Below are 57671 nucleotides of genomic sequence, written 5' to 3'. Positions count from 1 at the left end.
GCGGTTCAGGCGGTGCCGCCCGCCTCACCGCCGGGCCCCTCGGAGGGGTCGTTTCCGGCCACGCCCTCCACGATCGACAGCACGGTCGGCGTGGGGATGACGCGCGACAGCCGCAGCCCCGCCGCGTCGAACAGCCGGGCGAAGTCGCTCTCCGTGCGCTCGCGGCCGACCAGGGAGGCCATCATCATCACGTCCAGCGTCTTCCCCTGGTGCGGGGCGTTGCCCGGCGGCAGGACCGCGTCGACGACGAGCACCCGGCCGCCCGGCGCCAGCGCGCGGCGGCAGTTGCGCAGGATGCCCACGCACTGCTCGTCGTCCCAGTCGTGCAGGATGCGCTTGAGGAGGTGGACGTCGCCGGGCGGGACGTCGGTGAAGAAGTCGCCTTCGTGCAGCGACCAGCGGCCCTTCGTCTCCTCGGTGTCGAGCCGGTGGCCCGCCAGCACGTGCGCCCGGTCGTGGAGCACGCCGTGGAGACCGGGCCGGCCGCGGAGCGCCGCCAGCAGCAGGCCGCCGTGGCCGCCTCCGACGTCCACGACCGTGGCGGCCCCGGGGAAGGGGCAGCTGTCGGCGATCGGCCGGTTCTCCGCCTCGGACATGGCGGCCATGCCTTCGTGGAAGACCGCGGCGGTCTCCTCGTCCCGGGCGAAGTGCTCGAAGAAGGGCATGCCGAAGATGTGGCCGAATGCCGAGCCCCCGTCCTCCAGGCACCTGGTCAGCTCCCCGGCCGGCCGCCACATCGTCCGGTCCGTGAGCATCAGGACCGCCGGCCCGACCGGCACGGGCGCGTCCGAGCGCAGCGCGTCACCGGCCTCGGTCAGCCGGAAGCGGCCGCGGTCGTCCTCCTCGAACAGCCCGCGCGTGGCCAGCAGCCGCAGCACGCGCCCGAGGCTCGGTGCGTCGGTCCCGGTGGCCGCCGCCAGCTCCTCCGGGGTGCGGGCGCCGTCCGCCAGGTGGTCCGCCACACCCACGGCCGCCGCGGCGCGCAGGGCAGCCGGGTAGAGGAATCCCAGGGCCTCCTCGATGACCAGGGCCGCGCTGCGCCGCCCCGCCTCCTCGGCCGTCGTCCCACGAGCACCTTCGCGCGCCGTCTCACGAGCACCTTCGCGCACAGAGCACCTCCGTCGTCCCGGCGGGGCCACCGGCGGCCGCGCCGCGCGATCAGCATGACAGCGGCCGGTTCCGGGACCGTCCGGTTCTCGCCATCCGGCCGAACGGTGGTATGACCATCCGCCCGCCGCGCCTGCCGCCCGGAGCGGCCCGCCCGACGCATACTGCGATCAGTGTCGGGGGGCGGAACCGGTGTCCAGGAGGCCCTGCCCGTCATGACGTACGACTCGCTCCCCGCGCCCGCGACCCGGCGCCGCCTGCTCTCCGGGCTCGCGGCCACGGGCGGTCTCGCCGTGAGCGGCGCGCTCGGCGCGGCCGGGCACGCACCGGCCGAGGCGCGGTCCGGAGCCGCCGCACAGGCCGGGGCGCAGCCCGGGTCCGCGTCCGGGTCCGGATTCGGGTCCGGGTCCGGAGGCGCCGCCCGGGCGGTGCCCGCGCGGCGGGGGAGGTTCCGTGCGGACCGGGAGAAGGCCCAGGAGATCCGGGCCGAGTTCGTCCATGCGTGGGAGGGCTACAAGCGGTTCGCCTGGGGGCACGACGAGGTCCTCCCGGTGTCGGGCCGCTACCACGACTTCTTCGCCAGGAACCACCCGGTGGGCCTGTCGATCATCGAGGCGCTCGACACCCACTACCTGATGGAGCTCGACACCGAGGTCGACCGCTGCGTCGACTGGATCAGGAACCACCTGGACTTCGACGTCGACGCCGACTTCCAGGTCTTCGAGTGCACCATCCGGCTGGTGGGGGGCCTCCTTTCGGGCTACCTCGCCACCGGGGAGAAGGTCCTGCTCGACCGCTGCACCGACCTGGCCGACCGGCTGCTGCCCGCCTTCACGTCGTCGCCCACCGGCATGCCGTACCGGTACGTGAACCTGCGGACGAAGCACGTTTCCGGCACGACGCTGCCCCTGGCCGAGATCGGCACCAACATCCTGGAGTTCGGCGTCCTCTCCCGGGTCACCGGCGACCGGCGGTACCGGCAGGCGGCCGAGCGCGCCCTGCGCGCGGTCGTCGAGCGGCGCTCCTCGCTCGACCTGCTGGCCACCCGGCTGAACGTCGAGACCGGCCGGTGGGCGGACCGCGACAGCGTCGCCGTGAACCCCCCGGCGGACTCGTTCTACGAGTACCTGTGGGGCGCCTGGCTGATGTTCCGCGACGAGGACTGCCGGGACTGGTTCAGGATGTTCACCGCCGCCATGCGCAAGCACCAAGCGGAGCGCGTGGACGGCAGGCTCTGGTTCAAGCACGTCGACTTCCGCACCGGGAAGCTGATCAGCCGGCGCCAGTCCGCGTTGGCCGTCGCCGTCCTGCCTGTCGGCGGGGACAACGACCTCGCGGCGGACTACTACCACTCCTGGACGGCCGTCCTGGACAAGTACGAGGTCATCCCCGAGGAGATCGACTACACCCGCCTGCAGGCCGTGAGCCGCCGCAACGACCTGCGCCCCGAATACGCCAACTGCGCCTTCCAGCTGTGGTGGCAGACCGGGGACCCGCACTACCGGACGACGGCCTGGCAGTACTTCCGCAACCTCAGGAAGCACCATCGCGTCCCGGGCGGCTACACGGTGGTCACCGACGTCACCCGGCAGCCCAAGGCCAAGGGCGACCACTGCCCCGCGTACGTCTTCGCCGAGAACTTCAAGTGGCTCTACCTCACCTTCGCCGGCGCGCCGCGGTTCGACTACGAGCGCGGCTGGCTCAGCACGGAGGGCAAGATCCTCGACGGCTTCCGGAAGGCGGACGCGGGCAGGAACGCGGACGCCGGCACGGAGGCCGACACCGGCGCCGGCGCAGACGCCGGCACGAAGACGAACACGGACGCATGAGCTGCGGAGGGCTACGGAGGGCTGCGGACCACATGCTCATCAGATCGGCATATTGATGGTGGAACCCCCAGGTATGTCGCACTCGTCTAGCACATCGGTTCGATGGCGAGTGGTGACGATCTGGAGGAGGCATCGGTGGCAGGCGAGTCCCCCGGCATGGCGGAGCTGAAGAAGGAGCCGGAGGAGGCGACGGCGACGGAGCAGTCGACGTCTGCGGAGCAGCAGGCACCGGCAGAGCCCCAGGCACCCGCGGAACAGCAAGCGTCCACGGAACCGCCCGCGCCTGCCGAACGGCGAGCGTCCACGGAGCAGCCCGCCCCGCCCGCCCCGCTCGACCTGCTCGCGCAGCTCACCAACCGCCCCGCACCCCCGCCGTCCCCGGCCCGCACCGTGGCGCGCCGGGTGAAGATCTGGGCGCCGCTCGTCCTGCTGCTGGCCGTCCTCCTCGGCATCGTCCAGCTGGTCCGGCCGCTTCCGGACCCGCGGTTCACGGTCGCCGGGGACCCGTACACCTTCACCGGTGAGGCGTTCTCCATGCCGTGGCCGGAGGAGGGCCAGGCCGCGGCCAGGGTCGTGGGCGTCGGCAGCCTGGGCACGCACGGCGAGCAGAAGCCCGTGCCGACCGCGAGCGTCGCCAAGGTCATGACGGCGTACGTGATCCTCAAGGAGCACCCGCTCAAGAACGGGGAGGAGGGCGAGCGGATCACGATCGACGCGACGGCGGCCAAGGAGGCGGGCGCCCAGGAGGAGTCGCGCGTGGAGGTCTCGGAGGGGCAGACCTACACGCAGTTCCAGATGCTGCAGATGCTGCTGATCCCCTCCGGCAACAACATCGCCCGGCAGCTCGCCCGCTGGGACGCCGGGTCGGAGGACGCCTTCGTGAAGAAGATGAACCAGGCGGCCGAGGAGCTCGGCATGGACGACACGACGTACACCGACCCGAGCGGGCTGGACGCGTCGACCGTGAGCACCGCCGCGGACCAGGTCGAGCTGGCCGAGGAGGTCATGAAGAACGACGTCCTGCGGAAGATCGTCAGGATGCCGAACGCCGACGTCCCCGGTCTCCCCGGGCGGATCTACAACAACAACGACGACCTGCTGGTCACCAACCCCGGCGGGCTCGGCATCAAGACCGGGTCGAGCCGTCCGGCGGGCGGGGCGCTGATGTGGGCGGCGAAGCGGACGATCGAGGGCAAGGAGCGCCTGATCGTCGGCGCGACCATGGCCCAGCGGCAGGCGGGCAGCGACGACGCCAACGCCCACCTGAAGGTCGTCAAGGAGCGCAGCTACAAGATGATCAAGGCGGTGCAGGACGCCCTCGCCCCCGCCACGGTGGTCCGGAAGGGTGATGTCGTGGGGTACGTGGATGACGGCCTCGGCGGCCGGACGCCGGTCGTCGCCACGGCGGACCTGCGCGCGGTGGGCTGGGGCGGCCTGAAGACGAAGCTCGAGCTCGTCCCCGGCGGCGAGGGCATCCCGCGCGCCGCCGGGGCCGGTACGCATGTCGGGGCGCTGGCCGTCGGGACCGGGCCGGGCCGGGCGCAGGTGCCCGTCGCGCTCCGGAAGGACATGGCGGCGCCGGGAGCGGGGGCGAAGCTGACCCGCCTCGGGTGAGGGCCTGACGAGGCCCATGAGAGATCCTCACCGAGACTCGCGAGGACCTCTCGTGGGCCTCTCGTCGTACCCGGCGCGGGTCCCGCCGCGACGCCCCGCGCGCACCGCGTGAAGTTCTGCTGTTGCCCTGCTTAAGAAAACCTCGATGGACTTCACGGTCACCACTGGGCACATTGGTGCGCGCAAAAGAATCACGCTTCACCTCACGACGCCTGGAGCCGCAGCCATGAAGGCACTCGTCAAGCACAAGGCCGAGCCCGGGCTGTGGCTCATGGACGTCCCGGAGCCGGAGTACGGCCCCGACGACGTCATGATCAAGGTGCTGCGCACCGGCATCTGCGGCACCGACCTGCACATCCGCTCCTGGGACGGCTGGGCCCAGGGCGCGGTCAAGACCCCGCTCGTGCTCGGTCACGAGTTCGTCGGCGAGGTCGCCGCCGTGGGCGCGGACGTGCAGGACATCACGGCCGGCGACCTGGTCAGCGGCGAGGGCCACCTCGTCTGCGGCAAGTGCCGCAACTGCCTGGCCGGCCGCCGCCACCTGTGCCGCAGCACGGTCGGCCTCGGCGTCGGCCGCGACGGCGCGTTCGCCGAGTACGTCGTGATGCCGGCCTCCAACGTCTGGGTGCACCGCACGAAGGTCGACCTCGACGTCGCCGCGATCTTCGACCCGTTCGGCAACGCCGTGCACACCGCGCTCTCCTTCCCGCTGGTCGGCGAGGACGTGCTGATCACGGGCGCGGGCCCGATCGGCATCATGGCCGTGGCCGTCGCCAAGCACGCCGGCGCCCGCAACGTCGTCATCACCGACGTCAGCGAGCCACGCCTGGAGATCGCCCGCAAGGCGGGCGCGACCCTGGCCCTCAACGTCTCCGACGCCGGCATCGCGGACGCGCAGCGCCTGCTCGGCCTGCGCGAGGGCTTCGACGTCGGCCTGGAGATGTCCGGCCGGCCCGAGGCCATGCGCGACATGATCGCCAACATGACGCACGGCGGCAAGATCGCCATGCTGGGCCTGCCCGCCCAGGAGTTCCCCGTCGACTGGGCGAAGATCGTCACCTCGATGATCACCGTCAAGGGCATCTACGGCCGGGAGATGTACGAGACCTGGTACGCGATGACGGTGCTGCTAGAGGGCGGCCTCGACCTCAGCCCGGTGATCACCGGACGGTACTCGTACAAGGACTTCGACGCGGCCTTCGACGAGGCCGCCACCGCCCGCAGCGGCAAGATCATCCTCGACTGGACCGCCTGACCCGCCCGGCCGCCCCTCCCGCCGGGGCGGCCACCCCGGCCAGGCAGCCCCCTTTTTCTTCCGTAAGGAGTCCCCCGCATGTACGCGTCCGTCCGCGACGACCTCCGCGCCACCCTCGACGAGATCCGCGAGGCCGGTCTCTTCAAGCCCGAGCGCGTGATCGGCACCCCGCAGAGCGCCTCCGTCCACGTCACGGCGGGCGGCGCCCCCGGCGACGTCCTCAACTTCTGCGCCAACAACTACCTCGGCCTCGCCGACCACCCCGAGGTCGTCACCGCCGCCAAGGACGCCCTCGACCGCTGGGGCTACGGCATGGCCTCGGTGCGCTTCATCTGCGGCACCCAGGACGTCCACAAGGAGCTGGAGGGGCGGCTGTCCGCGTTCCTCGGCCAGGAAGACACGATCCTCTACTCGTCCTGCTTCGACGCCAACGGCGGCGTCTTCGAGACCCTGCTCGGCGCCGAGGACGCGGTCATCTCCGACGCCCTCAACCACGCGAGCATCATCGACGGCATCCGCCTGTCCAAGGCCCGCCGCTTCCGCTACGCCAACCGCGACATGGCCGACCTCGAGAAGCAGCTCCAGGCCGCCAACGAGGGCGGCGCGCGCCGCAAGCTCATCGTCACCGACGGCGTCTTCTCCATGGACGGCTACGTCGCACCGCTGCGCGAGATCTGCGACCTGGCCGACCGCTACGACGCGATGGTGATGGTCGACGACTCCCACGCGGTCGGCTTCGTCGGCCCCGGGGGCCGCGGCACCCCCGAGCTGCACGGCGTCATGGACCGGATCGACATCATCACCGGCACCCTCGGCAAGGCCCTCGGCGGCGCCTCCGGCGGCTACGTCGCCGCCCGCGCCGAGATCGTCGCCCTGCTGCGCCAGCGCTCGCGCCCGTACCTCTTCTCCAACTCCCTCGCGCCGGTCATCGCCGCCGCCTCCCTGAAGGTCCTCGACCTGCTGGAGTCCGCGGGCGACCTGCGGGAGCGGCTGAAGGCCAACACCGAGCTGTTCCGCACGAAGATGACCGAGGCGGGCTTCGAGATCCTGCCCGGCGACCACGCCATCGCCCCCGTCATGATCGGCGACGCGGCGGAGGCCGGCCGGATGGCGGAGCTGCTGCTGGAGCGCGGCGTCTACGTGATCGGCTTCTCCTACCCGGTGGTCCCGATGGGTGCCGCCCGGATCCGCGTGCAGCTGTCCGCGGCGCACTCCACCGCCGACGTGGAGCGGGCCGTCGCCGCGTTCGTCGACGCGCGCAACGCACTGCGGGGCTGAGCCCGGCCGGAACGGGCGGTGACTCCGGCGGAACCCCCGGGCCGGGGTCCCGCCGGGGTTACCGCCCGTTCCTGGCAAAATGACGGGGTGATCGACCCCCGGCGGCTGCGTGTCCTGCGGGCCGTGGCGGACCACCGTACGGTGACCGCCGCGGCCGCCGCGCTGTACCTGACCCCCTCGGCCGTCTCCCAGCAGCTCGCGGCGCTGGAACAGGAGACCGGCCACGTCCTGCTGACCCGCAGCGGCCGCGGCGTGCGCCTCACCGCGGCCGGCGAGATCCTGCTGACCCACGCCCACGAGGTCGTCGCCCAGCTGGAGCGGGCCGAGGCGGAGCTCGCCGCCTACGCGGGCGGCACCGCCGGCGAGCTGACCGTGGCGGCGTTCGCGACGGGCATCGCCGAGGTGCTGGCCCCGGTCATCGGGCTCCTCGCCGTCCGCCACCCCGGCATCCGGCTCCGGGTGCGCGACGCCGAGGGCGACGCGAGCCTGCCGATGGTGCTGGACGGGGAGGCCGACGTGGCCCTCGCCGTCGAGTACCGGGGCGCCCCGCGGGAGGACGACCTGCGGCTCGTCCGCGTGCCGCTCTACGCCGAGCCCTTCGACGCCGTCCTGCACGCCGCGCACCCGCTGGCCGGCAGCCCCCACGTGAGCCTGGACGAGCTGGCCGACAGCGACTGGATCGGCCCCTACCCGGGCAACCCCTGCCACGACGTGGTGGTGCTGGCCTGCGAACTGGCCGGCTTCCAGCCCCGCCTGGTGCACTCCTCGGACGACTTCCGCGCCGTGGTCGCCCTGGCCGGGGCCGGCGCCGGGGTGGCCCTCGTGCCGCGCTCGGCGCTGCGCGGCATGGAGCTGAAGGACACCGTCGTCCGCCCCGTCGAGGGCCCGGCCGCGACCCGGCGCGTGTTCGCCGCGGTCCGCCGCGGCGCCGAGGACCACCCGCTCATCCGGCCGGTCCTCGACGCGCTCACGGAAGTCGCGGGCTCGCTGTCCACCAACTGACGCCGGGCGTCCGGCCGGTGCCGGGCGTCACTTCTTGAGGGTCCACTCGCCCGTCTCGTTGGCGAAGCCGCCGTCCAGCGTGAACTGCACCTTCTCGGGCTTGGAGCTCTCGGGGACGGAGAAGACGACCCAGCCGAGGGCCTTGCCGCCCTGGGCGATGTTCACGGTGACCGGGAACTTCGGGCCCTCGGTGACGCTGCCCATGGTCTGGGTGAAGGCCTGGCCCTGCCCGTCGACGACCTTGGCCCCGCTGGAGGGGCTGTCCGAGTAGGCGACCGTGCCGGTGTTGACGAGCTCGAACTGGGCGGCGACCCAGCGCTTGCCGGCGGCCGGCTTCATGTACTTGTTGTCGCTGTGGGCCGGGTCGGCGAAGCCCTTCAGGGTGACGTCGAGCTGCTCGCCCGGCTTCTTGCCCTTGAGTGTGAGCTTGCCTCCGATGGCGTGCGCGCCGCCCTGCCCCTGGCCCTTGTCCTTGTCCTTGTCCTGGCCGCCACCCTGGCCCGCGCCGCCCTGGTCCGGCGCCGGGTTCGACTGCTGGGGCGCGGGGCTCTTGTCGGCCGACGCACTGGCGTCCGCCGCAGGGTCGGTGCCGTCGCCGTTGCAGGCGGTGGCGGTGGCCGCGAGCACGATGACGGCCGCGGCGGTGATGAGCTGACGACGCATGATGAATCCCCCGTGATGGTTGTCTTGACGTGCACATTCTTACTTCACCTCGCGGCGGGATCCGGCGGCAGAAGGGCCGGGCGGGGCTCCTGTGACAGTCGCGTGATCAAACCGTCGCATCGTCCCGCTCCCGTACCGTTCCCGTCCCGGGCCCCGATGCCGCGACGGCCCGTACCCCCGGCCTGGCGGGCTAGGGTGGAGCCTGCGCGCCCCGGCGCGCGCTGACGGCGATACCGGGCACGGGAACCGACTGACGGAGGCGGTGTGGAGCAGCACGCACGGCGCACTCCGGCGCCGGTCGCCCTGTGGTCCCTGCTCGTCCTCCTGCTCGGCGTGGTCTGCGGGACGGTGCCGACGGGTTCGGGCACCACGCTCTCGGCCTTCCCGCCGGTCGCCTCGGTCTCCTTCGCCACCTCCGGTACCTCTGCCGCCGACCAGGCCCGTCCCGCGTTCAGCGCGCCGGACTCCCCGCCCGCGGCGGACGGCACCCGTGCCCAGGGCCTCCACGTCTCCGCGGCCGTGCAGCACACCCGTCCGCCCGGGCTGCCCGGAGCGGTGCCCGGCCCGGTGGCCGGGCCGCTCGCCGTCCCGCTGCCGGCCGGCGAGGTCGCCGGACCCCGGCAGGAGCGTGCGCCGCCCGCGGCGGCCCCCTCCTCGCGCCGCCCCCGCGGCCCTCCCTCCACACGGAGCATCTGACGCCCTGAGCGTCGGCCCCGCCCTGCCCTTCTCGCGTGCCCGCAGCGGTCCGTGACGTTTCGTCGGTTCCGACGTGTCGCCGATTCCGGCGTGTCGTCAATTCCGGCGCGTCGTCAATTCCGGCGTCCCGTCGATGCGTCCTGCGAGGCCGGGCCTCCGGTTGCCGACGCTCCACCTCCGTCTGCCGTGAAGTGGAGAAACCATGTCACCCCGGCCCTCGCGCCGCGCCCCGCTGTGGCGCGCGCTCGTCGCCCTCGCCGTCGTCGCGGCCTCCCTGTTCTTCGCCCTGACCACCCCCGCCCGGCTCGGCCTCGACCTGCGCGGCGGCACCCAGATCGTGCTGGAGACGCGGGACTCGCCCACGTCCCGGGCGGACGCCGCCGCCACCGACCGGGCGCTGGAGGTCCTGCGGCAGCGGGTCGACGCGCTCGGCGTGGCCGAGCCGTCGCTCGCGCGCTCCGGCGAGCGCCGCATCGTCGTCGAACTGCCCGGCGTCCAGGACCCCCGGAAGGCCGTCGACGTCATCGGCCGCACCGCCCAGCTCACCTTCCACCCCGTACTCGGCACCGTGCCGGACGGCAGCAGCCCCCGGGCGGCCGCGGACGGCGCCGCCGGCGCACGGACCCTGCCCGACCCCGACGCCCCCGGCCACTCCCTGCACCTGGGCCCGGCAGCCCTCACCGGCAAGGACGTCAAGGACGCCCGGGCCGTCCTCGACGCGCAGACCGGCGGCGGCTGGACCGTCGCCCTCTCCTTCCGGGGCGGCGGCGGGAAGAGCTGGGCGCGCGTCACGGGCGAGGCGGCGTGCGCCGCACCGGGCGACGCGTCCCGCCGGGTCGCGATCGTCCTCGACGACCGCGTCGTCTCGGCACCGGCCATGCAGAGCAGCGTGCCGTGCCGGACCGGGATCCAGGGCGGCAGCGCCCAGATCACCGGAGGGTTCGACGACGCAGAGGCCCGCGATCTGGCCGCGCTCGTCAAGGGCGGCGCCCTGCCCGTCCCGGTCGAGGTCGTCGAACAGCGCACCGTCGGCCCGACGCTGGGCGCCGAGGCGATCCGGGCCAGCGCGGCCGCGGCGGTCATCGGCCTCGTCTGCACGGCGCTGTTCGTCGTCGCCGTCTACCGGCTGCTCGGCGTCCTGGCCACGGTGGCGCTCGCGCTGTACGGGCTGATCTCGTACGCCGCGCTGGTCGCGCTCGGGGCCACGCTCACCCTCCCCGGGCTGGCCGGGTTCGTGCTGGCCGTCGGCATGGCCGTCGACGCGAACGTCCTCGTCTTCGAACGGACCCGGGAGGAGTACGAACGGGCCCGGGTCGCACCCGCGCGCCGCGCCGGCCCGCAGGACCTCCGCGGCCCGCTGCGGAAGGGCTTCGGCAAGGCGTGGAGCGCCGTCGTCGACTCGAACGTGACGACCCTCCTCGCCGCCGGCCTGCTCTTCTTCTTCGCCACGGGCCCGGTCAAGGGCTTCGGCGTCACCCTGTCCGTGGGCGTCGCGGCCTCCATGATCTCCGCCCTCGTCATCACCCGGGTGCTCGCGGACTGGGCGCTGCGGCGCGACTGCGTCCGGCGCAGGCCGCGCCTGGCCGGAGTCGCCTCGGCGGGCCGGCTGCGGGCCTTCCTCGCCCGCCGCGGCCCCCGGCTGATGCACCACCGCCGCATCTGGCTGGGCGTCAGCGCCGTGCTGCTGGCCCTCTCCGTCGCGGGCATCGGGGTGCGCGGGCTGCACCTCGGCGTCGAGTTCACCGGGGGCCGTCTGGTCGAGTACGGCACGAGCCGCCCCGTGGACGTGGAGAAGGCGCGCGCCGCGGTCGGTGACGCCGGGTTCCCGCGCGCCGTCGTGCAGAAGTCGGGCAACGGCGACGTCGTCGTGCGCACCGGGACCATGGACGACGGGGACCAGCAGCGCATCAAGTCGGCCCTGGAAGCCCACGGCGGGACCGTCACCGTCGAGCGCGACGAGCGGATCGGGCCGAGCCTGGGCAGCGAGCTGCGCGACAAGGCGCTGATCGCCCTGGGCGTCGCGGTGGCGGCCCAGCTCGTCTACCTCAGCGTGCGCTTCCGCTGGACCTTCGCGACGGCGGCGGTCGCGGCGATGGTCCAGGACGTGCTGCTGGTGGTCGGGCTGTTCGCCTGGCTGGGCCGGCCGGCCGACAGCGTCTTCCTCGCGGCGCTGCTCACGGTGGTCGGCTACTCCGTCAACGACACGGTGGTCGTCTTCGACCGCATCCGCGAGACGCGGCGCCCGGGGCGGACCGGCGGGCCGGGGACGGGGACGGGGACGGGTGAGGGACGGATGCCGCTGGCGTCCGCCGTCGACAGCGCGATCCTGCACACCGTGCCGCGCACGGTGAACACCGGCATGGGCGTCCTCTTCGTCCTCGCTGCGCTCGCGGTGCTGGGCGGCGACTCACTGGCCGACTTCTCCCTGGCGCTGCTCGCCGGGGTGCTGTTCGGCATCGGCTCGACCGTCCTGACGGCCGCACCGATCGCGGTGATCCTCGAAGGACACCGCCCCGCCGCCGCACCGCCCGCGCCCTCCGCACCGCGCAAGGACCCGAGGGACTCGGGCGCGGTGGTCTGACCTGCGGGCGGGGGAAGCGGCCGGCGCAGGCGCCCTGCTCGGGGCGTGGCCGCTTCCCGCCGCTCGGCGCTCGCCTGCACCTTCCGGAGTCATATGATCACGCAATCGGCACGGTGAACGCGCCACGACGACCGGATCGACAGCCGCGCCGGCCACTGCGAGGGGACACGGATTGGAAGGCACACGGACGCCGCAGGAGCCCTTGCGCTTCGCCGTGCTCGGGCCCGTCCTGGCCTGGCGGGGGCAGGAAGCGCTCGACACCGGCTCGCCGCAGCAGCGCGCCGTGCTCGCGGCCCTCCTGTTACGGGGCGGGCACACGGCCACGGTGGGGGAGCTCGTCGACGGCCTCTGGGGCTCCGGTCCGCCGGCCACGGCGCTCAACGCCCTCCGTACGTACGCCTTCCGGCTCCGCCGGTCGTTCGGGGCGGAGGGGGCGGGCGTCCTCGTCAGCGACTCCGGCGGCTATGCGATCCGCACCGGGCCCGCCGATTGGGGGGCGGCCGGCTCCGGACCGGTCGTGGAACTGGACCTCGACCGGGCCAGGGCGCTGGCCGAGGAGGGACACCGGGCCCGTCGCTCCGGAAACCCGGTGCGCGCCCGGGAACTCGTCACCGAAGCACTCGCCGTGTGGCGGGGCGAATCGCTCGCCGGTCTGCCGGGCCCGTACGCGGAGACGCAGCGCACGCGCCTGGAGGAGTGGCGGCTGTCGCTCATCGAGACGCGCCTGGAGCTGGATCTGGAGGTCGGCAGCAACGCGGAGGCCGTCTCCGAGCTGACCGCCCTGACCGCCGCCCACCCGCTGCGCGAGCCCCTGCGCGAACTGCTCATGCTCGCCCTCTACCGCAACGGCCGCCAGGCCGAGGCCCTCGCCGTCTACGCCGACACCCGCCGCCTCCTCGCCGAGGAACTCGGCGTCGGCCCGCGCCCCGAACTGTCCGAGCTCCAGCAGCGCATCCTCAACGCCGACCCCGGCCTCGCGGCCGCCGCGGGCCCCGCCCGGAAGACGGCGGGGTTCCGCGAGGGCTTCGTCCGGCCCGCCCAGCTGCCCGCGGACATCGCGCACTTCACCGGCCGCACCGCGCACGTGGCGGAGATCCGTGACCTGCTGGCCGCCGGACCCGGCCGCAGCCCGGCGGTCCCTGCCGTCACCGGCACGGGCGGCGTGGGAAAGACCACGCTCGCCGTCCACGCGGCCCACTCCGTACGCCACCACTTCCCGGACGGACAGCTCTACGCCGACCTGCAGGGCGCGGGCCCGGAACCCGCCGAACCCGAGGCCGTGCTGGGCTGGTTCCTGCGCGCCCTGGGCGTCTCGGGTGCCGCCGTTCCCGACGGCATCGAGGAGCGGTCCGCGCTCTTCCGCTCCACCCTCGACGGCTGCCGCGTCCTGGTCCTGCTCGACAACGCCCGCGACGCCGCCCAGATCCGGCCGCTGCTGCCCGGGACCGGCGGCTGCGCGGCGCTGGTCACCAGCCGCCACCGCATGACCGGGCTCGCCGCTGCTCGCATCGTCGACCTCGACGTGATGGGCCCCGGCGAAGGGCTCGCGCTCTTCACGCGGATCGTGGGCACCGAGCGCGTGGAGGCCGAGCGGGACGCCGCGACGGACGTCGTTGCGGCGTGCGGCTTCCTGCCGCTGGCCATCCGCATCGCCGCCTCCCGCCTCGCCGCCCGCCGCACCTGGACCGTCCCCGTGCTCGCGCGCAAGCTCGGCGACGAACGCCGCCGCCTGGACGAACTGCGCGCCGGCGACCTCGCCGTCAAGGCCACCTTCGAGCTCGGCTACGGACAGCTGGAGCCGGGGCAGGCCCGCGCCTTCCGGCTCCTCGGGCTGGCCGACGGCCCGGACATCTCGCTGACCGCCGCCGCAGCCCTCCTGGACCTCGACGTCGATGCCACCGAGGAACTGCTGGAATCGCTGGTCGACACGTCCCTCCTGGAGTCCGCCGCACCCGGCCGGTACCGCTACCACGACCTCGTACGCCTCTACGCGCGTGCATGCGCCGAACGCGACGAACAGCCCCCCGCCGGCCGCGAAGCAGCCCTCTCGCGGCTGCTCGACTTCTACCTCGCCACCGCCGCCCGGTCCTACGCGCTCGCACGGCCCGGGGACCGGCTGGTGGCCCACCTGGCGCCCACCGCGGTGCCGGGGCTCGCCCTCGAGGACGGCGGGGAAGCCGTCGACTGGCTGGTCGCGGAAGCCGCCTGCATCCTGTCCTGCGTGCGCCTGCAGGCGACCGGAGGAGGCTCCCCGGCCACCCTGGCGCGGGCGGCGGACCTGCTGCTCGTCGCCAAGGACCTGGTGGAGGCGGGCATCAGCGGGAGCGCCTACGTCCACGCCGCCGAGGCCGTGCTGGCCGCGGCGCGGGTCGCCGGTGACGCGCAGGCGGAGGGCCGGGCTTGCATCGCCCTCGCCCACGCGCACAGGTTCACCGGGCAGCTGGAGGAGGCCGACGAGTACGCCCACCGGTCGCTGCTCCTCGTCGACGCCACCGACGACCCGATGCTGATCCGCTGCTACGCCGCGAACCAGCTCGGCATCATCGCCATCCACCAGCGGCGCTACCGCGACGCCGAGGCTCATCTCCGCCGGGCCCTCGACCACTTCCGGGCCGACGGCAACCGGGTCGGCGAGGCCAGCGCCCTCTCCAACCTCTCCCGGGCCCACGTGGGACTGGACGACGCCGCTCGGGCGGTGGAGCTGGCCGAGGAGGCCCTTGCCGTCTACCGGAGCGTCGGCGGCTCCTGGCGGCTGGCCAACGCCCTGTACTCGCTGGGGCTGGCCCTGGCGGAGGACGGCCGCACGGACGAGGGCCTGGACCGGCTGGCGGAGGCGCTCGGCATCTTCCGGGAGAGCCGGCAGCGGTGGTGGGAGGGGATCACCCTCTACCGGACGGCCGAGGTCCATCTGATCGCCGGGCGTGCCGAGGAAGCCGTACAACCCGCCGAACTGGCCTTGTCCATCCTCCGCGGGCTCGGATCGTGGTGGCAGCTCGCCGGAGTCCTGACCGTGCTCGCCCGCGCGCTCGACCTCATCGGCCAGGCCGAGCGGGCCCGGGCCTGCCGGCAGGAGGCCCGGGCGATCCGGGACCGCCAGGGCCCCGCGGCCGGGCGCCTCCGCACGGCACCGGACTCCGACGGGCCGCCGGGGGTCAGGTCCGCGTGACGGTCCCGCACGGCTCCCGGTCGCCCGCCTTGCCGGGCTTGGCAGACTTGCCAGGCTTGGCTGACGGCCCGGACGCAGCCTCACCCGTGTCCAGTTCACGGCTGCGGCCGTAGGGGTCGACGGCGGGGCCGGACGGGGGCGGGGTGGCGTCGGGCCGGCCCGCGTGGAACATACGCCGAAAATGGCCGGATTCAGCCCCCGCCCTGTTCCCTTTTCGGCCCCGGAGGCTCTACCTGTAGCGGGGCCGGTCCGGCCGGCCCCCAGGGGCGAGAGGAATTGTGCGATGACCTCCGGGATGACCTCGTTCGACAAGATCTACGACCAGCCCGACCCCCGGGCGTACTTCACGGTGCTGGGACCTCTGGAGTACCAGACACCGCACCATGCCCAGAGCGTCTTCCGGCGTATGGCCGAGACCCTCGGGGGCCCACCCGGCGACGAGCCGCCGACCGTCGTGGACATCTGCTGTTCCTACGGCATCAACGCGGCACTCCTCAACCACGACGTCACCTTGGACGAGCTCTACACCCGCTACACCTCGCCGCAGGTCGCGCCGCTCACCACGGCCGAGCTCATCGAGGACGACCGGGCGTACTTCGCGGCGCGCCGGCGGCCCGGGGCGGCACGCGTGGTCGGCATCGACGTGGCCGCGCAGGCCGTGTCCTACGCGCAGGCCGCCGGGCTGCTGGACGAGGGGTTCGCCGAGAACCTGGAGACCGCCGAGCCCAGCGGGGAACTGCTCCGGCAGACGCGGCGGGCCCGGCTCATCACCATCACCGGCGGGACCACGTTCCTGTCCGCCAGGACGCTCAAGGCCCTCACCGCGGGCACGGACACGCCGCCCTGGGTGGCCTCGTTCGTGCTCCGGACCGCCTCGTACGAGCCGATCGCCGACGCCCTGGCCGCCCACGGCCTGAGCACGGAGAAGTACACCGCCCGCACGTTCCCGCAGCGCCACTTCAGCGGGCCGGAGGAGCAGCGGTACGCCGTCGAGGCCGTCGAGGCCGCGGGCGAGGACCCCCGGGGCAAGGAGACCGAGGGGTACTTCCACACGACGCTCTACCTCTCGCGGCCCCCGCAGGACGCGGCGGCCCTGCCCCTCACGGAGCTGCTGCCGCCAGGCTGACCCGGGGCACGGGCATACGCATCGGCGGGTTCATGGCGAAGCGACGAGCGAATTCCGGCCATGAACCCGCTACGGGCACGAGCCGCCGGCCGGCTCGTACGGCCGCTCCTCCGGCAGCCTGCGCCGCGCCCCGTCCAGGTCCCCGGCGACGACCAGCCGGTGGACCTCACGGGCCAGGGGTGTGACGTCCGTGACGGACACGGTCCACTCGTCGGCGTAACGCCGCGCCGCCTCGCCCGCGAGCCCCAGCTGGAGGGACCGGTGGGGCAGGGCCTTCAGGTGCAGGTCGCGCTCGGGATCCCACTGCACCCTGGCCGGTGCCGCCTTCAGCTCGCGCTGCCAGGCGTCACGGTCGGCGTGGACGTCCCGGTCGTAGTGCGACAGACAGGCATTGGCCAAGGCCCAGTCGAAGCCGGCCCGGTCGATCTCGATCGCGAGGACGCACTCCTGGTCGGTCTTGGTGGCCCAGCCGCAGCGGTACATCATCCAGAGAAAAGAGGGCTTGATCCACGTCATACGGTCCCGCTTCCACGCGGACGGGAACCGGCCGTCCCGGGCGGCCGGCAGGCCGAGGCGCGGGGCGTAGGCCTGGTAGACGGTGATGGTGCTGTCGGTGTGCGCCGCCCGGATGCGGCGGTGGGGCTCCTGCATGGGGCAAGTCTGTGCGGGCGCCTGTGACCTGGCCAAACGATTTACGCGCGGTGGGCGCTGCGGCCGGCGAGGTTACCTTCGCGCCGGGGTGTCCAGCAGGTCGGTGACGAACTTGCGCAGTTTTCCGGCGCGGACCGGTTGTACGCCGTGGAGGACCTGCGCGCCGTAGGCGAGTGCGGTGCCGGGGCGGGTGGGGGTGACCCAGCGGGTGGAGTCGATGTCGCGGAGCCAGGCGGGTACGGCTTCGTGGCCGCCCAGGTGCGGCATCCGGTACGTCAGGGGGGTGCCGGGGGCGTAGCCCTCGGCTTCGCCCACGACGGCTCCCGTCCAGACGGCCGGGCCGGCCGTGGTCTCGATGTAGAACTCGCCGCCCTCGTCGGCGTCCTCGAGGACCACGCCGATGCGTCCGATGCGCCGGGGTGCGACGGCCGGGTCGGGGATCCCGTCGATGTGGGTCGGGATGTGCTGGCCCGCCGTCAGTTCGGTGTAGTCCCAGCGGGCGTCGGCGGCGACCGAGGGCAGGGCCCGCTGCAGGACGTGCAGGGCGCGGACCGTGGCGGAGCGCAGGATCTCCTGGGCGAGCCCGGGGGCCCGGAGGAGTTCGGCCTGGCGCCGCGGCTTCCATCCGGTCGCCGCGATCTCGCTGTCCATGATCTTGACCAGCTGTCCGAGCTCCGCCGGCGTCAGGAACTCCTCGACGCTCTGCAGGGCCAGGGTCTCGGTCAGATGGATCATCAGATGCCTCCCTGTGCTCGACGTACTCCGTACTCGGCCGCGGGAATCACCTGGCAGTGTCGTGGCTGTGCGTGCCGCCCGGCAGTCGACAACTGGCCGACTTGGGGACGGGGCCGGAGGGTCCGTCGGTACGCCGGCGGCCCCTCCGGCCCCCGTGCTCAGAACTCCAGCGACACGTCGTGCGTCCGCAGCCAGAAGTCCAGGGCCAGGACCAGTTCGCTGCCGGTGCGGTAGCCCGGCCGGGGGTCGTCGGCGGTGGCCGCGGCCAGCGAGGGGCCGTCGAGGAGCGGGCGGACGAGCGAGTCCGGGCCCTCGGTGGCCCGCTTCAGGGCGCTGCGCAGGCCGTCGAGGTAGTACGGGTCGCGCGTGGTGGGGTACGGGGCCTTGAGGCGGTCGGCGACGGCGTCCGGGAGGAGGTCGCGGGTGGCGGCGCGCAGGAGGGACTTCTCCCGGCCGTCGAAGGTCTTCATGGACCAAGGGGTGTTGAAGACGTATTCCACGAGGCGGTGGTCGCAGAAGGGGACGCGGACCTCAAGGCCGACGGCCATGCTGGCGCGGTCCTTGCGGTCGAGCATCCACTGCACGAAGCGGGTCAGGTGCAGGTAACCGATCTCCCTCATGCGCCGTTCCGGGCCGGTCTCGCCGGGCAGGCGGGGCACTTCGGCGAGGGCCTCGCGGTAGCGCTCCGCCCGGTACCCCTGCAGGTCGATCTTCTCGAGCAGGCCGCGGTCCAGCAGGGCCTCGCCGGGGCCGCTGCCGGGGCCGGAGATGCCGGTGCCGAAGGGCGGGGCGAGCCAGGGGAAGGTGTCGGCGGCCACGGAGTCGGGGTGGTGGAACCAGCGGTAGCCGCCGAAGACCTCGTCGGCGGACTCGCCCGAGAGCGCGACCGTGCACTGTTCGCGCACCGCCTTGAACAGCAGGTAGAGGGAGGTGTCGCCGTCGCCGAGGTCGAAGGGCAGGTCGCGGGCGCGCATGACGGCTTCGCGGGCGGCGGTGTCGAGCAGCGCGGACGACGGGAGGGTGATGACCCGGTGGTCGGAGCCGACGTGCCGGGCGAGGGCCTCGGCGTACGGGGTGTCGCGCGTGCCCCGCCAGTCGTCCGCCGTGAAGTTCTCGGCGTGGCGGGCGAAGTCGAGGGCGAAGGACTGCACGGGGGCACCGCCCTCGGCCGTGCGCTGCCGGGCGCCGAAAGCGGTGATGACGCTGGAGTCGAGGCCGCCGGAGAGCAGGGTGCCGAGGGGGACGTCGGCGACCATCTGCCGGGCGATGATGTCTTCCAGCAGCTCGCGGATGCGGGCGATCGTCGTGTCGAGGTCGTCGGTGTGCTCGCGGGACTCCAGCGCCCAGTAGCGGCGCAGGATCAGACCGCCGCGGCGGATGCGGGCGGTGTGGCCGGGAGGCAGTTCGTACATGCCCTTGTAGACGGCGTGGCCGGGGGTCTTCGTGAAGGCGACGAGTTCGGCGAGGCCTTCGGCATCGATGGCAGGACGTACGGCGGGGTGGGCGAGGATGGCCTTGGGCTCGGAGCCGAAGAGGACGCCGTCGGGCGTGGGGTGGTAGTACAGCGGCTTGATGCCCATGCGGTCGCGGACCAGCAGCAATTCCTGGGTCCGGACGTCCCACAGGGCGAAGGCGTACATGCCGTTGAGGCGCTCGGTGAAGTCCTCGCCCCACTCGAGGTAGGCATGCAGGACGACCTCGGTGTCGCTGCTCGTACGGAAGGCGTGCCCGCGGCTCTCCAGCTCGGCCCGCAGCTCGCGGAAGTTGAACACCTCGCCGCTGTAGGTGAGGGCGGCGACCGTCCGGCCGCCGTGTTCGAAGGTCATGGGCTGTTTGCCGCCGTCGGGGTCGATGACGGCGAGGCGGCGGTGGCCGAGGGCGGCCCGGTCGTCCAGCCAGAGGCCGTGGGCGTCCGGGCCGCGGCACGCCATGGTGTGCGTCATCGCGTCGGCCGTGTCGGCGGTGACGGGGTGTGCCGGGTCGTACGAGACCCATCCTGCTATTCCGCACATGGCGTGCTGTCTCCCTGTCTCCTGTCGGAGTGCCTCTTGGGGTGAGAGGGGGTGCGGCTCTCCTTGCGGAAGGCTGCGAGGAGAGCCGCACCCCTGTGGTGCCGTGGTGGTGGTCAGACGTGCGCGGCGGGAACCTCGGCGGGCCGTTCCCCGCCGGCGAAGCGCCGGAAGGTCCACGTCATCCACATCACGACGAGGACCATCAGCACGCTGATCGCGGTGGCCCAGGCCATGGCGTCGGCCCAGCTCGCGGCGGTGGCGTGCTTGCCGGCGACGGCGAAGAACACCGCGCCGACGACGGCGACGCCGGCGGCGCTCGCGAACTGCTGGGTGGTGGTGAGGATGCCGGAGGCGATGCCCGCGTCCTGGGCCCTGACCCGCATCAGCGCGGCGCCGAAGAGGGCGGGCAGGACGACGCCGTTGCCGGCGCCGATCAGGCACAGGCACAGCACGATCCACGGCAGGCCGGTGTCGGGGCCGGCCGCGTACAGCCGTACGGCCAGGGCCACCAGGCCCAGCACGATCACGGCGCTGCTGACGACGAGGGCGCTCATGCCCCAGCGGTCGGTGAGCCTGCCGCCGATCATCGAGGTGGCGGTGAAGAGGATGCCCATCGGGGAGAACACCAGGCCCGCCTGGAACGGGCCGAGGTCCATGCCGGACTGCAGCAGCAGGGTGAGCGTGAACATGAAGCTGCCGAAGTAGACCATGAACGCGACGCTCGCGATCACGCCGCCCCGGAAGGAGGGGCTGCGGAACAGCGGGAAGACGAGCACGGGGTCGCCGCCGCGGCGGGCGAGGGTGCGCTCCCAGACCAGCGTCAGCACGGCGACGGGGATCGCGAGGGCCATGCTGACCCAGGTCCACACCGGCCAGTTCGAGGTGTGGCCCATGGTCAGGGGCACGAGCAGCAGGGCGAGGGCGAGGGTGACGCCGGACGCCCCGACGGGGTCGAGCCCGATGCGCCGCCGGTGGGTCTGGGCGGGCAGGACGCGCATGGCGGCGGCCGCGATCACCGCGCAGAACGGCACGTTGATGAGGAAGATGCTCCGCCAGCCGAGCCCGGCGAAGTCCGCGGCGATCAGCGCGCCGCCGAGGACCTGGCCGGCGATGGAGCCGAGGCCGGCGGCGGCGCCGTACCAGGCCATGGCCTTGGGCTTGCGCTCGTCGGGGAAGTCCGCCGTGATCACGGCGAGGACCTGCGGGACCATCACCGCGCCGGCGAGGCCCTGGGCCAGCCGGGCGGCGACGAGCTGCTCGGGGTTGACGGCGATGCCGCACAGCAGCGAGGTGATGCCGAAGGCGATCGTGCCGATGACGAACAGCCTCCGGTAGCCGTACTTGTCACCCAGCCGGCCTCCGGTGATCATGCCGGCCGCGTAGGCGAAGGCGTAGCCGCCGACGACGAGTTCGAGGGCGGCGGGCCCCGCGTGGATGCTCTCCTCCAGCGACGGCGCGGCGACGTTCACCACGAAGAAGTCGAACTGGGCGAAGAACATGGCGGACAGCAGGACGAGGAGGGTAGGTCCGGTGCGTACGGTCGGTTTGGTCGGGGCCTCCGCCACGGCGGGCGGGGCGAGTTGGTCGGTCATGGGGCTCCTCGGCGCCGGTCGCGCGCGGCGGACGGCGCGGTTCGCGGACCTGTGGTCGGTACGGGTGAAGGGGCTGACTGACTAACTGGCTGGCTGACTGGCTGACTGGCTGACTACGGGTGGAGGGGCCGGGCGCAATGGCTGCGGGTCAGCGGCTCTTCCGTCGGCCGTGGATGGCGCAGGTGATGCGGGAGGTGCACAGACGCCGCCCGTTCTCGTCGGAGATGACGACCTCGTAGGTCGCCGTCGTCCGGCCGAGGTGGAGCGCGGTGGCGACTCCGGTGACGGTCCCGTTGCGGACCGCCAGGTGGTGGGTGGCGTTGATGTCGACGCCGACGGCGATGTGGCCGTCGCCGGCGTGCAGGACGGCGCCGATCGAGCCGAGCGATTCGGCGAGCACGGCGGAGGCCCCGCCGTGGAGCATGCGGTAGAGCTGGGTGTTGCCGGCCACGGGCATGGTGGCGACCAGGCGTTGCGGCGTCGCCTCGTGGAAGGTGATGCCCATCCGGCCGGCCAGGGTGCCTTCGCCCGCCGCGTTGATCCGGGCGACGGCGTCCTCGGGCGGCACGTCGAGCAGGCTCGCGGGGCGGGGGGCGGCGGTCGTCATCGGAGCGTCACCGCCGTCCCGTCGCCGGCCGTGGCCACGGCCGCGGGGTCCGCGGGCCGGTAGGTCTGCAGGGCCACGTACTTCTCGCGCAGCTGCCGCTTGAGCACCTTGCCCGTGGGGCCGAGGGGGATGTCGCCCGGGGAGGCCGCGATCTCCAGCAGGGCGAGCCGGGGCTGGCCGATCCGGTCGAGGACGTCGTTGGCCCGGCGCAGCAGGTCCGCCGCGTCCCCGGTGCCGTCGAAGAGCCGGACGAGGGCGACGGGGACCGTCCGGTCCCGGTCGTGCCCGGCGACGACCGCGCAGTCGGCGACCTCCTTCAGGCCCAGGAGGATCTCCTCCTCCATCAGGGCCGAGTAGCCGTCGCCGGCGTCGGTGCGGATGCAGTCGACGGCGCGGTCGACGTGGAAGTAATCGCCGTCCACGGTGCGGTGGACGAGGTCGCCGGAGAGCCAGTAGCCGGCGAGGGTGGAGCGGTAGGTGGTGTCGGAGTCGTTCCAGTAGCCGCGGGCGATGGAGTCGCCGCGGACGCCGAGCAGGCCGACCTCGCCGGGGTCCGCGTGGCTGCCGTCCTCGCGCAGGACGGCGACCTCGGAGAGGGGGACGCGGCGGCCGAGGTGGCGGGCGCGGGGCGGGCTGTCGGGGGTGATCTCGCGGCGCAGGGCGGCCCACCCGAGCTCGGAGGAGCCGAGCCCGTCATCGATGACCGAACCGGGGACGGTGCGGTCGCCGGCGGTGGTGCGGCCGAGCTCCATCAGGCGCCGCATGTGGGCGTCGTGGCCGCAGTCGCCGAGGTTGACCCACACCTCGACGGAGGTGAAGTCCGCCGGGTCGGGGCCGTGGGTCGCGAGGTGGGCGAGGGCCTCGTTGAAGGCGAGGACGACGCCGGGCCGGTAGGTGGCGCAGCCGCGCGCGAGCCCGGGCCCGGTGGGGTCGGACCAGCCGACGGTGGGGACGCCGGCGAGCAGGGAGTAGAAGGTGAAGGCGATGGCGCTGGAGTGGGACTGGGGGTAGGCGGCGAGGACGACGGAGGTCTCGGGGCCGGGCGGGTTGGCCAGTCGGTAGCGGGCTCCCGCGACGCTCTGCGCGTGGGTCCACACGACGGGCTTGGGGTTGCCCGTGGTGCCCGAGGAGTGGCAGATGACGACGGGGTCGTCCGCGCCGTGGCGGTACTCGGCCCCGGCGGGCAGGGTGCGGTTGCCGAGGATGCCCGCGTCCTGGCGGGTGCAGGTCCAGCGGACGACGGGCAGTTCGCGCTCGCGGCCGGCGAAGAGGGCCAGCCTGGGTGCGTCGGTGTAGATGCCGACGGGGGCGGTGCGGCGGATCAGCCCGAGCGCGAGTTCCGGTTTCATCCGGCCGTTGATGAGGACGGCGATCGCCCCGATGCGGGCGAGGGCGGCGAGGTGGAGGTGGTCCTCGAAGGAGTCCTCGATGTAGACGGCGACGCGGTCGCGCGGCCGGACGCCGCGGTCGTGGTACCAGGCGGCCCACGCCTCGGCGAGGCCGTCGAGCTGGGCGAGGCTGAACTCGGTCTGCTGCCAGCCGTCCGTGTTGAGCAGCGGGATGTCGGCGGCGATGAGCGGCAGGTCGGCGGCGGGGTTGGTCTCGGCGGCCACGCGCCAGGCGTTGCCGCCGCCGAGTCCGGGGTGGTCCACGAGGCGCAGGCGGGCCTCCGGTGTGAGGAGCGTGTGCGATGTGAGGGGCATCATTCACCTGGCCTCGGATTCGGGACGGATCGGCATGCGGGCGGGGGGTGCCGGAACATGGCAGTCCGCTGTGCGGGCCCACCGGTGGCGACGCTAGGCGCGCCGTCCGGAGGCCCGCCAACCGCGGCGGGATAGACCGTCAAGTCGCCCTGCACCGCGGGGAGTAGGGGCCGGACGGGGCCGGGGCGCATTCCACTTGACGGACTCCCCCGCCGCGGGTTCGGCCGTCACAGGCCCGTGGCTATGTTCGGGAAAGTCCTCCGGCGTGCTCCGGAATCCGTAGTGACCGGTAGCCGTACGTTCGCGAGAAGGAGTACACAGTGCCACCTGTGCGGAAATCCGATACCGGCGACCGGCTGCGCGACATAGTGGCGTTCGTCCTCGACATCGACGTGGCGGACGTACGGGCCGACGCCTCGTTCCACCAGGACCTGAAGGTCGACTCCCTGGAGAAGGTGGAGATCGCGGCGCGCATCGAGCAGACCTTCGGGGTCGCGCTCGGCGACGACGAGACGGCGGGGATGGACAGCGTCCGGGACGCGGCGGAGCTGCTGGCCGCGAAGGGCCCGCGCGCGGGCGGCCTGGTGGACCGCCTGGTCGGCGGCCACGTCGCGGCGGGCCGCGGGGAGCGGACCGCGTACACCGACCCGGACGCCGGCACCGTCTCGTACGCCCGCCTGTACGAGGCCGCGCAGGGCTACGCGCGGGCCCTGGACGCGCTGGGCGTGCCGGCCGGCACCCGCGCGCTGATCGTCGCCGAGGACTCCGTGGCCACGGTCGTGGCCGTGCTGGGGCTGTGGTGGCACGGGTGCGTGCCGGTTCCGGTGAGCCCGATGCTCGGCGACGAGGACATCCGGTTCGTCGCCGCCGACTGCGGGGCGGGCGTCGTCCACCTCGACACGGCGCCGGCCCAGCAGCGTTCCCTGCAGGAGGCGTTCGCCCACCTGCCCGCCCTGACGGGTGATCAGGTCCGGGAGGGCCTGGCCACGGGCCGGTCCACGGCCGCCCACCGGCCCGGAGCGCCCGTCCCCGCGGCGCCCCGCCCCGCCGGCGCCGAGTGGCTGATCCAGTACACCTCCGGCTCCACCGGCCGGCCCAAAGGCGTGCGGCACTCCGCCACCGGGATCGGCGCCATGCTCGACGGCTACGGCGCGGTCCTGGGCCTGCGCCCCGACGACGTCGTCCTGTCCACCGCCCGGATGTCGTTCGGCTACGGCTTCGGCAGCTCGGTGCTGTGCACGCTGGCCGCCGGGGCGAGCGCCGTCGTCCTCCGCGGCGCCGTCGACCCGCGGTCGGTGAGCGCCGCCCTGCGCCGGCACCGGCCGACCGTGCTGTGCTCGGTGCCGCGCCTGTACGCGGGCCTCCTCGAATCCGCCGACCGCCTGGACGCGGACGCGCTGTCGTCCGTACGCCTGTGCCTGACCGCCGGCGAGCACTGCCCGGCCGAGCTGAGCCGGCGCATCGAGGCCGCATTCGGCGCGCACGTCATGAACTGCCTGGGCGCGACCGAGGTCATGCACGTCGCCGTCGCGACGCCCCCGGACCGCTCCCTGCACGGGCTGGCCGGCCTGCCCGTGCCCGGGGTGACCGTGACCGTCCGCGACGACCGCGGCGAGCCGGTGCCCGACGGCACCGACGGCCGGCTGCACATCGCCGGGCCCACGGTCTCCCTCGGCTACGTCGACCGGGCCGGCGACGACGCGGTGACGTTCGACGCGGGCGGCGCGTACACCGGCGACGTCGTCCGCCGGAACCCCGACGGCACCATCGCCTACCTGTGCCGCGCCGACGACATCCTCAACCTCGGCGGCTACAAGGTCGTCCCCCGCGAGATCGAGGACGTGGTCCGGTCGATCGACGGGGTCACGGACTGCGTGGTGGTCGGCGCCCCCGACCCCGACGGGCTGCAGCGCTCGGTGGCCTTCACGGTCACCGCGAAGGGCACCGACCGGGACACGGTCCGCCGGGCCATCCGGGCCCGCGTCCGCAGCCGCCTCGCCCCGTACAAGCGGCCCAGCCGCTTCGAGTTCGTCGACGTGCTGCCGGCGACGGCCACCGGCAAGCTCGCCGCCTACCGGCTGCGCGAGCGGATGGGACAGTCATGACCTGGGACATCACGGGCATGGGGGCGGTCGCGAGCATCGGCGCCACCCCGCAGGAGATCTTCGGCTCGCTCTGCGCGGGCCGCAGCGGACTCGCCGGCCTGCGCGCCTTCGACACCACCAAGTACCGGGCCAGGCAGGCGTACGAGGTCGACGACCGCGCCCGCCCGGGCGCCGACGAGCCGGGCCGGGCCACCCGCTGGCTGCAGCAGGCCGTCGCCCAGGCCCTCACCGACGCGGGCCTCCCCCACGACCTCGGCGACGTCCCCGTCCTGGTCGGCACGACCCTCCAGGAACAGCGCAGCGCCGAGCTGTGGTGGCGGGCCGGCGCCCCGCTGGCCCCCTCCTCCCTGCACTTCGGCACCGCGCTGCGGGAGGCCTTCGGCGCCACGCGCACGTACACCTTCGCCAACGCCTGCGCCGCCTCGCTGTACGCGCTGGCCATGGCCACCGACCTCATCGAGGTGGGGGCCGCGGACACCGTCGTGGTGGCCGGCACGGACGCGATCGGCGAGAGCGCCTTCGGCACGCTGGACCGGGTGCAGAACGACGTCCCCGACGCCCTGCGCCCGTTCGACCGCTCGCACAAGGGCATGCTGATGGGCGAAGGCGCGGTGGCCGTCGTCGTACAGCGCGTCCCGGCCGCCGGATCACCCGGGCGGCGCGTGCACGCGCGCGTGCGGGCCGTCGGCATCAACTGCGACGCCCACCACCCCACGGCCCCCGACCCCGAAGGCATCACCCGGGTGGTGCGCGACGCCCACCGGCGCGCCGGGGTCTCCCCCGAGGACATCGACCTGGTCATGCTGCACGGCAGCGGCACCCCCAAGAACGACTCCACCGAGGCCGGGGTGCTCTCGCAGATCTTCGGGCCCGGCACCGGGCACCGGGGCGGCGGGCCGCTGATGACGGCCGTCAAGTCGATGACCGGCCACACGCTGGGCGGCTCGGGGCTGCTGAGCCTGGTCGTCGCGGCGCTGGCCTTCCGGCAGGGCACGGTGCCGCCGGTGCTCGGGCTCGCCGACCCGGTCGAGGAGGCCGCGGGGCTGCGGCTGGTCCAGGACACGGCGGCCGCGGCCGACATCGGCCTCGCCCAGATCGACGCGTTCGGCTTCGGCGGGATCAACGCCGCGGCGATAGTGGAGGCGGCGCGATGAGCGACAGCGCAAGCACCGTCCGGACGGCGGGCGGCTCCGCGGCCCACCGGGTCGTCGTCACCGGCGTCGGGCTCGCCGTCCCCGGCCTCACCTTCCCCGACGAACTCCTCGGCGCCGTGCGCGAGGGCGGCTTCGACCCGCGCACCGGGCTCACCGGCCGCGAGATGCGGCACAAGGACCGCGCCTCGCGCCTCGCCCTGCGCGCCGCCGAACCGGCCCTGCGCGACGCCGGCCTGCACGACGGCAAGGCCTTCACCGGCGACGGCGACACCACGGCCGTGCTCGTCAGCTCCAACTTCGGCATCCTGGACAGCGTCTGCGCATTCGCCGACGTCATCGCCCGGGACACCGTGACCGGCCTGAGCCCCCTCGGCCTTCCGCAGACCTCCAGCAACGTCATCGCGGGCTCCGTCGCCATGCGCCACGGGCTGCGCGGCCCCAGCATCACTCTGTGCAACGGCCCCACGAGCGGGCTCGACGCCGTGTACTGGGCGCGCGGGGCCCTCACGGCGGGGCGCGCGGAGACGGCCGTCGTCATCGGCGTCGAGCCGTCGGGCGACGCCGTCACCAAGCTGCTGGGCGGCCCGGTCCTCGACGGCGCGGTCGCCCTCGTCCTGGAGTCGCGGGCACGGGCGCAGGCACGCGGCGCCCGGCCGCGGGCCGTCGTCGGCGAGGGCGCGTACGCGCGCGGCGCGGACCCGGCGGCGGCGGTGACCGCCGTCCTGCAGGGCGCCTCCCCCGCCTCCGTCGGCCTGTGGCTGACCGGCGAGGACGCCACCGGTGCACCCGCAGGCGCGCCGGCCGTCGACCTGACGGGCCGGCTCGGCCGCTGCTCCGGGGCCCTGGGCGTGCTGCAGTGCGCTGCGGCCGTCGCGCACTTCGACCGCCGCGAGGAAGGCGGCGCGAGGGACGGCGCGGTCCTGGCCTCGGCCGGGAGCGCCCACGACGATGCCGCGGCGGCGCTGCTGCTGACCGCTCCCTGATCATCCGACTCGCCTTTCCCCGAGCACGTTTCACGTACCGAAGACCCGACCCCCGAATCCGGAGACCCGCCATGACCCTTCAGCCCACGAGCTCCCCCCTCGACGTCGAAGAGCTCCGCACCGTGGTCGCCGACGCCCTCGAACTCCCCGTCGAGGAGGTCACCGACGACGCCCGCTTCAAGGAGGACCTCGACGTGGACTCGCTGATCTCCCTGGAGATCGCCGTGCGCATCGAGGAGCAGTACGGCATCCGCATCGACGACTCCGACCTCGCGGACCTGGGTTCCTTCCGGCGGATCGCCGAGCTGGTGCGGGACCGGGTCGCGAGCCGGTCCGCGGCATGAGCGCGGCGGCCGGCACCGCGCGGAGCGGCCCTGCGCCCGGTGCCGCACCGCGGCCGGTGGCCCTGGTCACCGGCGGCTCGCGCGGCATCGGGCGGGCGGTGGTGACGCGGCTGGCCGAGGACGGTCACGACGTCGCCTTCTGCTACCGCTCCCACTCCGACGCCGCCGAGGCCACCGCGAAGGCGGCCCTGGCGGCGGGCGTCCGGGTGTACGCGCAGCAGGCGGACGTGGCGGACGCCGCCGCGGCCCGGGAGTTCGTCACCGCGGCCGTGCGCGAGCTCGGCCCTCCGGGCGCGGTCGTCACCTGCGCGGGCATCACCCGCGACCGGCCCCTCGCGCTGATGGCCGACGAGGAGTGGCGGGAGGTCATCGAGACCAACCTGCACGGCACGTACAACATCTGCCGCGCGGCGGTCTTCCCGCTGATGAAGCGACGCAAGGGGGCGATCGTCACCCTCTCCTCCATCGCCGGCGTCAGCGGCAGTGCGACGCAGACCAATTACTCCGCATCCAAGGCGGGCATCATCGGCTTCACCCGCTCGCTCGCCAAGGAGGCCGGCAGGTACGGCATCCGCGCCAACGTCGTCGCCCCGGGGCTGATCGCCACCGACATGACGGCGTGCCTGCCGGAGGCGGTGACGAAGCGTCATCTGGAGCGGATACCGCTCGGCCGGGCGGGCGCCCCGGAGGAGGTGGCCGACCTGGTCGCGTACCTGGTGTCGGACCGGGCCTCGTACATCACCGGTCAGGTCGTCGAGATCAACGGGGGTTTGCCGGGATAACGCACCGAACGGCACCGGAGAAAGATCGAACGGATATATCTACGAATAGCGCAGCCGCTCCCCCGCCCCCGTTCCCGGCGTCCCCCAATCGGTGCCGATACCAAGGGAATCCATTCTGCGGAGCTCCGCCGCGTACAGGTGGAAGCCATTCCGCGAATGGACTCCCGGGCACCCGGAGTGACGTGTACCCTCAAGCACCTGTCGGCAACTGTGCGGAGCTCGGGGGAGCCATGACGCCGTCAACACGTGGTGCGATTTTCAAACCCAAGGTGATCGTCGCGATCGATTTCGGAACGCACGGCACCGGATTCGCCTGGGCCACCGTCTCCGCGCTCCAGGACGCGGCGGGACACCGGGTCGTGGTCTACCAGCCGTTCACGCAATCCGGGGGCCACACCTACCCGAAGGACCTGAGCGCCGTTCTGGTCGACCGGACGGGCGAGCCGGTGAAGTTCGGCGAAAAGGCACGCCATGCCTGGGACCGCGAACTCGCCCGCGGGAACCCCCAGAATTTCGGCTACGCCAGCAAGTTCAAGATGGCCATTCACGGCCGCGAGGGAAAGTCGGACATCCCGGATTTCCAGGGCCGCCTGGCGGGGGCGCGCCGTGACACCGTCAAGGACCTCGTCACCGCCATGCTCATGCACGTCCGCGGGGCCGCACTGGACCAGATAGGCCGGTACGCGGTCGGCGGCGCGGCCTACACCGCCGACGAGATCCGCTGGTGCCTGACCATCCCCGCCATGTGGACCGAGGCCGACCGGCAGTTCATGCGGACGGCCGCCGTCTCGGCCGGGCTCCCGGGGGACGCCGAGCGGCTGCTCCTGGTGCAGGAGCCCGAGGCCGCCGCCGTCTACTGCGCGCTCAACGCGGGCACCGTGCTCGGCCCGGACCGCCCCGAGGGGCAGCTGGAGGTCGACACCCCGGGCAGCCGGTTCATGGTCGTCGACTGCGGCGGCGGCACCGTCGACATCACCAGCTACCAGATCCGCGCCGAGGGCGTCGGCTCCGGACAGCTCAAGGAGACCCGCGTCGCCGACGGCGACCGCCTCGGCTCCGCCTACGTCAACCACGCCTTCGTCACCGACATCCTCACCGACCGCTTCGGGGAGCAGCAGCTCAAACAGCTGGTGTCCGCCTTCCCCAAGGAGGTCGGGCAGCTGGAGTCGGAGTGGGAGACCGAGAAGGTGCGGCTCGTGTCCGAGACCGCCGCCGACGGCACCCCCGTGATCAGCGACACGGTGCTCGTCAGCATCCCCGGAAAGATCTGGGACGCCCTCGACGAGACGACCAGGTCCCGGCTGACGGTGCTCGCCTCGGGCGAGACGCACTACATCGAGATCACCGCCCACGAGGTCACGAAGCTCTTCGAATCCGTGGTGCGCCCCATCCTCGGCACCATCGAACGGCAGCGGGCCGCCGCGCACGGCGACGGACCGCCGACGGGGCGCGAGCAAATGCTGCTGGTGGGCGGATTCGCCCGGTCCACCTACCTCCGCGACCGCATCGCCCAGCGCTTCGGCCACGAAGTCCGGGTGATCACGCCGATGGACCCCGCCGTCGCCGTTCTCGGCGGGGCCGTGCACTTCGCCTACGACCCGTCCGTCATCTGGGGAAGGCGCTCCAAATACACCTACGGATTCGGCTGCAGCATGCCGTTCCGGCACGGCATCGACCCCCAGGAGAAATTCTTCATCGACGACGACGGAAACGAGAAGTGCAATGACCGGTTCGTCGTGATGGCCCGGCGCGGCGATCTCGTTCCGACCGACCACCAGGCACTGAGCACCGTGGCGGTATTCCCCAAGTGGACCTCGGTCCAGGTGACCATCCACGCCACGTACGCACACGACCCGCAATACACGGACGAGGAGGGCTGCGAAGCCATCGGGAAAGTCATTCCCGATATCTCGGGCTCGGTCGGCCTCCCCACGAGCCAGCGTTCCCTGGACGTCGCGTTCTCCTTCGGTACGACGGAGATCGAAGTGGAGGTCCGCGACCGCCGGTCCGGAGCCGCCCGCCGCGCCGAGGTCGCCTTCGACGACCTCTACGGCCGCGGCAGCACCGACCGCCCCGACACCTCGCAAGGAAGGTGAGCCGAGCCATGTACGACCACTACGGGTGGAACGAGCACGAGGCCTCCCAGGAGCAGCCCGCCGCCCCCTCCATGCGGGCGGCGACGAGCGGGCAGTACTCGCAGGAGTGGTGGCTCGGCCAGCTGCGGGACCTGCACGACCGGCTGGTGGCGGTGGAGTCGTGGCAGCACGGCGTGGACGCGCGGGCCGAGCAGCAGACCGCCAAGTCCAGGAGGGGAGTCTCCGCGCAGCACGACATCACGCGCCTGCGGGAGACGGTGGGCCAGCTGTCGGACGGGGTGACGGTCATGGCCTCCCGCGTGGAACACCTGGAGGCCCGGATCCGGCAGGTGGAGACCCTGCTGGACCGGCTGCGCTCCGCGGGCGTCCGCGACGCCATAGCCACCGGGGAGGCGCCGAGTGACATGCACCGGCGCCACTCCCAGATCAAGGAGCGCTACCAGCGGCTGGTCGACCAGGACCTGCGCAACCTCGCCCGCGAGCTGTGCCCCGCGGACGCCCGGCAGTGGGACCGGATCGCCGGCGGCATGCCGGCCGCACGGGCGCGCGCCGTCGCCGAGACCGTGCACCTCCTCTTCGCCCCGGCCCAGCAGGGCGCGGCCGCGACGACGGAGGGCGTGCTGTCCGCGCTGGCGGAGCGCGGCTACGCGACCGAGGGCGTCGAGCCCCGGCTGCGCAAGGCCGTGGACGCGGCCAACGGCATCGTCCGGGACATGGCCGCCGTCGAACTGCCCGCCGCCCTGCAGTTCGACGTCGGTATCGAAGCCCTCGCCGAGGGCGACTACCAGCCGTACAACAGACAGGACACCGGGTCCCCGGGCTTCGTCGTCGCACCGGCCTACGCCGTCAAGGGCGAGGCGCCCGAGCACCACCTGAAGGCGTTCGTCTTCCTGGTCCCGGACGAGGCACCGTGACGGCCCCCGAGGACACGCTCTCCCTGGAGATCGTCGCCCGTGGCGTGCCGCTCGTCGACGACCGGCTGCTCCTGGAGCTGACCAACGACCTGCACACCGCGAACGACCTGGCGCGCGCCGGGGCCCGCGAGGGCTTCTTCGCCCGTCTGCTCGGCCGCGCGACCGGCCGCGACCGCATACGCGAACGGACCGTCCGCGACCGGATGCTGAGCACCCAGAAGCTCACGCTGCGCTGGCTGACGCACCTCAGCGAGCGGATGACCGTGACCGATCTCGTGGTGGCCGAGGTCTCGGAAGAGGTGCACGACGCGAAGAAGCGGATCGAGCGCGTCGAGACGTCCACCCAGTGGTCGGCGGACGCGATCGGCGAGCTGGGGGCGGTCCTGGCGCGGCTGGCCAGTGACACGGGCCGCTTCCTGTCCGACCACGAGCGCCGGCTGGCGGCGCTGGAGGCCCGTACGGCCATGGACGCCGCCGCCCGCCGCTGGCGCCATCCGCGGCCCGACCCGGGCCTGCCCTGGCTGGTGGGGGCGGTCCTGCTCGCCCGCGAGGTGGCCTCCGGCCCGGCCGGCACGTACGCCTTCAGCGGCGGAGAGGCCCTCATGCAGCGGCAGTTGACCGAGCGCATGCTGCAGGACCCGCCCGTGCCCTGGTTCGAGGGGGTCAAGTCGCTGCCGGCCATGCTCACCACCGCCGTCCGCGACCTGCCCGGCGAGAACCACCGGCTGATGGTGGCCGAACTGCTCGGCCTGGGCGTGGCGGACGAGCTGTCGGACGCGGCCGGGCCGCTGACGTCCGCCCTCGCCCGGGCGGCGGAGCTGGCCGTGGAGGGTGCCGAGGCCGACGAGGCCGCGCGGGCCGCGCTGCGCGACAGCAGCGGCAGCGGCGACCTCTTCCTGCCGTCCAGCCTGAGCGTCGAGCAGCTCGTGCGGCGCATCGTGGCCGAGCAGTTCGCGGAGGCGCGTCAGCGGCGGATCCGGCTCCGCAAGCTCGCGGAGTCCGACGACGGCGGACAGGGCGGTGCAGGACGTGAGTGACGCACAGGACGTCGAGCGCACCTTCTCCCTGTGGGCGGAGCGCGCGAGCAGCGTGGCGCCGGGGCACGCCGCCCCCGTGCCCACGGCGGCACCGGGCCCGGCCGGCCCCGCCGCGGCGCCCGGGACCCGGCCGCCGTTCCGGCCGGCCGGTTCCCTGCGCATCGGCCTGGTGCTGGCCGGCGGGGGCGCCAAGGGCGCCTACGAGCTGGGCGTCTGCGACTACCTCGCGGAGATGGGCCTCGACATCGCGGCCGTCGCCGGCACCAGCATCGGCGCCCTCAACGGCGCCGTGCTCGTCAGCGCCCCGGACCTGAAGACCGGCACCCAGCGCCTGGCGGATTTCTGGGAGCGCTTCTCCACGCAGTCTGGCGTGGCGCCCTTCGCCGACCAGGGCCTGCCGCTCGACGCGGCCGGGGCGGCGGCCGAGGGCACGGCCCGGCAGGCCCGGCTGCTCGCCTCGCGGCTGCTGGGCCTGCGCCGCCGGGTCGGCCTGCTGGAGGAGCTGGTGAACGAGGCGGTGGACGCGGCCGCGATCCGGGCCGGCCGGCCCCTGTGGGTGGTCGCCTACCCGCTGGCCCGCACGGAGTCGCTGCCCGTACGGCTGCGCCACCTCATGGAGGTGCTGCGGTGGCTGGGCGGTGCGCGGGGCGACGTCCTGCCGATCAACGGCTATCCCGACCACCAGATCCGGGAAGCCGTGCTCGCCAGCGCGGCGCTGCCGTTCATCTTCCCCTCGCGCGTGGTCGACGGCTGCGCCTACCTCGACGGCGGGCTCGGCGGCCCCGGCGACCGGACACCGGTGCGCGCCTTCGCGGAGCAGGAGCACTGCGAGGTCGTGGTGGTGGTCCACCTGCACCCGGACGCCGTCGTCAGCTCGCACGCCGCGAGCCGCGTCACCCGCATCGACATCCGGCCCAGCGTGCCCATCGTCCCGCCCGGCCCGCTGGGGCCGCTGACCGGTCTGCTGTCCTTCTCCCCGGACCGGGTCCAGGCGCTGCGCAGACTCGGCTACCGCGACGCGTGGGTACGCTTCGAGGAGCTCCACCACCTGCTCGGCGTGCACAACTCCCTCTCCCGGGCCGAGACCCGCATGCTCGCGGCATTCCAGCGGCTGTGCGACACCCCCCGGCCCGCGACACCGTCGTGACGACCGCTCCGGAGGGCACCGTGCGAGATCTCCCCTGGCACCTGAGCCGGCCGATCGCGCACCGGGGCCTGCACGGGGGACCGGACGCCGTGGCGGAGAACTCGATGGCCGCGTTCCGGCGCGCCGTCGAGCACGGCGTCCCCTTCGAGCTCGACGTGCAGCTGACCAGGGACGGCGCGCTCGCCGTCGTGCACGACGCCGCGGTCCGCCTGCCGTCCGGCCGCGAACTGCCCGTCACCGCCCTGCGGCTGGGGGAACTGCGGGCGGTGGCCTCCTCGGCCCTCGCCACCCACATGCCCGCCACGCTTCCCGAGGTGCTCGCCGTGGTGGCCGGCCGCGTGCCCGTCATGGTCGACGTCCGCCGGTGGGGCGTGGCCGGGGCGTCCGGCCTGGAGCGGGCCGTGGCCGCGGCGCTCCGCGGCTACGGCGGCTGCGTGGCCGTGCAGTCCTTCGACCCCCGAACGGTCCACCGGCTGGGGCGCATGCTCCCCGGCGTGCCGGTCGGGCAGATCGCGGGCGCCCTCCGGTCCGCGCCGCCGGTCCTGCGCGCCGCCGGCCGGTCCATGGTCACCAACGCCGTCTCCCGCCCCGGCTTCATCAGCTTCGAACTGGACGCCCTGCCGTCGCGGGCCCTGCGCTTCTGGCAGCGACGGGGCCTTCCCGTCATCGGATGGACCGTCCACTCGCCGGAGGAGGAGCGCGCCGCGCGGGAGTCGGTGAGCAACGTCTTCTTCTCCGGATACCTGCCCGTGTCAGCCCTGTGAACGTGGGGGAAAAGCGTGTTGAGGAAACTGGGCCTGAGAGCGACCGCGCCCCGGTGGCGCAACTCCGAGGAGGGCTTCACGGCCGCCGCCGAGCGGTACGTCCTGGACGTCATCGACTTCTACGACGTCCGCGCCGGGTGGCACCGGCGGCTCTACCGGCTGAGCGGTGCCGTGGTGATCCTCGTCGGCGCGGCCCTGCCCGTGCTGACCGCCCTCGACTTCCCGGGCAAGTCCGTGGCCATCTCCGGGGCGGGGTTCCTGGTGGCGATCACGACGGCGCTCAAGAGCCTCTACCGCTGGGACGTCTCCTGGATCCTGCTGCGGGAGACCGAGATCGAGCTCACCCGTGTCTATCTCGCCTGGCGGGCGGGGGGACTCGGCTCCGACCGTTCCGACGGCGCGTCCCGCTCGGCGCACGCCCTCCTCGACGCCGTGTTCCGCATCCGCGACCGCGAGTCCTCGGAGTTCTTCAAGAACCTCCCGAATCCCGGCCCGGCCCCCCAGCCGGTGAACGGCGGCGCCTCGAACCGCGCCGCCCGCTGACGGAAGGCCCGGGCCTGCGGGTCACGGTGTCCGTGCCGGCGTCTCCGCGAGGAGGGTGCGGACCCAGGCCGCCTCCGGGACGCCGAGCCGTTCGAAGAGGGCCAGGGCCTCGCGCAGGTGGTCCCGGCCGCGGGACGGGTCTCCCAGGCGGGGCAGGGCCCGGCCCAGGACGGCGTGGGCCAGGCCCTGGCAGTAGGTCTTGCCCAGTTCGCGGGCGATCTGCAGGGACTGCTCGGCGCAGGAGACGGCATCGTTGTCGCGCCACTCGGCCAGCCGGCACTCCGCGAGGCGCGCCCAGGCCAGTCCTTCCCAGCCGCGCTGCTGCTGCTCGATGAAGTAGCCGAGCGCATCGCGCAGTTGACGGGCCGCCAGGTCGGGGTGGCCGGTCTTGTGGAGCACGCAGCCGTGCTGATAGAGCGTCAGGGCGACGGTCGGGCCGTTGCCGGTGGCCTCGGCGAGGCGGACGGCCTCGGCGGCGTCGCGCTCGGCGTCGCGGGGCTGGTCCAGGGCGAGGCGGACGCGGGCGGTGTTGGCGAGCACCCGCGCTTCGCTGCCCCGGTCGCCCAGGACGTCGCACAGGATGCGGGCCTGTTCCAGCAGGGGCAGGGCACGCGCGGGGCGGTCGGTGGCGAAGCAGAGTATGCCGAGGGCGTTGGCGGCGAGGTGGCGGCACATGGGGTCGCCCGCGGCCTCCGCGAGGCGCAGCGCCTCGGACAGCTCGCGCTCTGCGGCCTCGTACACGTCGGTGAGGTAGTGCAGGTTGCCGAGGGTGTACCGGGCGCGGGCCTCGACGCACGGGTCTCCCGCCTCGCGCGCGGCGGCGGCGGTCAGTTCGGACAGGCGGCGCAGTTCGTCGCGGTGGGCCGGGCCCTCGATGAGGCCGGACCAGGTGAGCAGCAGGTCGCCGGCGGCGCGCAGCGCGCCGGGGAGTTCGCGTACGGCCTGGGCGAGGGTGGCGGCGAGCGTGATGTGCTCGCGGCGCAGCCACTGCCGGGCCTCGTCGGCGTCGGCGAAGACGAGGCCGGGGACGGTGGCGGGGTGCAGGTGGCGGTGCAGGGCGTGGTCGGGTTCGAGGACGCGGGAGGCGTTGCCGACGGTGGCGAGCAGGTGGTCGACGAGGCGCGAGACGGCCCCGCTCCGCTCCTGCGGCGTCTCCGTGCGTTCGGCCCGGCGACGCGCGTAGAGCCGCAGGAGGTCGTGGAAGCGGTAGCGCCCGGGGGCGTACGACTCGAGCATGCCGGCGTCGGCGAGGCCCTCGGCCAGGTCCTCGGCGGTGAAGTCGTCGCGGTCGAGGAGCGCGGCCGCGGCGGCCAGCGGGAGGTCGGGGGCGTCGGCGAGGGCCAGCAGGCGGAAGGCCCGGGCCTGGTCGGACGGCAGGTGGGTGTAGCCGAGCCGGAAGGTGGTCTCCACCGTCAGGTCGCCGGCCTGCAGCTCGTCGAGGCGGCGGCGCTCGTCGTCGAGGCGGGCGACGAGCGAGGCGAGGGTCCAGCCGGGCCGGGAGGCGAGGCGGGAGGCCACGATGCGCACGGCCAGCGGCAGGTGGCCGCACGAGGCGACCAGGGCCCCGGCGGCGCGCGGCTCGCCGGCGACCCGCTCCTCGCCGGCGATGGCGGCCAGCAGCGAGAGGGCTTCCGGCTCGCTGGCCACGCCGATGTGGAAGTGGCGGGCGCCGCCGAGGGTGATGGACCGGGAGCGGGTCGTCACGAGCACGGCGCAGCCGGCGGTGCCGGGCAGCAGCGGGCGGACCTGGGCGGCGTCGCGGGCGTTGTCGAGGAGGAGGAGCACGCGCCGGTCGGCGAGCACGGACCGGTAGAGGGCCGCCCGTTGTTCCAGGTCGTCGGGGATGTCGGTCTCGGGGACGTCTAAAGCCTGCAGGAAGTGGGCCAGCACGCTGCCGCTGTCGGCGGGGTCGGAGCCGGCGCCCCGCAGGTCCACGTAGAGCTGGCCGTCGGGGAAGCCGGGGCGGGCCAGGTGGGCGGCGTGGACGGCGAGGGTGGTCTTGCCGACGCCGCCGATGCCGGTGAGCATGGCGATCATCACGGCGGGTCCGGCGGCGCCGGTGAGCGCGCCGTGCACCTCGCGCACCAGGTCCTCGCGGCCGGTGAAGTCGGGTATGCCGGCGGGCAGCTGGAAGGGGGCTCCGGAGGGGCGGCGCGCCCCGCCGGTGCCGGGCGCGGCCGGTGCCCCGGCGGCGGGCAGCGCGAGCTCCGGGTCGCCGGCGAGCACCTGGGCGTGCAGCCGGGTCAGCTCCGGGCCGGGTTCGACGCCGAGCTCCTCGACCAGCAGCCGCCGCGCCTCGGTGTAGGCGGCGAGCGCGTCGACCTGACGGCCGCAGCGGTAGAGGGCGAGGACCAGCTGGGCGCGCAGCCGCTCGCGCAGCGGGTGCTCGGCGGTGAGCGAGGTGAGCTCGGGGACCAGTTCGGCGTGGCGGCCGAGGGTGAGGGCGCACTCGAAGAGCCCCTCCTGCGCGGCCAGGCGCGCTTCGGAGAGCCGGTCCTGCTGGCGCTCGCAGTAGGGGCCGGGGAGACCGGCTAGTGCGGTGCCGTGCCAGAGGTCCAGTGCGGCGGTGTACGAGGCGTGGGCGGTCGCGATGTCACCGGCGGCGTGGGCGGCGGCGGCCTCGGCGAGGAGGCGTTCGAAGACCCGTGCGTCGACGCGCTCGGGTGCCACGCGCAGGGCGTAGCCTCCGGAGACGGAGACCAGGACGGTGGCGGGAGTGCGGGCGGCGCGGCCGGGTTCGAGGAGGGTGCGCAGGCGCGAGGCGTACGTGCGGACGGTGCCGAGGGCCTGGGGCGGTGCGGCCTCGCCCCAGAGGGCGTCGATGAGCTCGTCGCTGGAGACGGTGGCGCCGCCGCGCAGCAGGAGGACGGCCAGCATGGCGCGCTGCTGGCGCGCGCCCAGGTCCACGTGGTGACCGTCCGCCAGCGCGCGCACCGGGCCGAGCAGCTGGAAGTGGAGCCGGTCTGCGGACGGCTCCGTTGTGTCCCGCATGTTTCCCCCGACCGTGCCCTGCCGGCTCTGTCCGGCGACAGATGGTGACAGTACCTCAGCGCCCGGCAGGGGAGCAGAGGACGGGTGAGGGGCCGTTGATCGTCCGTTGATGGCGCCGTTACATACTGCAGGCACAGTTGTTCCATGCGCATCACAGCGCGCCTGACACAGGAGTTTTCGATATGACCGCTGAGGACCCCAAGAGCACCGAGCAGGCCGGGGCCCCCGCCGAGCAGCCCGCCACGCCGTCCGAGGAGGCGCTCGCGTCCGAGCTGGACAAGCCGGTCGAGCACGTGGAGGGCACCGCGCCGCAGAGCCCGGGCGGCAGCGGCCCGATCCGCCCGACCCACACGACGGGGGCGCAGTAACCGCGAGGCCGGGCCGGGTCCCGCCGTGCGAACGGCGGGACCCGGCCTTCCCTTTGCGGCGCCCCGGTCGTTAAGACTGAGCAAAGAACGCACCGGCGCCGCTCCATGGGCGAACCGCAAGGAGCGAATACCGGACAGGCGCGCCCCGAGCCGTCCGGTCACCGCCCGGCGGCCGTCCACGCCCGTCACTCCCGTTCAGGGGGACGGCTTCCGGTGCCGCTGAGCCGCCGGGGGACTGCGGCCGGCACCCTTCGCACGACCGAATGTCGCTCTTGAACTTCCGCTTGCCTCATCGGGATACTCGCCCGTATCCCGTTCTTGACATGGACGCGACGATCTCATCGGCCTGTCGTGCACCGTGTCCTCACCGATGCGCATCACCTACGCGTCACGCACACGGGTCGCGCACGTGCGTCACGCACGCGCATCGCACCCGCACGTCCTCCACGCCCGGGCACCACCGTGCCGCCGGGCACTCCCCCACAGGAGGTCACGAGTGAAACGTTCCCGCATCTCCACGCGCCGTACGGCCGGCGCCGGCGCGGTGATGGTCGCCCTGACGGCCGCGGCACTGACGCTCCCCGCCGCGCACGCGTCCTCGCCGGCGCCCCGTCAGCTCTCCTCGCCGCAGGCCGCGGAGCTGGCCCAGCGGATATCCGCCGACCTCGGCGCGGACTCGGCCGGTTCGTACTACGACGCCGGGACCGGCAGGCTCGTCGTCGGCGTCCTCGACCAGGATGCGGCGGCCAGGGTACGGGCCGCCGGCGCCGAACCGAGGACCGTGCGCCACTCGGCCGCCGAGCTCGCCTCGGCCCTGCGGACACTGAAGGCGGAGGCGGCCGTTCCGGGCACGGCCTGGTCGGTGGACCCCCGCACCAACAAGGTCGTCGTCACCGCCGACAGCACGGTCACGGGCGCCCGGCAGGACCGGCTCGACAAGGCCGTCGCACAACTCGGCGACAAGGTCGCGGTCAAGAGAACGGCAGGGAAGTTCCGTCCCCTCATCGCGGGCGGCGACGCGATCTGGGGCAGCGGCGTGCGCTGCTCGCTGGGCTTCAACGTCACCAAGGGCGGCAAGCCGTACTTCCTCACGGCCGGGCACTGCGGCAACGCCTCGCGGACGTGGTCCGCGACCCAGGGCGGCGCCCAGATCGGCGTGGTCGAGAGCTCGTCCTTCCCCGGCCACGACTACGCGCTCGTCCGCTACACGTCCACCATCGCCCACCCGAGCGCGGTGGACCTCTACAACGGCGGCACGCAGAACATCGGCAAGGCCGGGGAAGCCGTCGTCGGCGAGAAGGTGCAGCGCAGCGGCAGCACCACCCGGGTCCACGGCGGCGAGGTCACCGCGCTCGACGTGACCGTCAACTACGAGGAGGGGGCGGTCGAGGGCATGATCGGCACCTCGGTCTGCGCCGAACCCGGCGACAGCGGCGGCGCCCTCTTCGACGGTGCCACCGCCCTCGGCCTCACCTCGGGCGGCAGCGGCGACTGCTCCGGCGGCGGAGAGACGTTCTTCCAGCCCGTACCGGCGGCGCTGCAGGCGTACGGGGCCCAGCTGCCCTGAGGCGGGCAGGCGCCGGCCTGACGCCGTGCAGTGACGCGCTCCTCCGGGGAGCCCCTTTCGCGGGGTCCCCGGAGGTATCCGGGCCGGGGTGGGTCGCCCCGGCCCGGTCGGCCGTCGTCGTCCGGCCCGTACCGGGCCGGACCGCCCGGTCAGTTGACCCGGCCGTACCAGACGCTGCCGGACCAGATCTTCTCCAGCCGGACCTTCGCGCCCGGCTTGGGCGAGTGCCAGATCTTGTTGCTACCCGCGTAGATCCCGACGTGGTAGACGTTGCTTCCCGAGTGGAAGAAGACCAGGTCGCCCGCCTGGCGGGAGCCGGCGGAGACGTGCCGGGTCTTGTTGTACTGCGCGGCCGCGGTGCGCGGCAGGGTCTTGCCGGCCTTCTTGAACGAGTAGAGCGTGAGGCCCGAGCAGTCGAACCGGTTGGGACCGGCGGCGCCGTACTGGTAGGGGGAGCCCTGCTTGGAGGCCGCGACCTTCAGGGCGGTGGCGCCCGGAGTGGCCGCGCTCGCCTCGGCCGACATTCCGGGGAGGAGCATCGACGCGGTCACGGTGGCCGCGGTGACCACCGAAGCGGCACCGGCGCGGGACATGAGCGTGGATATGCCAGGGAACGCAGACATGCCAAAACCCTTCGTCATCCGCCTGCGAAAGATGACCTGTCGGGTTCGGGCTGTCGAAGTTGCCCGGCCACCTGAAATGGCTTCACCCCAAGGACCACCGCCATCGTGGTCCGCCGTGCTCGGGTCTCCCGCTCCTGCCGATCCATTCGTTTCTGCTCCGCACCCGGTACGGCGGCAGGACTCGGCGTCCGCCCGGGTCGCCCGCCTCGGTGACGGGATCTTGTTGTTCGATGCACGATCCTGCATCACGGGCCGCCGGAATTCGGAGCCGAAAGGTGCTTCTGTGAACTTCTTCACTTCACGGCGATCCCTGGAACCGGGGTGTTACCCGGCATCACGAGCAACCGGTATTCCCCTTTGTCAAAAGAGAGTTGAAGAACTGATTCGAGTCATCCCGGCGGTGCGCGAAAGGCGAGGTCGCGGGGGCCGCGGCAGGGCGGCAGTAGGGCGTCTTTGCGTCAGAAAGCCGTGGCGGCGGGCTCCGTGCGGTTCGCTTCGGGAGCGCGAGGGTAGCCCTACGGCATGCTCACCCTAGGGATCGAGGAGGAGTATCTTCTGCTCGACCCGGCCACCGCACTGCCGGTACCCCTGGCCGACGAGGTCCGGGCGGCGGTCGACCTGGAACCGGTCGTGAACGAGCGGGAGATTCAGGCGGAGCTGTTGCAGGCCCAGGTGGAAGTCGCCACTCCGGTCTGCTCCGATCTCGCCGAGGCCAGCCGGCACCTGCTGCGGCTGCGCCATGCGGTGAGCTCCGCCGCCAAGCGGTCCGGCTGCCGGATCGCCGCCTGCGGTACGGCGCCGTGCACGGGCCCCGAGCCCATCCCGGTCACCGGCAATCCGCGCTACCTGGCGATGCGGATCCGTGCCGCCCAGCTCGTGGACGAGCAGTTCGTCCACGGGATGCACGTCCATGTCGCCATCCCCGACCGCGAGATGGGCGTCGCGGTCCTCAACCGGGTGCGGCCCTGGCTGCCGGTCCTGGTCGCCATGGCGGGCAACTCCCCGCTGTGGAACGGCCTCGACACCGGCTTCTCCAGCTGGCGGACCGTGGTCTACAGCCGCTGGCCGGTCAGCGGACCGCCCCCCTACTTCGACGGCCTCGCGGACTACGAGGCCCGCATCCAGGCGCTGTTGACGGCCGGGGCGATCGAGGACCGGGGCCAGCTCTACTGGCAGGCGCGGCTGTCGGACCGCTATCCCACGATCGAGGTGCGCTGCCTGGACGTCCAGCTGCGCGCCGACGACGCCGTCATGTTCGCGGGCATCGTCCGCGGGCTGGTCGCCACCGCCATCCGCGACGAGAAGGCCGGGCGGCCCCCGACGCCCTGCCTGCCGGAGCTGCTGGCCGCGGCGAACTGGCACGCCGCCCGGCACGGGCTCGACGGGGTCCTCGTGGACCCAGCGGGCCGGCGCCACGGCGCGGACGAGGTCGTCCGCAGCCTCCTCGCCCACATAGGGCGGTCGCTGGAGGAGTCGGGCGACACCCGGCAGGTGAGCTCGCTGGTCGGCCGCCTGCTGCGGCGGGGCACCGGGGCGGACCGGCAGCGCCGGGCGCTGGCCACGGACGGGCTGAAGGCGGTGACGGAGCTGATCTCCGAGCCCTAGCCGCACGCCGGCGCCGGGATTCCGGGGCTCGGTCCGGGAGGTCAGAAGTGCGGGTCCCCCGCGATCCGCCCGCCCAGGGCCCGGCAGGTGTCCGGGAGGTAGCGCACCCGCGTCGTCAGCAGGAGGGCCGCCAGGCCCAGATAGACGTAGGTCAGCACCTCCCGGGCGTATTCGCCCGGCAGCGCGAACTGCACCGCGAAGAGGACGAAGAGGGCCGCGGCCTGCCACCGGGCGAAGCGCAGGTCCAGCAGGACGACGACGGCCAGGACGGTCTGCGCGGCCGTCAGGGCGACCTCGTCGACCTGACGGGTCACCAGCGGCAGGCTCGGCCCGCCCCCGCCGAGCGCGTGGGCGAGGGGCAGGCAGCCCACCAGCAGCGTCCACTGGTTGACCTTGCTGGACAGCAGCGCGCCGAGCCCGTCGCCCGCCCGCATGCGCCAGGCGAAGACCACGGCGACGATCAGCTCCGGGGCCTCGGACGCGAGCGGGGCGAGCCACTGGACCAGGACGAAGCGGTCGATGCCCAGCGTGGCGCCCGCCTCCACCAGCCCGTGCGCGAACGGCTCGGCACAGGCGAAGACCACGGCCGCGGCGCCCGCGAAGAGCACGGCCGTCACGGCGCGCCGCCCGGCCCGCGGCAGCAGGGCCAGCCGCGCCGGGACGCCGACGAGCTCCTCCATCTCGCCCGAGGCGCACTTCGCGATCCGGTAGAGGTAGTAGCCGTACCAGGGGACGAGCACCACCGGCACGTACCAGGCGATCTCGCGGGTGAGCGGCATCACGAACGCGAAGACGGCGGCCACCGCGAGGAAGGCGACGTCGATGCGGCGGTGCGGCTCCAGCACGATCGCGCCCGGGGCCGCGCCGCGACGGCGCAGCGCCAGGGCGGCGGCGAGCGCGACGAGCGGCCAGCCGACGCCCACCAGCAGCCGGTTCGCGCCGGTCATGTTGGCCGCCGCGTAGGCGGCGTAGGAGGGGTCGGATCCGGCCGCGTAGGCGAAGTAGAGGTCGACGGCGTACTCGGGCAGCACGGCGATGAAGGCCAGCAGGGCCAGGGCGAGCGCCCCGGCCATGTCCACGCGGGCCGTCTCCGCGGCCCACATCAGCAGGAGCGCGGAGCAGAGCACCCCCAGGCCGAAGACGGCCACGGCCCAGCCGGGCGACAGCTCGGCGCCGCTCAGCCGCGCCACGGCGGCGGGGGCGGCCCCGGCACAGGCCGCGGCGATCCGCGCGGCGCTCGCGGCGACGGAGGGCGGAGCCGGGGCCGGCGCCCCGGCCGGTGCCGGGGCCGGCGCCGAGACCCGTGCCGCAGGCTCGTCCATGGCCGCTCCTTCCGCATCGCCCGTTTCCTGCCGATCTACCAGCAGGAACACGCGGTCCGGCGCGGACAGCGCGGAGGTGACGGACGGTGACGCCCGTTCGGCCCAGAACCCCGGGAACGGCGGACAGATGCCCAGGAATACGCACAGGCCGGCTGCACCCCCGTCGCAGCCGACCCGCGGCCCGATCATGCATCGGAGGTGCGATCATTTCTGCGGCCGACTTTTCATGGGAAAAATCAGCCCGGGAAAACATCTTCCGCAGGAGTCGCCGGTCTGGTAAAAGGCCGGCTTTGACAGAGGACAGAACAGCGTGGACAAGGCAGCGTTGCAGGCCCTGCTCCGTGAACGCCGGGCACTCGTCGCGCCGGAGGACCACGGCCTCCTCCGTCCTTCCCGGCAGGGCCGGCGCGCCCCCGGGCTCAGCCAGAGCCAGGTCGACCAGCTGCTGCACCGCACCCACGGCACCTACAACCGGCTCGAGACGGGCGCCCACCCCAACCCGCCCGAGGACCTGCTGCGCGACGTCGCCCGGCTGCTCGCCTTCACCGAGCACGAGTGGACGTCCCTGTGGCTGTACGCGGTGCACCGCAACCCGCCCTACCCCCTGCACCCGCGCTCGGGAACGGAGGTCCCCCGCGCCTGGCAGGAAGTCGTCGACGGCATGTCCCACATGGCGTACATCAACGACCAGTCCTGGCGGGTCCTCGCCCACAACGAGGCCTTCGCCGAGATGTTCCCGCGCGGCGAGGTCCCGGAGAACACCATGCGCTGGATGGCCCTCGACCCCGAGGCCCGCACGGTCCTGACCGACTGGCGCGACCGCTGGGTCCCGGTGATCCTCCCCCAGCTCCGCGCAGCCGTGGCCGCCCTCCCCCACGACGAGACCCTCGCCGCGCTGGAGGCCGACGTCCTCGCCGACCCGGCCGTCGGCCCGCTCTACGAGGCGGGCGGCCGGGCCCACATCCACCCCGACGGCGACGAGCGCCCCCTGCACCACGCGCTGAAGGGCCCGGGCTGGGTCTCCCTGTGCGGCGCCCAGCCCCTGGCCTCGCCCCGCTCACGCCTGATGGTCCTGATCTTCCGCCCGGGCGAGCACAGCGGGCCCACGCCGCGGCCGATGCTGTACGCCGGGCAGCGGGACGTGCCGCCGCGCCCCGATGCTCAGTGCGCCGAGTCCGCCCGGAAGTCCTTCGGGACGAGCACCGCCGCCAGGACGACCGCCGTCGCCACGATGCCCACCGACACCAGGGACGTGGTTCTCAGCGCGTCGTTGAAGGCCGTCCGTGCCACGGCGAGGAGCGAGCGGCCCGCGCCGGTGGTGTAGCCGAGGTCGCGGGCCACGTGGTCGGCGCCGCCCACCGACTCCCGGGCGGTCTCCCGTGCCGCTCCCCGTACCCGTCCGGGCAGGTTCGTCATGCCCGAGCGGAAGAGGGTGGTGTGGATGCTGCCGAGCAGGGCGACGCCGAAGCCGATGCCCAGTTCGTAGGCGCTCTCGGAGACGGCGCCCGCCTGCCCGGCCCGCTCGGGGCGGACGGCGGAGACCATGACGGCCGCGGAGGCGGTGATCGCCATGCCGTCGCCGATGCCGAAGGTGACCAGGGCGGCGGCCACCGCGCCGTACTCCAGGGGCTGGGGCGCCGCCGCGAGGAGGACGAAGCCGCAGAGCAGGGCCGCCAGACCCGCCGTCAGGACGGTGCGCACGCCGGTACGGCGCAGCAGCCACGGCGTCAGGAGCGAGGAGGCGAGCAGGGCGATCGCCGCCGGCAGGGTGCGCAGGCCGGCGGCCAGGGCGTCGTGGCCGCGGACGTACTGCAGCCACAGCGAGATCAGGTAGAGGGCCGCGCCGATGGCCATCATGGCGGTGAGGGTGGCGAGGGCCGCGGCCAGGAACGGGCGGCTCGCGAAGAGGCGGACGTCCAGCAGCGGGTCCGCGGACTGCAGCTGGCGGCGGGCGAACCAGGTCAGCGCGGCGATTCCGGCCAGCAGGGCGGCGAGGTCCACCGGGCGGAAGCCGCCCGCCAGGTGCTTGATGCCCCAGGCGGTGAGGATCACCCCGGCGATGGAGAGCGCGGCCGCGACGAGGTCGAGGTCGTGGTGGGAGGGGCTGCGGTACTCGGGCAGCAGCAGGACGGCCGCCACGACGGTGACGAGGACGACGGGGACGTTGACCCAGAACGCCGCCGACCAGGAGAAGGAGTTCACCAGCAGGCCGCCCACCAGGGGCCCGATCGCGGCGCCCGCCCCGGCGACGGCCGCCCAGATCCCGATCGCGAGGGTGCGCTCGTGGGCGTCGGTGAAGATGGTGCGGATCAGGGACAGCGTCGACGGCATCACCATGGCCCCGCCGATCGCGAGGAGGATCCGGCCGGCGATCAGCTGCAGCACGCTGTCGGTGGTGCCGGCCGTGGCGGCGAGCACGGAGGCGGCGCCGAAGACCGTGAACCCGGTGGTGAACAGCAGTTTCCGGCCCAGCCGGTCCCCCACCGCGCCCGCCGTGATCAGCAGGCCGCCCAGGACCAGGCCGTAGATGTCGATGATCCAGAGCTGTTCGAGGGCGTCGGGCTGCATCTCCTTGATGAGGGAGGGCAGCGCCACGTTGAGGATGGTGGCGTCCATCGCCACGAGCAGGAGGCTGGAGCACAGGACGGCGAGCATCGCCCAGCGCGCGGGGTCGGCCGGCGCCTGCCCGGGAGGCCCTTCGGAGGAGCGTTCGGCGAAGACTCGGTCCACAGGCGGAACGTAACCGGCGACCGGGCGGGTCGCATCCCGGGGCCGCGGGCTGCGGCTTTGCGTCTGCACGGGCCGCGCGGGTTCCGCGGGAGGGCCGGATGGGCAGGGTGCTCTACGGACCCGGGGGGATGACCGAGGGGAGGACGGTGCTCGTGGGACGCATCGCTCGTATCACCGGCCGGGACGTCGTCATCGTCGGCGGCGGGGTCGCCGGGACCAGCGTGCTGCTGCAGCTGGTCCGCGCGCTCGCCGCCCGCCGCCCGCCCCTGCCGGTCCGTTCCGTGCGCGTCGTGGACCCCCACCCGGCCGGCTGGGGCCTGGCCTTCGGGGACGACGACCCGCTGCTGCTGTGCAACACCGCGGCCGAGCTGAACTCGCTCCTGGCGGACCGGCCCGGCGACTTCGTCGCTCACCTTCGCGAGCACGGCTGGACGGGCACCGCGAAGGACTGCGTCCCCCGCGCCCGGATGGCCGAGTACTGCGCCGACCGCTCCGCCGGGGCCCGGGAGCAGGCCGCGCGGATCGGCGTAACCGTCGAGCACGTACGGGCGAGCGCGCAGAGCATCGGCGCCGGCGGCCCGGACGGCCACCGGGTGCGGCTCTCCACCGGCGAGGAGCTGCGCGCCGACGACGTCGTCGTCTGCACCGGCGTCCACCGCCCCCGCGTCCCCGACGGCTTCGCCGCCTTCCTCGGCCACCCGCGCTACCTCGACAGCCCCTACCCGGCCTCCCGGATCCGGGAGGGCCTGCGCCCGGGCTCGCGGGTCCTCGTCCTCGGCAGCCACCAGTCGGCGGCGGACGCGGCGCTGCTGCTGTGCCGCGACGGCCACCGCACCACCCTGACCTCGCCGTCGGGCCGGCTGCCCGCCGTCCGCGAGTCCCTGGCCGCGCCGCTGCGCCCGTACCCGCCGCTGGAGCGCATCTCCCGCCTCGACCCCGCGGACCCTTACCTGGAGGACCGGCTGGTGCGGTGCGTGGTGGAGGCGATCCGGCTGCGCGACCGCCGTCCCCTGCGCCGGCAGGTCTCCCGCGCCTGCGATCCGGTGCAGCGGCTGCGCGAGGAGACCGCCCTCGTAGAGGAGGGCGCGTGCGCGTGGCCGGACGTCATGGTGCCCCTGATCGAGCAGCTCATCGCGCTGGCTCCCGCCCTGCCCCCGGGCCGCCTCCGGGAACTGGCGGCGGAGTTCGCCTGGATGACCGGCCGGTACGCGACCGCCCTCTCCCACGTCAACGCCCGGCGCCTGCTCGCGCACTTCGACTCCGGGGCGCTGCGCATGGTCCGCCCCTACCCGCGGTCCGTCTCCTTCGAGGACGGCGCGTGGCGGGTGGAGCGCCCGGGCGCGGCGCCGGAGCGCTTCGATCACGTCGTCAACGCGACCGGCTTCGGCCCGCCCCTCCTGTACTGGGACCGGGAGAGGACCGCCCTCTCCGTGGACGGCGCGCCCGACGGGGGCACGGCCGTCAGCCGTCTGGAGGCGGACCTGCGGGTACGGAGCGGGCCGGACGCGCCGCCGGAGCACGTGTGGGTGGTGGGGGTCGGTACGCACGTCCGCATCCCGTTCGCGAACCACCTGCGCAACGTGGTCCGCCAGGCCCGGCAGGTCGCGGACCGGCTGGCGCAGGCCGGGCCCGGGCCGGCGGGCCGGGGCGAGGGGGCGGCACCCGGCACGGGGGCGCAGGCGCAGATCAGGGCGTGAGTCCGCCGGGTCCCGCGCCCCGCACCCGCGCCCTCGACGGGCCCGCCCGGCGTGTGGCCGGCACCTCCGTCCGGGGCGGCGCCGAGCGGGTGCGGACCGCGTCGTGGGCCACTCCGGTGAGCCAGGCCTCGGCGTCGACGACGAGCAGGACGTGGGCGTCGCCGATGCCGTGCCGGTCGGCCGCCCGCCGCAGGGGGCCGGAGTCCTCCGCCGGGTAGCGGGAGACGGTCGTACGGGGCTCGCGCGGCCCGGAGCCGCGCAGCGTGTCCGCGGCGCGCAGCACCTCCTGCGCCACCTGTCCGGCGAGTCCGGTCAGGGCGGCGGCGGGTCCCGGCGGGAGGGGCTCGCGCAGCCCTTCCTGATGCGTCATCAGCAAGAGCTCGGCGCCGTGCACGATGGTGCGCCCGGTGGCCAGGGCGGCCTCCCAGTGCGGCTCGGGCCGGTTGCGGCGCATGCGCTCCGTCAAGTACTGGGCGAAGGAGGCCTCGGCGAGGTGCATGGCGCGCCGCGCGGCCTGCAGCGGGTCGCCCTGGGAGCGGTCGCGCTGGAGCCGGTCGTCGCCCAGCAGGGCGGTGACGGCGCGGCAGGCGACGGCGCCCTCGGCGAGGAAGTCGGCCATGTCGCGGGCGAGTTCGCCGCGGCCGCCGCGCGGCCAGGCGAGGAGGCCGGCCAGGGCTCCGACGGCGCCGCCGACGGCGACGTCGAGGAGCCGCACCTCGGACAGCCGCCAGTCGGCTCCGGAGATCTGGGTGAAGACGAGGACGAACGCGAGGGTGAAGGCGGCCTGCGTCCAGGCGGGCCCGAGCGGGGGCCCCAGGGTGAAGCCGACGAGGATGACGACGGGCAGGGCGAGGGCATAGAAGAGGGGCCGGTCCCCGACGGCGTAGAGCATGAGGGCGGCGACGGCGGCGCCCGCGACCGTGCCGGCGAAGGCCGGGGCCAGGGCCGCCCGGGTGTCGGCCGCCGAGGTGCGCATGAGGCTGAGGGTCGCGAGCAGCACCCAGAAGCCGTGGGACAGGTCGAACGCGCCGACGAGCAGCCGTGCGCAGGCCAGCGCCGTGGCCAGGCGCAGGGCGTTCTGCAGGTGGACCGAGCGGGGGGTCAGGTGCAGCCGCAGGCGCCGCCACCACAGCAGGTGCGCGGGCGTGTCCGCGTACGCGAGGACGTCCGCGCCGGGGTGCGGCGGCGGTACGGCGGGCGGCTGCGCTTGGCCGAGCGCGAGGCGGGCGGCCTCGGTGGCCAGCCGGGTGCCTTCGGCGGCCCCCCGGGCGACGGCGTCCTGGCGCAGCCGGGCGGTGGAGGCCTCCTGCAGTTCGGCGACGCGGACGGCGTCGAAGGCGGCGAGGGCCGCGGGCAGCGGGTCGGGCCGGGTGTCCAGGGTGCCGGTGCGCAGCTCGCCGGCGACGGACCGCAGGGAGAGTTCGGTGTGCCGGAGCAGGGACACGGCAGCGGGGCCGGCAGCGGGGTGGCCGGGGCAGTCGGCGAGGCGGTCGAGCTGGTCGCGCACGTGGCGGACGGCCGCGCGGGTGTGGTTGAGGGCCCGGTCCTGCACGGAGGGCGAGGCGGGGCGCTCGGTGACGGGCACGCGGGAGAGGCGGGCTGCGGCCATCGCGCGGTCGGCCGCCTCCCGTTCGGCCGGCGCGCCGCCGCCGGCCTCGAGGTGGTAGGCGGTGGCGCTGGCGTAGTCGGCCACGGCCGCCACCGCCTCGGCGAGGACGGCGCGGTAGGGGACGGGGGCGGGCTCGGGCCACAGGAACCGCTCGGCCAGGACGGCCAGCAGGATGCCGACGGTCAGGCCGGTGAGCCGGGAGTCCAGGGTGCCGGGCTCGTAGGGCGGGAAGCAGGGCAGCACGTAGAAGAGCTGGAAGGCCATGGCGAGGCCGGTCAGGCGCGGGCCGCCGACGCCGCAGTAGGAGATGAGGAAGCCGACGGCGAACATGCCGCCGGCGGCCGCCCAGGGATTGACGGCGAGGAGCGTTCCGGCGGTGACGAGGACCCAGCCGGCGGGCAGGGCGGCGAGCAGGATCCGGGTCCGCTGCCGCGGCGGGCCGGGGACGCGGCAGAACATGACGAGGGGCAGCGCCCCGAACATGGCGTACAGGGCCATGACGGAGTCGCCGGTGACGTACCGGAAGAAGTAGAAGCCGGGGCAGGCGGCCGCCACCACCCACAGGGCGCGGCGGGCCGCCTGCGGCACGCCCTCGTGGCGCAGGAGCGGGCGGGCGGACACGCTCATGCCCGCGTCCACCGGGGCGCCTTCCGCCCGGAGGAGTGCGGCGGAGCGGCCCGGGGGCCGGGTGCGGCATTCCAGCCGATTGTGCGGATCATAGTGTTCCTCACATTAGGTGAGGAATTGTCGGCTTCAAGGCGACACCCCGGCCGTCAGCACCGCAGCGGGTCCCTGATCACCGGACCGGTGGGGCCGGTGTTGCGACACAGGGCGTAACCCTGTGCCCGCAGGTCGTCGACGATGCCCGGCAGGGCGTCGGGGAAGTTGGTGAAGAGGTGCCCGAGCACCACTCCCCCGTGCTTGTCCTCCGCGGGGGCGTTGCGGACCCTCGCCCGCAGCGTGGCGACGTCGGGGAAGCGGCCGCCGGAATCCTCCCAGTCGAAGGTGTCGACGGTCCAGGTGCACACGCGGAAGCCCAGGCTCGCGGCGATCCGTGTCTCCCGGGGGCCGTAGTCCCCGAACGGCGGACGGAACAGCGTGCTCCTGACGCCGTCGCGGATCTCCTTGCGCGCATCCGCCTCCGGAAGCCTCGGCAAGTGAGGGTGGGAGTAGGTGTGGTTGCCCACCCAGTGCCCCTGGCGGCGGAGGGCCTCGGCGACCCGGGGCTGCTGCGAGGCGTACTGGTTGATGAGGAAGAACGCCGCGCGGATCCCCTTCCCCTTGAGGTAGGCGCCCGTCTCGACGGCCCGTTCGACGTGGTCGTAGGGCCAGTCGTCGAGGGTGAGCAGCACCCGGCCGGAGGTGTTCCCGCATCTCCGGTGGTCGTAGCCCGCCGCGGGCGCGGCGGAGGCGGGCAGCCCGCACAGCACCAGGGTCAGCGCGGCCAGGGCCGCGACCAGGGGCGGGCGGACGCGGGGCGGGCGGAGCGGGTGGGGCAGGCGGAGCACGCGGCGCAACGAACCGGACATGCGGGAACTCCTCCCGTGGGCACCGTTCGGGGTTCAGATGATCCCGGCGGCGGGGTCGCGCCGCCAGCAGGGCGACGCCCAGGGGGGGAACGCCCGGCGGGACGCAGGCCGGCGCGTACAGGGCGCGTACGGGCCCCAACCCAGGGGACGCGGACGTGACGCGCGCCACGCCGGTTGCGGCCCGCGACCCCCGTCAGCTGGGCGAATGCGCCCGCTGCAAGGCATCCTTGCCCGCCCGGCATTGGAACGCCCCCGGACGGGCGGCCGAGGATGCGGACATGAACACGAACGCGGATTCCCGCCCCGACGTGCTGGCCGTCGTGAGCCAGTCCGGACCCACCGTCACCTTCTTCGACGCCGGCACCTACGAGCAGCTCGACGTGGTCGAAGTGCCCGCGCAGCCGCACGAGTTGTGCTTCGACCCGGACCGGCGCCTGCTGTACTGCGCGAGCACGTACGTCGACGGCTACTACCAGGCCCACCGGGGGCGCGCCCGGCAGATCACCGTCATCGACGCCGACGCCCGGAAGGTCGTCGACACCGTCGACCTCGCCCCGGACCACGCGCCGCACGGCCTCGCCCTGGACCGGGAGCGCTCCCGCCTGTACGTCAGCGTCGAGGCCACCGCGACCGAGCCGGGCGGCGTCGTGATCCTCGACGCGGACACCCGCCGCCGCATCGGCCGGATCCCGGTCATGGCCGACGGCCCGCACTGGTTCGCGATCTCCCCGGACGGCCGCCGCGGCTGGTCCACCAACAAGGAGGCGTCGTTCGTCTCCGTCGTGGACCTGGAGCGGGACGAGTTCGCCGGGCGCGTCGCCGTCCCCGGCAGCGAGGGGCTGGACGTCTCCCCCGACGGCAGGTACGTCTACGTCGCCGCGCCCAAGGCCGACTTCGCATCCGCCCCGGCCGCACCGCCCGGCATCCGGGTGATCGACGCCGCCACCGGCGAGGTGGTGCGCGTGCTGCCGACCGGGGGCGTGGTCTTCCCCGTGCACACCACGGCCACGGGCGCGGTCCTCGCGGGCGAGCTGCGGGTGGACTGGGGCGAGGGCGGGACGCTCGGCGCCCAGCGGGACGGGGTGCTGACCGTCTTCGCGCCGGACGGGGGCGAGGTCGTGGGCCGGGTGCCGGTCGGCAAGTTCCCGCTGACCATCACCTCCTCGCCGGACGGCGCGGTGGGCTACGTGGCCAACGTCGTGTCCGGCACGGTGACCGTGGTGGACCTGGAGCGGATGGACGTGATCACCACGCTGGAGGTCGGCCGGAAGGGCGAGGCGGGCGCGCACGGGATGGCGTACGTCCCCGCCGCCGGCTGAGCCGGTGCCGGGGCCGGGCCGGGGAGCGGGCACAATCGTGGGGTGTCCAGAAGAACCAGACCCCACGCGCCCCGGCCGGCCGTCACCGCCGCCTCCCCCTGCCCCTGCGGCCTCGACGCGGCCTACGGCGACTGCTGCGGCAGCCTGCACGCGGGCGAGCGGGCGGCCGCGACGGCCGAACGGCTGATGCGCTCGCGCTACAGCGCGTTCGCCGTCCGCGACGCCGCCTACCTGCTGCGTACCTGGCACTCCTCGGCCCGGCCGGACGGGCTGGACTTCGACCCCGTCATGGAGTGGACCCGGCTGGAGATCCTGGGGACGACGGACGGCACGGCCTTCCACCAGGAGGGCACCGTGGAGTTCCGCGCCCACTACACGGCAGGCGGCCGCGCGGACTTCCAGCACGAGAACAGCCGCTTCGTCCGTGAGGGCGGGCAGTGGGTGTACGTCGGCGAGGTGTGACCGGCGCGGCGGCGGCGCCGGTCACCCGCACGGCTCGCGCCAGGCGTCCAGTTCGAGCCTCTTGCGCATCGAGCTGAGGCCTAGCCGCTGCGCCGTGGGGCAGAAGTCCTTCCGCTCCAGGGCGTACTCGACGTGGAAGACGGCCTTGCCGCTCTTCACGAACGGCGTCAGCTTCTCGCACTCCTCGAACTCGGCGCACTGCTCGTTCACGGCGAAGTCGAAGTCGCCCACGAGGGCGGGGATCTGGTCCAGGTCGTTCTTCAGGCCGACGGCCATGCCGCGTTCGTGGGCGAGCCCGGCCAGCATCCGGTTGAAGGCGAGCTGGTCGGCCGCGGACAGCGGGAAGCCCGTGCGGTTGCGGTAGCCCTCCGTCAGGTCCGGCTCGACGGCGTCGAAGCCCTTCTGCCGGCACATGTCGAAGCGGGCCGCCATGATCGGCCGCAGGACGTCGAGACGGCGGATGTCCAGCCACTTCTCGCCCTTCCAGCCCTTGTTCCGCTCGCCGAGCAGCCGCTGCGGGAACGCCTTGTGGTCCGGGCGGAAGTCCTCCCAGGCGCCGGCGTTGACGTAGCAGATCACCTTGGCGCCGCGGTCGTGCAGCTCCTCGACCGTACGGGCCGTGTTCTCGAAGCCGTCGATGTCGTAGACGGGGACGCCGGCGGAGGTGTCGGCCTTGCCGTCGAGCTGCCACTGCCAGCGGGTGCCGGGGCGGGGCTGCCAGTGCTTCCCGGCGGCGCGGGGGGATCCGCCGGACGCCGTGGGCGCGGGCCCGTCGTCGCCGTCGCCGTCCGGCCCGTCGCCGTCGTCCGTGGCCGAACAGCCCGCCGCTCCGGCGAGCAGGACGAGCGCGAGCAGGGCCGCGGAGGAGCGGCGGCGCGTGAGCCTCACCGTGCCCTCCGCCGGAGCGCGGCCCCGTCCGCGGGGAGCGGCCCCTCGTCCCCCGCCGGCGGCTCGCCGTTCACCCACGGCGCCGCGAGCCACGGGTTGGCGCCCTCGCCCGGCACCGCGCAGTGCACCCCGGCGCCGCGGTCCCCGGCGGTGCGCGCCACCTGGGCGGCGTGCCCGGTCGGCACGCCGTGGACGAGGTGGCAGAAGCGGGCCGGCGGGTGGTCGGCGGTCCATGGAGGCACGGCGGCCCTCCGGTAGGTCTCCCAGGTGCCCTCGAAGGTGACGAGGAGGTCGGCGACGCGAGCGTAGCCGGGGTCGGGGTGGGTGCCGGGATTGAGGACGGCCGTCCGCGCGCCCAGCGCCCTGGCGAGCATGACGAGCCGGCGGTAGTGGGGCAGGTGCGCGGCCTGCGCGGCCGTCTGGTCGAGGAAGACGCCGTCGACTCCGTACCAGCGGCGGTGGCGGCGGATGTCGCCGACGACCGCGCGCGGCGGCCGGTGGCCGTAGTCGGTGTCGACGTAGCCGAGCAGCCGTACGCCGGCGCCGCGCAGGCGTTCCGCCACGGCCCCGAAGGCGGGGTCGGGGCGGGTTCCGGGCCCGTCCGCGACGTTGAGGACGACGCCGTGGAGCCGGGGCGCGGCCGCTTCGAGGGCGGCCCACGCCGCGGGGTCGGCGTCCGGGTGGACGTAGAGCGGGACGAGCAGCCGCTGCCCGTCCGGCCGGTGGCCGGGCGGGCTCACCGCGGGTGCTCCCCGGCCCGGTCGCGGGTCTCGGCCCACAGGTCGGTCAGGGAGGTGGCGAGGGGGCGCCGCGGCGTCCAGCCCAGGGCCTTCGCCGCCAGGGCGGTGTCGGCCTGCTGCCAGGGCACGGCGGCGGAGCGGGGCGAGCCGTCGCCGTCCTCGTCGAGCCGGCCGCGGAAGCCCGCCGAGGCGATGAGCCCGTCGGCGACGGCCCGGACGGGGCGGGCGGTGCCGCTGCCGATGTTGAGGACGGGCGGCAGGGGGCCGGGCGCGGTGACGGCGAGCGCGACGGCGTCGGCGACGTCGCGCGCGTCGACGAAGTCGCGGTGGGCGGAGAGGTCGCCGACCCTGATGCGGCCGTCCCGCCCGGCGTCGCGGAGGAGCCCGGCGAGGCGGCCGGGCAGGGAGGCGGCGGGCGCGCCGGGGCCCACGGGGTTGAACACCCGCAGGACGGCGGCGTCCAGGCCGGAGCCGGTGACGGCGAGGGTGCCGGCCAGCTTGGCGGCCCCGTAGAGGCCGAGCGGGCGCGCGGCGTCGGTCTCGGCGAGGGGCCGGTCGGCGGGCCCGTACTCGGCGGCGGAGCCCAGGTGGACGAGGCGGGCCCGGGGCGCCGCCGCGCGCAGGGCCTCGCACAGGACGGCGGGACCGAGGGCGTTGACGCCGGCGAGGCCCACCGGGCTGCCGCCGACCGCGCCCGCGCAGTTGACGACGGCGTCGGGCGCGGCGCGCCGCAGGGCGGCGGCGAGGGCGTCCACCTGCGCCGAGGCGAGGTCGACGGGGACGTCGGCGGCGGCCGAGCGGCCGGCGGCGAGCACCTGCGCGCCCGGGAGGGCGCGCAGGCGCTCGGCGGCGTGCCGGCCGAGGAAGCCGGTGCCGCCCAGGACGATGATGCGCATGCCTGCCGTTCACGCTCCCTTGATCAGCATGTCGCGGTGCAGGGAGAACTCCCGGTTGGCGCGGTCGTAGTCGTCCGGCCGGCCGATGTCGAGCCAGTAGCCGTCGAACTCGTAGGCGCGCGGCGGGGTCTTCGCCTCCAGCATGTCCAGCACCAGCTCGTCGAACCCCAGCGGCAGTCCCGGGGTGTAGCGGGCGAGGGCGGCGCGCGAGACGCCGTAGACGCCCATGGAGACCCGGTAGTCCATCCTGGGTTTCTCCGCGAAGCCGACGACTCTGCCGGAGTCGGTGGTCAGCACCCCGAAGTCGATGCTCACCTGGCGGGCGTAGGTCGCGATGGTCAGCGGCGCCGCGGAGGCCACGTGCGTACGGTACACATCACCGAAGTCGAGGTCGGTGAGGATGTCGCCGTTCATGGCGAGGAAGTTCTCGGGCAGCCGGTCGAGCATGGTCAGGAGGGGCCCCATGGTGCCGAGGGGGCTCTCCTCGGTGGCGTAGTCGACGCGTATGCCCCACTGGGAGCCGTCGCCGACATAGGCGCGGATGATGTGCCCGAGGTGGCCGATGGCCAGCGTGCAGCTGGTGAACCCCGCGTTGACGAGCTGGCGCATCACGATCTCCAGGATCGCGTGCTCCTCGCCGATGGGCACCAGGGGCTTGGGCAGGGCGGTGGTGTACGGGCGGAGCCGGACGCCTTTGCCTCCGGCAAGAATGACGACATGCATGGGTGCTGTTCCTCTCTGCGTGGGTGACGTCGGGGCGGTGCCGTCGCGTCAGACGTTGTAGATGCCGGCCTTGTACCGGCCGAGGTTCAGCGGGTCGCGGAAGAACGCGACGGTCTGGGCGAGCCCCTGCTCGAGGGTGTGGGCGGGTGCCCATCCGGTGGCGGCGCGCAGCCGGCCGGCGTCGCACACCAGGCGCATGACTTCCGAGGCGGCGGGCCGGATGCGCTCCTGGTCGGCGCGGACCTCCAGCTCGGTGTCCATGATCTTGCCGATGAGGGAGACGAGGCCGCCGACCGAGATCTCCTCGCCCGTACCGGAGTTGAAGGTGCGTCCGACGACGTCGCCGGCGGGGGCGGTGCCGACGGCGAGGAAGGCGGCGACGGTGTCCTTGACGTAGCTGAAGTCACGGGTGGGGCGCAGGTCGCCGAGGGTGATGGTGCGCTCCCCCGCGGCGACCTGGCCGATGACGGTGGGGATGACGGCCCGCATGGACTGGCGCGGGCCGAAGGTGTTGAAGGGGCGCAGCGTGACGACGGGGACGTCGAAGCTGGCGTGGTAGCTGTCCGCGAGGCGGTCGCCGCCGGCCTTCGAGGCGGCGTACGGCGACTGGGTGTTGATGGGGTGGTCCTCGCTGATGGGCACGGTCTGCGCGGTGCCGTAGGTCTCGCTGGTGGAGGTGTGGACCAGGCGCGGGATGCCGAGGTGGCGCACGGCCTCCAGCACGTTGAGGGTGCCGGTGACGTTGGTCTCCACGTAGCTGTGCGGGGCGCGGTAGGAGTAGGGGATCGCGATGAGGGCGGCCAGGTGGTAGACGGCCTCGGTGCCGGACACCAGGCCGTGGACCGAGCCGGGGTCGCGCACGTCGCCGAGGACGACCTCGACGTTGTCCATCACCTCGCCGGGCAGGGTCTCCAGCCACCCGTAGGAGGAGAAGGAGTTGTACTGCACCATCGCGCGGACGCGGTGTCCGGCGGCGACGAGCGCTTCCACCAGGTGCGAGCCGATGAATCCCTCCGCGCCGGTGACGGCTACGGGTGCGGGTGCGGATGCGGGCATGACGGTCTCCCTTTTGCGTGAGCGGTTGCGGCTGGATCCGGCCGCGGTGGAGCGGGGACG

At 74.0% G+C, this 57671-nt stretch carries 45 protein-coding genes, 1 pseudogene and 1 riboswitch; of the genes and pseudogenes, 27 read left to right on the top strand and 19 right to left on the bottom strand.

The features are described 5' to 3' along the window. Positions 1-5: 5 nt before the first annotated feature. Positions 6-1109 carry a methyltransferase gene (locus AS857_RS03315; protein WP_079110025.1) on the bottom strand — a complete coding sequence of 368 codons (1104 nt, stop codon included), beginning with the start codon at positions 1107-1109 and terminating at the stop codon, positions 6-8. Between the two features lie 171 nt (positions 1110-1280). Here AS857_RS03315 and AS857_RS03310 point away from each other — a divergent pair, with 171 nt between their 5' ends. The 5 genes from AS857_RS03310 to AS857_RS03290 all read left to right on the top strand — a co-directional run bounded on the left by AS857_RS03310 (position 1281) and on the right by AS857_RS03290 (position 8085). Beyond that, a complete protein-coding gene (locus AS857_RS03310; protein ID WP_245699565.1) occupies positions 1281-2936 on the top strand; it encodes a glycoside hydrolase family 47 protein in 1656 nt (551 codons plus the stop codon). A gap of 135 nt (positions 2937-3071) precedes the next feature. Then, positions 3072-4550, top strand: coding sequence for a D-alanyl-D-alanine carboxypeptidase family protein (locus AS857_RS03305; RefSeq protein ID WP_058041578.1), 1479 nt, complete (start codon positions 3072-3074; stop codon positions 4548-4550). A 226-nt stretch (positions 4551-4776) separates the two neighbouring features. Continuing rightward, positions 4777-5805 (top strand): L-threonine 3-dehydrogenase, encoded by a 1029-nt coding sequence (gene tdh / locus AS857_RS03300; protein ID WP_058041577.1) that lies wholly within the window; start codon positions 4777-4779, stop codon positions 5803-5805. A gap of 78 nt (positions 5806-5883) precedes the next feature. Continuing rightward, positions 5884-7083, top strand: a complete 1200-nt coding sequence (locus AS857_RS03295) for a glycine C-acetyltransferase (protein WP_058041576.1) — start codon at positions 5884-5886, stop codon at positions 7081-7083. Positions 7084-7170: 87 nt separating this feature from the next. Continuing rightward, a complete protein-coding gene (locus AS857_RS03290; RefSeq protein ID WP_058041575.1) occupies positions 7171-8085 on the top strand; it encodes a LysR family transcriptional regulator in 915 nt (304 codons plus the stop codon). A gap of 27 nt (positions 8086-8112) precedes the next feature. Here the strand turns inward: AS857_RS03290 and AS857_RS03285 are convergent, their stop codons facing one another. After that, positions 8113-8748, bottom strand: a complete 636-nt coding sequence (locus AS857_RS03285; RefSeq protein WP_058041574.1) for a DUF4352 domain-containing protein — start codon at positions 8746-8748, stop codon at positions 8113-8115. A gap of 264 nt (positions 8749-9012) precedes the next feature. Here AS857_RS03285 and AS857_RS03280 point away from each other — a divergent pair, with 264 nt between their 5' ends. The 4 genes from AS857_RS03280 (at position 9013) to AS857_RS03260 (ending at position 16317) form a co-directional block, all read left to right on the top strand. Next, a complete protein-coding gene (locus AS857_RS03280) occupies positions 9013-9444 on the top strand; it encodes a hypothetical protein (RefSeq protein WP_058041573.1) in 432 nt (143 codons plus the stop codon). 202 nt (positions 9445-9646) lie between these two features. After that, positions 9647-12025 carry a protein translocase subunit SecD gene (gene secD, locus AS857_RS03275; RefSeq protein WP_058041572.1) on the top strand — a complete coding sequence of 793 codons (2379 nt, stop codon included), beginning with the start codon at positions 9647-9649 and terminating at the stop codon, positions 12023-12025. A gap of 172 nt (positions 12026-12197) precedes the next feature. Then, a complete protein-coding gene (locus AS857_RS03270) occupies positions 12198-15191 on the top strand; it encodes an AfsR/SARP family transcriptional regulator (protein ID WP_058041571.1) in 2994 nt (997 codons plus the stop codon). Positions 15192-15474: 283 nt separating this feature from the next. Continuing rightward, positions 15475-16317, top strand: coding sequence for a hypothetical protein (locus AS857_RS03260; RefSeq protein ID WP_058041569.1), 843 nt, complete (start codon positions 15475-15477; stop codon positions 16315-16317). A gap of 69 nt (positions 16318-16386) precedes the next feature. Here AS857_RS03260 and AS857_RS03255 read toward each other — a convergent pair whose 3' ends face one another. The 6 genes from AS857_RS03255 to AS857_RS03230 all read right to left on the bottom strand — a co-directional run bounded on the left by AS857_RS03255 (position 16387) and on the right by AS857_RS03230 (position 23620). Then, a complete protein-coding gene (locus AS857_RS03255; RefSeq protein ID WP_058041568.1) occupies positions 16387-16968 on the bottom strand; it encodes a DUF4291 domain-containing protein in 582 nt (193 codons plus the stop codon). Between the two features lie 72 nt (positions 16969-17040). Then, positions 17041-17703, bottom strand: coding sequence for a hypothetical protein (locus AS857_RS03250; RefSeq protein ID WP_058041567.1), 663 nt, complete (start codon positions 17701-17703; stop codon positions 17041-17043). Between the two features lie 158 nt (positions 17704-17861). Next, positions 17862-19715: an asparagine synthase (glutamine-hydrolyzing) gene (asnB, locus tag AS857_RS03245; protein WP_058041566.1), complete on the bottom strand. Its 1854-nt coding sequence runs from the start codon at positions 19713-19715 to the stop codon at positions 17862-17864. 113 nt (positions 19716-19828) lie between these two features. Beyond that, entirely contained in the window at positions 19829-21307 is a 1479-nt protein-coding gene (locus AS857_RS03240) for an MFS transporter (RefSeq protein WP_058041565.1), read from the bottom strand. A 148-nt stretch (positions 21308-21455) separates the two neighbouring features. Beyond that, complete coding sequence (locus AS857_RS03235) at positions 21456-21914, bottom strand: hotdog fold thioesterase (protein ID WP_058041564.1); 459 nt, start codon at positions 21912-21914, stop codon at positions 21456-21458. Then, positions 21911-23620 (bottom strand): class I adenylate-forming enzyme family protein, encoded by a 1710-nt coding sequence (locus AS857_RS03230; protein ID WP_245699564.1) that lies wholly within the window; start codon positions 23618-23620, stop codon positions 21911-21913. Before AS857_RS03230 ends, AS857_RS03235 begins: the two co-directional genes overlap by 4 nt. Before the next feature lie 326 nt (positions 23621-23946). Here AS857_RS03230 and AS857_RS03225 point away from each other — a divergent pair, with 326 nt between their 5' ends. From AS857_RS03225 to AS857_RS03175, 11 genes are all read left to right on the top strand, one after another. After that, positions 23947-25722: an AMP-binding protein gene (locus AS857_RS03225; RefSeq protein ID WP_245699563.1), complete on the top strand. Its 1776-nt coding sequence runs from the start codon at positions 23947-23949 to the stop codon at positions 25720-25722. After that, positions 25719-26876, top strand: a complete 1158-nt coding sequence (locus AS857_RS03220; RefSeq protein WP_058041563.1) for a beta-ketoacyl-[acyl-carrier-protein] synthase family protein — start codon at positions 25719-25721, stop codon at positions 26874-26876. Before AS857_RS03225 ends, AS857_RS03220 begins: the two co-directional genes overlap by 4 nt. After that, positions 26873-27859, top strand: coding sequence for a beta-ketoacyl synthase N-terminal-like domain-containing protein (locus tag AS857_RS03215; protein ID WP_058041562.1), 987 nt, complete (start codon positions 26873-26875; stop codon positions 27857-27859). Before AS857_RS03220 ends, AS857_RS03215 begins: the two co-directional genes overlap by 4 nt. A 71-nt stretch (positions 27860-27930) precedes the next feature. Continuing rightward, positions 27931-28203, top strand: a complete 273-nt coding sequence (locus tag AS857_RS03210) for an acyl carrier protein (RefSeq protein ID WP_058041561.1) — start codon at positions 27931-27933, stop codon at positions 28201-28203. Continuing rightward, entirely contained in the window at positions 28200-28985 is a 786-nt protein-coding gene (fabG, locus tag AS857_RS03205; RefSeq protein ID WP_058041560.1) for a 3-oxoacyl-ACP reductase FabG, read from the top strand. The genes AS857_RS03210 and fabG overlap by 4 nt, the downstream gene beginning before the upstream one ends. A 269-nt stretch (positions 28986-29254) precedes the next feature. After that, a complete protein-coding gene (locus AS857_RS03200; protein ID WP_058041559.1) occupies positions 29255-31081 on the top strand; it encodes an Hsp70 family protein in 1827 nt (608 codons plus the stop codon). An 8-nt stretch (positions 31082-31089) separates the two neighbouring features. After that, entirely contained in the window at positions 31090-31995 is a 906-nt protein-coding gene (locus AS857_RS03195; RefSeq protein WP_058041558.1) for a hypothetical protein, read from the top strand. Beyond that, the gene (locus AS857_RS03190) at positions 31992-33032 is read left to right on the top strand and encodes a hypothetical protein (protein ID WP_058041557.1); all 1041 of its coding nucleotides are present in this window, start codon (positions 31992-31994) and stop codon (positions 33030-33032) included. The genes AS857_RS03195 and AS857_RS03190 overlap by 4 nt, the downstream gene beginning before the upstream one ends. Beyond that, a complete protein-coding gene (locus AS857_RS03185) occupies positions 33025-34179 on the top strand; it encodes a patatin-like phospholipase family protein (RefSeq protein ID WP_160330174.1) in 1155 nt (384 codons plus the stop codon). The genes AS857_RS03190 and AS857_RS03185 overlap by 8 nt, the downstream gene beginning before the upstream one ends. A gap of 20 nt (positions 34180-34199) precedes the next feature. Further along, entirely contained in the window at positions 34200-34943 is a 744-nt protein-coding gene (locus tag AS857_RS03180) for a glycerophosphodiester phosphodiesterase family protein (RefSeq protein WP_058042072.1), read from the top strand. Positions 34944-34961: 18 nt separating this feature from the next. Further along, entirely contained in the window at positions 34962-35486 is a 525-nt protein-coding gene (locus AS857_RS03175) for a DUF4231 domain-containing protein (protein ID WP_058041555.1), read from the top strand. Between the two features lie 21 nt (positions 35487-35507). Here the strand turns inward: AS857_RS03175 and AS857_RS03170 are convergent, their stop codons facing one another. Further along, the gene (locus tag AS857_RS03170; protein WP_058041554.1) at positions 35508-38477 is read right to left on the bottom strand and encodes an AfsR/SARP family transcriptional regulator; all 2970 of its coding nucleotides are present in this window, start codon (positions 38475-38477) and stop codon (positions 35508-35510) included. Between the two features lie 182 nt (positions 38478-38659). Here AS857_RS03170 and AS857_RS03165 point away from each other — a divergent pair, with 182 nt between their 5' ends. Together AS857_RS03165 and AS857_RS03160 are read left to right on the top strand one after the other, a co-directional pair. Then, complete coding sequence (locus AS857_RS03165) at positions 38660-38845, top strand: hypothetical protein (RefSeq protein ID WP_058041553.1); 186 nt, start codon at positions 38660-38662, stop codon at positions 38843-38845. Positions 38846-39341: 496 nt separating this feature from the next. After that, a complete protein-coding gene (locus AS857_RS03160; protein WP_058041552.1) occupies positions 39342-40412 on the top strand; it encodes a S1 family peptidase in 1071 nt (356 codons plus the stop codon). Between the two features lie 149 nt (positions 40413-40561). On the opposite strand, the gene AS857_RS03155 is transcribed toward AS857_RS03160, so the two are convergent. Beyond that, positions 40562-41035 (bottom strand): C40 family peptidase, encoded by a 474-nt coding sequence (locus AS857_RS03155; protein ID WP_058041551.1) that lies wholly within the window; start codon positions 41033-41035, stop codon positions 40562-40564. 4 nt (positions 41036-41039) lie between these two features. Continuing rightward, positions 41040-41202, bottom strand: a riboswitch (cyclic di-AMP (ydaO/yuaA leader). A gap of 355 nt (positions 41203-41557) precedes the next feature. Between AS857_RS03155 and AS857_RS03150 the strand changes: the two genes are divergently transcribed. Then, entirely contained in the window at positions 41558-42640 is a 1083-nt protein-coding gene (locus AS857_RS03150) for a carboxylate-amine ligase (protein ID WP_058041550.1), read from the top strand. A 41-nt stretch (positions 42641-42681) separates the two neighbouring features. Here the strand turns inward: AS857_RS03150 and AS857_RS03145 are convergent, their stop codons facing one another. Continuing rightward, positions 42682-43962 (bottom strand): sodium/calcium exchanger protein, encoded by a 1281-nt coding sequence (locus AS857_RS03145; RefSeq protein ID WP_079110109.1) that lies wholly within the window; start codon positions 43960-43962, stop codon positions 42682-42684. A 310-nt stretch (positions 43963-44272) separates the two neighbouring features. Here AS857_RS03145 and AS857_RS37115 point away from each other — a divergent pair. Then, positions 44273-44896 (top strand): annotated as a pseudogene (locus tag AS857_RS37115) (MmyB family transcriptional regulator); the annotation flags it as partial. 227 nt (positions 44897-45123) lie between these two features. Here the strand turns inward: AS857_RS37115 and AS857_RS03135 are convergent. Further along, positions 45124-46692, bottom strand: a complete 1569-nt coding sequence (locus AS857_RS03135) for an MFS transporter (RefSeq protein WP_245699562.1) — start codon at positions 46690-46692, stop codon at positions 45124-45126. A gap of 152 nt (positions 46693-46844) precedes the next feature. Between AS857_RS03135 and AS857_RS03130 the strand changes: the two genes are divergently transcribed. Next, positions 46845-48389, top strand: coding sequence for an FAD/NAD(P)-binding protein (locus AS857_RS03130; protein ID WP_160330173.1), 1545 nt, complete (start codon positions 46845-46847; stop codon positions 48387-48389). Here AS857_RS03130 and AS857_RS03125 read toward each other — a convergent pair. Next, entirely contained in the window at positions 48379-50625 is a 2247-nt protein-coding gene (locus AS857_RS03125; RefSeq protein ID WP_144440703.1) for an FUSC family protein, read from the bottom strand. The two genes, AS857_RS03130 and AS857_RS03125, sit on opposite strands and share 11 nt — an antisense overlap. Before the next feature lie 146 nt (positions 50626-50771). Then, a complete protein-coding gene (locus AS857_RS03120) occupies positions 50772-51527 on the bottom strand; it encodes a polysaccharide deacetylase family protein (RefSeq protein WP_058041546.1) in 756 nt (251 codons plus the stop codon). Positions 51528-51805: 278 nt separating this feature from the next. Between AS857_RS03120 and AS857_RS03115 the strand changes: the two genes are divergently transcribed. Both AS857_RS03115 and AS857_RS03110 read left to right on the top strand, forming a co-directional pair. Continuing rightward, positions 51806-52846, top strand: a complete 1041-nt coding sequence (locus AS857_RS03115) for a YncE family protein (protein ID WP_058041545.1) — start codon at positions 51806-51808, stop codon at positions 52844-52846. A 42-nt stretch (positions 52847-52888) separates the two neighbouring features. Then, complete coding sequence (locus AS857_RS03110) at positions 52889-53308, top strand: YchJ family protein (RefSeq protein WP_058041544.1); 420 nt, start codon at positions 52889-52891, stop codon at positions 53306-53308. Between the two features lie 21 nt (positions 53309-53329). Here the strand turns inward: AS857_RS03110 and AS857_RS03105 are convergent, their stop codons facing one another. Genes AS857_RS03105 through AS857_RS03085 form a run of 5 tightly spaced genes read right to left on the bottom strand, consistent with a single transcriptional unit; the run spans position 53330 to position 57611 of the window. Continuing rightward, a complete protein-coding gene (locus tag AS857_RS03105) occupies positions 53330-54196 on the bottom strand; it encodes an endo alpha-1,4 polygalactosaminidase (RefSeq protein ID WP_058041543.1) in 867 nt (288 codons plus the stop codon). Further along, positions 54193-54936 carry a spherulation-specific family 4 protein gene (locus tag AS857_RS03100; protein WP_058041542.1) on the bottom strand — a complete coding sequence of 248 codons (744 nt, stop codon included), beginning with the start codon at positions 54934-54936 and terminating at the stop codon, positions 54193-54195. The genes AS857_RS03105 and AS857_RS03100 overlap by 4 nt, the downstream gene beginning before the upstream one ends. Next, the gene (locus AS857_RS03095) at positions 54933-55832 is read right to left on the bottom strand and encodes an NAD-dependent epimerase/dehydratase family protein (protein WP_058041541.1); all 900 of its coding nucleotides are present in this window, start codon (positions 55830-55832) and stop codon (positions 54933-54935) included. The genes AS857_RS03100 and AS857_RS03095 overlap by 4 nt, the downstream gene beginning before the upstream one ends. 9 nt (positions 55833-55841) lie before the next feature. Next, positions 55842-56555 carry a nucleotidyltransferase family protein gene (locus AS857_RS03090; protein WP_058041540.1) on the bottom strand — a complete coding sequence of 238 codons (714 nt, stop codon included), beginning with the start codon at positions 56553-56555 and terminating at the stop codon, positions 55842-55844. 48 nt (positions 56556-56603) lie between these two features. Then, a complete protein-coding gene (locus AS857_RS03085) occupies positions 56604-57611 on the bottom strand; it encodes a GDP-mannose 4,6-dehydratase (RefSeq protein ID WP_058041539.1) in 1008 nt (335 codons plus the stop codon). Positions 57612-57671: the final 60 nt, after the last annotated feature.

This window comes from Streptomyces roseifaciens, from assembly GCF_001445655.1.
Taxonomy (GTDB): Bacteria; Actinomycetota; Actinomycetes; order Streptomycetales; family Streptomycetaceae; genus Streptomyces; species Streptomyces aureoversilis.
This window is presented reverse-complemented; position numbering and strand designations above follow the sequence as displayed.

Coding starts and splice junctions, on each gene's coding strand:
- tdh (WP_058041577.1), top strand. CDS start 4,777: ATGAAGGCACTCGTCAAGCACAAGGCCGAGCCCGGGCTGTGGCTCATG.
- AS857_RS03295 (WP_058041576.1), top strand. CDS start 5,884: ATGTACGCGTCCGTCCGCGACGACCTCCGCGCCACCCTCGACGAGATC.
- AS857_RS03285 (WP_058041574.1), bottom strand. CDS start 8,748: ATGCGTCGTCAGCTCATCACCGCCGCGGCCGTCATCGTGCTCGCGGCC.
- secD (WP_058041572.1), top strand. CDS start 9,647: ATGTCACCCCGGCCCTCGCGCCGCGCCCCGCTGTGGCGCGCGCTCGTC.
- AS857_RS03260 (WP_058041569.1), top strand. CDS start 15,475: ATGACCTCCGGGATGACCTCGTTCGACAAGATCTACGACCAGCCCGAC.
- AS857_RS03255 (WP_058041568.1), bottom strand. CDS start 16,968: ATGCAGGAGCCCCACCGCCGCATCCGGGCGGCGCACACCGACAGCACC.
- AS857_RS03250 (WP_058041567.1), bottom strand. CDS start 17,703: ATGATCCATCTGACCGAGACCCTGGCCCTGCAGAGCGTCGAGGAGTTC.
- asnB (WP_058041566.1), bottom strand. CDS start 19,715: ATGTGCGGAATAGCAGGATGGGTCTCGTACGACCCGGCACACCCCGTC.
- AS857_RS03240 (WP_058041565.1), bottom strand. CDS start 21,307: ATGACCGACCAACTCGCCCCGCCCGCCGTGGCGGAGGCCCCGACCAAA.
- AS857_RS03235 (WP_058041564.1), bottom strand. CDS start 21,914: ATGACGACCGCCGCCCCCCGCCCCGCGAGCCTGCTCGACGTGCCGCCC.
- AS857_RS03230 (WP_245699564.1), bottom strand. CDS start 23,620: ATGATGCCCCTCACATCGCACACGCTCCTCACACCGGAGGCCCGCCTG.
- AS857_RS03220 (WP_058041563.1), top strand. CDS start 25,719: ATGACCTGGGACATCACGGGCATGGGGGCGGTCGCGAGCATCGGCGCC.
- AS857_RS03215 (WP_058041562.1), top strand. CDS start 26,873: ATGAGCGACAGCGCAAGCACCGTCCGGACGGCGGGCGGCTCCGCGGCC.
- AS857_RS03210 (WP_058041561.1), top strand. CDS start 27,931: ATGACCCTTCAGCCCACGAGCTCCCCCCTCGACGTCGAAGAGCTCCGC.
- fabG (WP_058041560.1), top strand. CDS start 28,200: ATGAGCGCGGCGGCCGGCACCGCGCGGAGCGGCCCTGCGCCCGGTGCC.
- AS857_RS03195 (WP_058041558.1), top strand. CDS start 31,090: ATGTACGACCACTACGGGTGGAACGAGCACGAGGCCTCCCAGGAGCAG.
- AS857_RS03170 (WP_058041554.1), bottom strand. CDS start 38,477: ATGCGGGACACAACGGAGCCGTCCGCAGACCGGCTCCACTTCCAGCTG.
- AS857_RS03165 (WP_058041553.1), top strand. CDS start 38,660: ATGACCGCTGAGGACCCCAAGAGCACCGAGCAGGCCGGGGCCCCCGCC.
- AS857_RS03155 (WP_058041551.1), bottom strand. CDS start 41,035: ATGTCTGCGTTCCCTGGCATATCCACGCTCATGTCCCGCGCCGGTGCC.
- AS857_RS03150 (WP_058041550.1), top strand. CDS start 41,558: ATGCTCACCCTAGGGATCGAGGAGGAGTATCTTCTGCTCGACCCGGCC.
- AS857_RS03145 (WP_079110109.1), bottom strand. CDS start 43,962: ATGGACGAGCCTGCGGCACGGGTCTCGGCGCCGGCCCCGGCACCGGCC.
- AS857_RS03125 (WP_144440703.1), bottom strand. CDS start 50,625: ATGAGCGTGTCCGCCCGCCCGCTCCTGCGCCACGAGGGCGTGCCGCAG.
- AS857_RS03120 (WP_058041546.1), bottom strand. CDS start 51,527: ATGTCCGGTTCGTTGCGCCGCGTGCTCCGCCTGCCCCACCCGCTCCGC.
- AS857_RS03115 (WP_058041545.1), top strand. CDS start 51,806: ATGAACACGAACGCGGATTCCCGCCCCGACGTGCTGGCCGTCGTGAGC.
- AS857_RS03095 (WP_058041541.1), bottom strand. CDS start 55,832: ATGCGCATCATCGTCCTGGGCGGCACCGGCTTCCTCGGCCGGCACGCC.
- AS857_RS03090 (WP_058041540.1), bottom strand. CDS start 56,555: ATGCATGTCGTCATTCTTGCCGGAGGCAAAGGCGTCCGGCTCCGCCCG.
- AS857_RS03085 (WP_058041539.1), bottom strand. CDS start 57,611: ATGCCCGCATCCGCACCCGCACCCGTAGCCGTCACCGGCGCGGAGGGA.